At 65.4% G+C, this 57671-nt stretch carries 41 protein-coding genes (2 of these 41 only partly in view); 25 read left to right on the forward strand and 16 right to left on the reverse strand.

Translation table 11 applies throughout. The annotated features are described in order from the left end of the window. On the reverse strand, positions 1-1994 hold the 5' portion of the coding sequence (locus F1609_RS14805; protein WP_167077168.1) for a S8 family peptidase. It extends 355 nt beyond the left edge of the window; only the first 1994 of its 2349 coding nucleotides appear in the window; it begins with the start codon at positions 1992-1994; the stop codon falls past the left edge of the window. Between the two features lie 248 nt (positions 1995-2242). Between F1609_RS14805 and F1609_RS14810 the strand changes: the two genes are divergently transcribed. The 4 genes from F1609_RS14810 (at position 2243) to F1609_RS14825 (ending at position 5114) form a co-directional block, all read left to right on the forward strand. After that, positions 2243-2881: an NAD(P)-dependent oxidoreductase gene (locus tag F1609_RS14810; protein ID WP_167077169.1), complete on the forward strand. Its 639-nt coding sequence runs from the start codon at positions 2243-2245 to the stop codon at positions 2879-2881. Positions 2882-2985: 104 nt separating this feature from the next. After that, positions 2986-3501, forward strand: coding sequence for a hypothetical protein (locus tag F1609_RS14815; RefSeq protein WP_167077170.1), 516 nt, complete (start codon positions 2986-2988; stop codon positions 3499-3501). Between the two features lie 104 nt (positions 3502-3605). Beyond that, on the forward strand, positions 3606-4160 hold the full coding sequence (locus tag F1609_RS14820) for an NADPH-dependent FMN reductase (RefSeq protein ID WP_279401163.1): 555 nt from the start codon (positions 3606-3608) through the stop codon (positions 4158-4160). 51 nt (positions 4161-4211) lie between these two features. Then, positions 4212-5114 carry an ion transporter gene (locus F1609_RS14825; protein WP_167077172.1) on the forward strand — a complete coding sequence of 301 codons (903 nt, stop codon included), beginning with the start codon at positions 4212-4214 and terminating at the stop codon, positions 5112-5114. Between the two features lie 50 nt (positions 5115-5164). Here F1609_RS14825 and F1609_RS14830 read toward each other — a convergent pair whose 3' ends face one another. Continuing rightward, positions 5165-5893 (reverse strand): hypothetical protein, encoded by a 729-nt coding sequence (locus tag F1609_RS14830; RefSeq protein ID WP_167077173.1) that lies wholly within the window; start codon positions 5891-5893, stop codon positions 5165-5167. 395 nt (positions 5894-6288) lie between these two features. Here F1609_RS14830 and phaP point away from each other — a divergent pair, with 395 nt between their 5' ends. Continuing rightward, positions 6289-6981 carry a TIGR01841 family phasin gene (phaP, locus tag F1609_RS14835; RefSeq protein WP_167077174.1) on the forward strand — a complete coding sequence of 231 codons (693 nt, stop codon included), beginning with the start codon at positions 6289-6291 and terminating at the stop codon, positions 6979-6981. A 167-nt stretch (positions 6982-7148) separates the two neighbouring features. Here phaP and F1609_RS14840 read toward each other — a convergent pair whose 3' ends face one another. The 3 genes from F1609_RS14840 to F1609_RS14850 form a co-directional block, all read right to left on the reverse strand. Beyond that, entirely contained in the window at positions 7149-8348 is a 1200-nt protein-coding gene (locus tag F1609_RS14840; protein ID WP_167077175.1) for an acyltransferase family protein, read from the reverse strand. Between the two features lie 97 nt (positions 8349-8445). Further along, complete coding sequence (locus tag F1609_RS14845) at positions 8446-9159, reverse strand: LytR/AlgR family response regulator transcription factor (RefSeq protein WP_167077176.1); 714 nt, start codon at positions 9157-9159, stop codon at positions 8446-8448. Next, the gene (locus tag F1609_RS14850) at positions 9147-10202 is read right to left on the reverse strand and encodes a sensor histidine kinase (RefSeq protein WP_167077177.1); all 1056 of its coding nucleotides are present in this window, start codon (positions 10200-10202) and stop codon (positions 9147-9149) included. The genes F1609_RS14845 and F1609_RS14850 overlap by 13 nt, the downstream gene beginning before the upstream one ends. Positions 10203-10278: 76 nt before the next feature. Here F1609_RS14850 and F1609_RS14855 point away from each other — a divergent pair, with 76 nt between their 5' ends. Further along, positions 10279-10884, forward strand: coding sequence for a YdeI/OmpD-associated family protein (locus tag F1609_RS14855; RefSeq protein ID WP_167077178.1), 606 nt, complete (start codon positions 10279-10281; stop codon positions 10882-10884). Between the two features lie 8 nt (positions 10885-10892). Here the strand turns inward: F1609_RS14855 and F1609_RS14860 are convergent, their stop codons facing one another. The 4 genes from F1609_RS14860 to F1609_RS14875 form a co-directional block, all read right to left on the reverse strand. Next, positions 10893-11864, reverse strand: a complete 972-nt coding sequence (locus tag F1609_RS14860; RefSeq protein WP_167077179.1) for an FHA domain-containing protein — start codon at positions 11862-11864, stop codon at positions 10893-10895. Then, the gene (locus tag F1609_RS14865) at positions 11861-13297 is read right to left on the reverse strand and encodes a trypsin-like peptidase domain-containing protein (RefSeq protein ID WP_167077180.1); all 1437 of its coding nucleotides are present in this window, start codon (positions 13295-13297) and stop codon (positions 11861-11863) included. The genes F1609_RS14860 and F1609_RS14865 overlap by 4 nt, the downstream gene beginning before the upstream one ends. A gap of 146 nt (positions 13298-13443) precedes the next feature. Further along, positions 13444-14088 (reverse strand): GTP cyclohydrolase II, encoded by a 645-nt coding sequence (ribA, locus tag F1609_RS14870; RefSeq protein WP_167077181.1) that lies wholly within the window; start codon positions 14086-14088, stop codon positions 13444-13446. Positions 14089-14311: 223 nt separating this feature from the next. After that, a complete protein-coding gene (locus F1609_RS14875; protein WP_167077277.1) occupies positions 14312-15013 on the reverse strand; it encodes a pirin family protein in 702 nt (233 codons plus the stop codon). A 152-nt stretch (positions 15014-15165) separates the two neighbouring features. Between F1609_RS14875 and F1609_RS14880 the strand changes: the two genes are divergently transcribed. The 4 genes from F1609_RS14880 to F1609_RS14895 all read left to right on the forward strand — a co-directional run bounded on the left by F1609_RS14880 (position 15166) and on the right by F1609_RS14895 (position 21348). Continuing rightward, positions 15166-16101: a LysR family transcriptional regulator gene (locus F1609_RS14880; RefSeq protein WP_167077182.1), complete on the forward strand. Its 936-nt coding sequence runs from the start codon at positions 15166-15168 to the stop codon at positions 16099-16101. An 87-nt stretch (positions 16102-16188) separates the two neighbouring features. Beyond that, positions 16189-17205: an EAL and HDOD domain-containing protein gene (locus F1609_RS14885; RefSeq protein WP_167077183.1), complete on the forward strand. Its 1017-nt coding sequence runs from the start codon at positions 16189-16191 to the stop codon at positions 17203-17205. After that, a complete protein-coding gene (locus F1609_RS14890) occupies positions 17198-19384 on the forward strand; it encodes a putative bifunctional diguanylate cyclase/phosphodiesterase (protein ID WP_167077184.1) in 2187 nt (728 codons plus the stop codon). The genes F1609_RS14885 and F1609_RS14890 overlap by 8 nt, the downstream gene beginning before the upstream one ends. A gap of 86 nt (positions 19385-19470) precedes the next feature. After that, positions 19471-21348: a glycosyltransferase gene (locus F1609_RS14895; protein ID WP_370661631.1), complete on the forward strand. Its 1878-nt coding sequence runs from the start codon at positions 19471-19473 to the stop codon at positions 21346-21348. A 9-nt stretch (positions 21349-21357) separates the two neighbouring features. Here F1609_RS14895 and F1609_RS14900 read toward each other — a convergent pair whose 3' ends face one another. Then, the gene (locus F1609_RS14900) at positions 21358-21573 is read right to left on the reverse strand and encodes a DUF3820 family protein (RefSeq protein WP_167077185.1); all 216 of its coding nucleotides are present in this window, start codon (positions 21571-21573) and stop codon (positions 21358-21360) included. A gap of 147 nt (positions 21574-21720) precedes the next feature. Here F1609_RS14900 and F1609_RS14905 point away from each other — a divergent pair, with 147 nt between their 5' ends. The 4 genes from F1609_RS14905 (at position 21721) to F1609_RS14920 (ending at position 26026) form a co-directional block, all read left to right on the forward strand. Then, on the forward strand, positions 21721-22626 hold the full coding sequence (locus F1609_RS14905; protein ID WP_229421890.1) for an NAD(P)/FAD-dependent oxidoreductase: 906 nt from the start codon (positions 21721-21723) through the stop codon (positions 22624-22626). 45 nt (positions 22627-22671) lie between these two features. Then, positions 22672-24642 carry an alpha/beta hydrolase domain-containing protein gene (locus tag F1609_RS14910; protein WP_167077186.1) on the forward strand — a complete coding sequence of 657 codons (1971 nt, stop codon included), beginning with the start codon at positions 22672-22674 and terminating at the stop codon, positions 24640-24642. 154 nt (positions 24643-24796) lie between these two features. Further along, complete coding sequence (locus tag F1609_RS14915; RefSeq protein WP_167077187.1) at positions 24797-25330, forward strand: hypothetical protein; 534 nt, start codon at positions 24797-24799, stop codon at positions 25328-25330. Positions 25331-25546: 216 nt separating this feature from the next. After that, positions 25547-26026 carry a hypothetical protein gene (locus F1609_RS14920; protein WP_167077188.1) on the forward strand — a complete coding sequence of 160 codons (480 nt, stop codon included), beginning with the start codon at positions 25547-25549 and terminating at the stop codon, positions 26024-26026. Positions 26027-26041: 15 nt separating this feature from the next. Here the strand turns inward: F1609_RS14920 and rsgA are convergent, their stop codons facing one another. Then, on the reverse strand, positions 26042-27103 hold the full coding sequence (gene rsgA / locus F1609_RS14925) for a ribosome small subunit-dependent GTPase A (protein ID WP_167077189.1): 1062 nt from the start codon (positions 27101-27103) through the stop codon (positions 26042-26044). 342 nt (positions 27104-27445) lie between these two features. On the opposite strand from rsgA, the gene F1609_RS14930 reads away from it, so the two are divergent. From F1609_RS14930 to F1609_RS14980, 11 genes are all read left to right on the forward strand, one after another. Further along, positions 27446-28054 (forward strand): cysteine dioxygenase family protein, encoded by a 609-nt coding sequence (locus tag F1609_RS14930; RefSeq protein ID WP_167077190.1) that lies wholly within the window; start codon positions 27446-27448, stop codon positions 28052-28054. A 43-nt stretch (positions 28055-28097) separates the two neighbouring features. Continuing rightward, the gene (locus F1609_RS14935) at positions 28098-29603 is read left to right on the forward strand and encodes an NYN domain-containing protein (RefSeq protein WP_167077191.1); all 1506 of its coding nucleotides are present in this window, start codon (positions 28098-28100) and stop codon (positions 29601-29603) included. Positions 29604-29839: 236 nt separating this feature from the next. Next, positions 29840-30265, forward strand: a complete 426-nt coding sequence (locus F1609_RS14940; RefSeq protein WP_229421891.1) for a hypothetical protein — start codon at positions 29840-29842, stop codon at positions 30263-30265. Then, positions 30265-30732 carry a metallophosphoesterase family protein gene (locus F1609_RS14945; RefSeq protein WP_167077192.1) on the forward strand — a complete coding sequence of 156 codons (468 nt, stop codon included), beginning with the start codon at positions 30265-30267 and terminating at the stop codon, positions 30730-30732. The genes F1609_RS14940 and F1609_RS14945 overlap by 1 nt, the downstream gene beginning before the upstream one ends. Before the next feature lie 61 nt (positions 30733-30793). Continuing rightward, the gene (locus F1609_RS14950) at positions 30794-32287 is read left to right on the forward strand and encodes a sodium:solute symporter (RefSeq protein ID WP_167077193.1); all 1494 of its coding nucleotides are present in this window, start codon (positions 30794-30796) and stop codon (positions 32285-32287) included. Positions 32288-32320: 33 nt separating this feature from the next. Beyond that, positions 32321-34180 carry a signal peptide peptidase SppA gene (gene sppA / locus F1609_RS14955; RefSeq protein ID WP_167077194.1) on the forward strand — a complete coding sequence of 620 codons (1860 nt, stop codon included), beginning with the start codon at positions 32321-32323 and terminating at the stop codon, positions 34178-34180. 294 nt (positions 34181-34474) lie between these two features. Continuing rightward, positions 34475-35764 (forward strand): efflux RND transporter periplasmic adaptor subunit, encoded by a 1290-nt coding sequence (locus F1609_RS14960; RefSeq protein ID WP_167077195.1) that lies wholly within the window; start codon positions 34475-34477, stop codon positions 35762-35764. 40 nt (positions 35765-35804) lie between these two features. Continuing rightward, positions 35805-38909 carry an efflux RND transporter permease subunit gene (locus F1609_RS14965; protein WP_167077196.1) on the forward strand — a complete coding sequence of 1035 codons (3105 nt, stop codon included), beginning with the start codon at positions 35805-35807 and terminating at the stop codon, positions 38907-38909. After that, positions 38906-42115 carry an efflux RND transporter permease subunit gene (locus F1609_RS14970; protein WP_167077197.1) on the forward strand — a complete coding sequence of 1070 codons (3210 nt, stop codon included), beginning with the start codon at positions 38906-38908 and terminating at the stop codon, positions 42113-42115. The genes F1609_RS14965 and F1609_RS14970 overlap by 4 nt, the downstream gene beginning before the upstream one ends. Before the next feature lie 8 nt (positions 42116-42123). Further along, positions 42124-43509, forward strand: coding sequence for an efflux transporter outer membrane subunit (locus F1609_RS14975; protein ID WP_229421892.1), 1386 nt, complete (start codon positions 42124-42126; stop codon positions 43507-43509). A 9-nt stretch (positions 43510-43518) separates the two neighbouring features. Beyond that, complete coding sequence (locus F1609_RS14980) at positions 43519-44019, forward strand: SET domain-containing protein (RefSeq protein WP_167077199.1); 501 nt, start codon at positions 43519-43521, stop codon at positions 44017-44019. 31 nt (positions 44020-44050) lie between these two features. On the opposite strand, the gene F1609_RS14985 is transcribed toward F1609_RS14980, so the two are convergent. The 5 genes from F1609_RS14985 to F1609_RS15005 all read right to left on the reverse strand — a co-directional run. Further along, entirely contained in the window at positions 44051-45976 is a 1926-nt protein-coding gene (locus F1609_RS14985) for a WG repeat-containing protein (protein ID WP_167077200.1), read from the reverse strand. A gap of 12 nt (positions 45977-45988) precedes the next feature. Continuing rightward, on the reverse strand, positions 45989-49183 hold the full coding sequence (locus tag F1609_RS14990; RefSeq protein ID WP_167077201.1) for a WG repeat-containing protein: 3195 nt from the start codon (positions 49181-49183) through the stop codon (positions 45989-45991). A gap of 40 nt (positions 49184-49223) precedes the next feature. Further along, positions 49224-51038, reverse strand: a complete 1815-nt coding sequence (locus F1609_RS14995) for a WG repeat-containing protein (protein ID WP_167077202.1) — start codon at positions 51036-51038, stop codon at positions 49224-49226. A 1-nt stretch (position 51039) separates the two neighbouring features. Further along, positions 51040-54369, reverse strand: a complete 3330-nt coding sequence (locus tag F1609_RS15000) for a WG repeat-containing protein (protein WP_167077203.1) — start codon at positions 54367-54369, stop codon at positions 51040-51042. A 1851-nt stretch (positions 54370-56220) separates the two neighbouring features. Continuing rightward, positions 56221-57671 carry the 3' portion of a WG repeat-containing protein gene (locus F1609_RS15005; RefSeq protein WP_167077204.1) on the reverse strand. It continues 31 nt past the right edge of the window, so the window shows 1451 of its 1482 coding nt (coding positions 32-1482); its start codon lies off the right edge, out of view; its stop codon occupies positions 56221-56223.

Here is a 57671-nt window from a genome sequence, read left to right on the forward strand (position 1 = left end):
GGGGCGCCCGGCGCAAGAAAGGCCAGCGCCTTGAAGCCGCGCGGCACCGTCGGGTCGTCCACGTCCGGATCGTTGTTCTCGACGTTGAAGTTACGCCAGGTGACGTTGTTATTCTCGCGGATGAAGCGCCGGAAGTTGTCGAAGTTGAGGAAGTCGGCGGGGCCCGGCGCCGGGTCCCCGCTGGTTCCCACCAGCCCCACGAAGCAGTAATGGCCGGGCGCGGGAATGCCCGCCTTGGCCCACACCAGCGCGTTCGATACCGTGAGCTGCTCGCCGGTCGGCACGTTCGGCAGGACCGTGGTGCCGACCAGGTTCCACAGGTCCGGCGTGATCAGGGTGGCCACCGGCGCCCAGTACACGGTGGCCTGCACGTTGACGGCGTTTGCGCCGCCCTGGTTCAGCACGCGCACATAGAGATAGTTGTCCTGGCCCGCTTCGGCCTTGTAGCCGAGGCCCGCATTGTTTTCGGTGCCGCTGCCGGCGCCAAAGCTGGCCTGCGGCGCCGCCACGGCGGTCGGGCGCAGGATGATGTCCGGGCTGGCCGAGATGGCGCCCATGTGCGGCAGGCCGCTGTCGCCGACGAAGTCGCGCAGGTACACATCCGGCGCGGCGTTGAAGAAGGTGTCGAAGATCTTGCGCAGGTTCGGCATGACGCGGATCTGGGTAGTCTCCGCCGCCGAGGGCAGGGTGCCGGTGGCCGGGTCGCTCAGCACGGCGCGCATCTGGCGTGGACTCAATCGGTAGCCCAGCTGCGCCTGGGCGCGTCCCTGCACCGACAGCGCCGCCCCGGTGACGATCGGCGAGGCGCCCGAGGTGCCCGAAAAGCCGCTGGTGTAGCCGGTGGTGGACCCGGCGTCGTTGGACGAGCAGGTATTGATGTTCTGCGCCCACGCATAGCAGTCGATGCGCTTGCCGTGCGGGCCGTAGGCCAGGCGCGTGTGCGGCGCGGCGGACGTGGCGGCGGTGACGATGATCGCGCCCGAGTCGCGGAACTGTGGGTTGCCCGGATCGCGGTGCAGGATGGCCTGGCCGCCGAGCGTGGTGTAGGTATCCATGTTCAGCGCCGGCGTGCCGCCGTTGTTGGTGCCGTTGCCGCCCGCTTCGACCACGATGATCCCGAGCGCGGTGGCCAGGCGGATCGCCTCGTACTCGGCGTCGTAGGCTTCGATGGGGCCGAGCAGGGCGGTGCCGTTGAGCGCGACCTGGGCTTCCAGCAGCAAGGTGTCGCCGAAGGCGAGGCTGGTGATGGCGGCGATGATGGCGTTCGGGCGCGTGCTGCCGTGGAACGACACCACGTCGACCGAGGCGATGTTCGGCGCAATGCCGACGCAGCCGGTGGCGTTATCGACCGCGCAGATTTCGCCCAGCACCGCGGTGCCGTGCGCGCGCGAGGTGTCGAGCAGGGTGCCGTGCAGCAGGGAGGCGCCGTGCGCGGCCAGGTCTTCGTGGTTCAGCGTCCAGCCGCGTTCGAGGTCGATGAAGCGCTGGCCGGCGCCGTCGCCGCCGGTGAAGGTCCACGCGTATTCGGCGTCGATGCCGTCCGGTGAGGGATCGAGGTAGCCCTGATTGACCGAGCGCGGATCGTTGGCCGCGTTGACGGCGGGGTCGGGGCCGCCCTGGTCGATGTAGGCCGTCTGCACGCTGTTCCAGCGCAGCAGCGTGCGCACCAGTTCGATCAGGTCGGTCTCGGGAGGCGCATCGACATAATAGAAAGTGTTGAAGTCGGCCGGCCGGTAGGAGGTGTCCATGGCGGCCGCGCGGCGCTGCAGCTCCTGCAAATCGTCGGATTTGAGCACGGTGAAGACGGGGCTCAGTTTCAGGTCGGGGAACTGCGCAAGGAGGCGCCGCCACGGTCCGATTCCGGTGTTCTCGATCTGTTCGCCCAGGTCGGGACGGTCGGCCAGGTGTACCCCTTCGCGAAAGCGTACGACCACGCGCGGCCGGTCGTAACTTGCGCTATTGGTCCTGCCTTGCAGACTGCTGTGTTTGTCCATGGTATGCCTCCTGTGGATGGCGCCCGGCACCGCGCGGCGACACGGTTTCATGCGCCCGGTCAGGCGTGTTGTCGATAATCGGCGTTATACCGGCGCTCGCTTTGCGCCAGCGCAAGCCGCCATCACATTGCCCAGTTCGCCAGATTGATAAGAAAGCGGTAACAATGAAATTCGCCAAATGCGGTTTATCTGATCAATGCTTGCTGGCATGATGCTCTCCATACCAACCCAACAGCAGGAGCATTGCAATGAACATCGTTTTGATCGGCGCCACCGGATTCATTGGCACAGCCTTACTGAATGAAGCACTCAATCGCGGCCACGCCGTCACCGCGCTGGCGACCCGTCCCGAAAAACTGGCCGCGCGCGAGCGTTTGCAGGCGCATAAAACGGATGTGATGGATGTGAGCGCGCTGACCGCGCAACTGGCCGGCGCCGACGCGGTGCTGTCGGCCTTCAGCGGCCACGCCCAGGGCGACGTGCAGGCGTATTACCTGGCCGGCGTGCGCAATATCATCGCCGCCGTCAAGGAAGCGCGCGCGCCCCGCCTGCTGGTGGTCGGCGGGGCCGGTTCGCTCGAGGTCGCGCCCGGGGTGCAACTGCTCGACACGCCAGGCTTCCCGGAAGCGTACCGCGCGAGTGCCGAAGGCGCGCGCCAGGCGCTCAATCTGCTGCGCGCCGAAGCCTCGCTCGACTGGACCATGCTCAGTCCCGCCGCGATGATCTCGCCGGGCCAGCGCAGCGGCGTGTTCCGTCTCGGCGGCGACCAGCTGCTGGCCGACGCCGCCGGCAACAGCGCCATTTCGGTGGAAGACTACGCGGTGGCCATGATCGACGAACTGGAACAGCCGGCGCACAGCCGTCAGCGTTTTACCCTGGCGTATTAAGCTGCGCTTTCCGCGCCAGCGCTGGCCGGGAATTCCGGTCAGCATGGGCGCTCCGCAAACCGCTACACTGTCGGCTCTAACAAAATCTGAAAATGAGTATGCCAATGGGTTTGCGCAGATGGTTCCCGGCCTTGTTGTGCCCATCGACAGCCTCCGCATGCGCCTGTTGGGGAGGGCCTCCTGAGGTATCGTCCGCGCAGCTGGCCACCTTCATCGCGGTTTTATGCGCGCTGGCGGGGTGGCTGTTCTACCTGTGCTTCTCGGTCAAACGTGCTCGCCTTGCAACGCCGCCCGTAGCGCCACGTGCCGCCAGGGCGTATGCACTTGCCGTACTGGCAGTTTTTCTCAGCCTTGCACTGGGTCTGTGCGGCGCCTACTATATTCCGGCTTACCGGTCGGTGCTCGACGAATACGGTGCTGTGATCCCGCGCGTGACTGCCTTGATGTTCAGTGCTTCCCCCGTTTTCTGGCTACCCTGTCTGCTCACGGTTGGTTTGTTCGCCGGGTATGAAAGGTCGCGTCAGTACCCTGCCATTTTCGGTGCAGTCTGCCTGTTGCAGATGATGTTGATTGTGTGTGTCGTCTGGATTTTGAATCTGCCAATCAGCCCCGTTTGTTGATGGCTTGAGCGTGGCCAGGCACACGGGTGTGGGGAAAGTCCCCGCGCCCGTGGAAAAATTGTTAAGATTTACAATCGACCCATCAACTGTCCCCCGAAAGGATCATCATGGCTTCACGAAAAATCGCCGTCATCATTGGCAGCTTGCGCAAGGATTCCTTCAACCGCAAGGTTGCCAAGACCCTGATGCTGCTGGCGCCGCCCACGCTGGAAATGGAGATCATCGAGATCGGCCAGCTGCCGCTGTACAACCAGGACGACGACGCCGCGCCGCCGCCGGTCTACACCGAGTTCCGCGACAAGCTCAAGGAATTCGACGGTGTCCTGTTCTGCACCCCCGAATACAACCGCTCGGTGCCGGCCGCGCTGAAAAACGCGATCGACGTCGGCTCGCGTCCATACGGCCAGAGCGCCTGGGGCAGCAAGCCGTGCGCCGTGGTCAGCGTGACGCCGGGCGCGCTCGGTGCCTTTGGGGCCAACCATCACCTGCGCCAGTCGCTGGTGTTCCTCAACATGCCCGCCATGCAGCAGCCCGAAGCCTACCTGTCGAACATCGCCAGCCAGTACGAAGGCGACAATCTCACCAACGACAGCACCAAGGCCTTTTTGCAGAAGTTCGTCGACGCCTTTGCGGTCTGGGTCGAACGCCACGCCGACTGAGTTGCGGGGGGCGTTTTCCGGCGCCCCCATCCATGCTACCCTGCCGGCACCATGAGCAAAACCTCCACACCAGCCGCCGCGGACATCGCTCCGCACACCCCGCCTGTCTTCGGCAAGCCCGATAGCGGGCTACGCCGACGCATCTACACCATCATTTTCGAAGCCGATACCAGCACCGGAAAATATTTCGACGTGCTGCTGGTGGCGCTTATTTTGCTCAGTATCGTGGTGGTCATCCTCGACAGCGTGCCGTCGTTGGCTGGCCCCTTCAAGAACCCGCTCACTGTATTGGAATGGACGTTCACGCTGCTGTTCACGGCCGAATACATCGCGCGCCTGTGCTGCGTGCGCCAGCCGTGGCGCTACGCCACCAGCTTTTTCGGCGTGATCGACCTCATTTCGGTGCTGCCGACTTACTTTGCGCTGCTGGTGCCGGAAGCGTCGGCCTTCCTCGACATCCGCATCCTGCGTCTGCTGCGCATTTTCCGCATTTTCAAGCTGACGCTGTACATCAACGAATACCTGCACCTCGGCCGCGCCCTGCGCGCCAGCGGGCGCAAGATCCTCGTGTTCCTGTCGGTGGTGGTGATGGCGGTGCTGATTCTGGGGACCGTGATGTACGTGGTCGAGGGGCCGGAACACGGCTTCACCAGCATTCCGATGGCGATGTACTGGGCCACGGTGACCATGACCACGGTCGGTTACGGCGACCTGACGCCGCAGACCAACCTTGGCCGCCTGATCGCCTCGTTCATGATGCTGCTGGGGTGGGGCGTGCTGGCGGTGCCGACCGGGATCGTGACGGCGGAGATGACATCGCAGCGCATGAACCGGAAGCCGACCACCCGGACCTGTCCGTCGTGCCTGAGCGAAGGGCATGAGCCGGATGCGCAGTACTGCAAGGATTGCGGGGAATCCTTGCCTGCCTACGAGTATGACAAGAGCTCCGACTGAGTGACCCGCCGTGATGCGCCGCGCCGCACTGTCCGGGCGCGGCCGACGGCTTACGCCGATGCGCTCGCCCCCGGCGCGTCCTTCGCGATCCAGTAATTGAACTGACCGAAGGTCGGCAAGCGGTCGGCCTGGTCCGGATCGAAGAAGTCTTCGATCATCTGGCGGTACGCGCCGCGCCGCGAGAACTGCGTGTGCATGGCGCTGTAGCGGGCCACGGCGGCGTGAAAGGTGCGGCGGATGCCGTCGTCGGCGTTCAGCCCCGGATGGCCGCCGGCCTTGCGCGGACGCCCGCGTTTCACGCCGGCGCTCGAGCCGCGCGTCTTGCCTGGCGCGCCGGAGTTTTTATAGTCCGGCAGCAGCGTATCGGGATGCTGGCCGCGCTCCCAGTAGCGCCGCAGATAGCGGTAGATGGACGGGTGCGAAATCCCATGCAGCGCGCTTTGCGCCATCACCATGCGGCCGCGATGGCGCGCCTGGTAGATGGCAGGTTCGTCGGCGGTCAGGTCCTGTACCACGGCCCACGCACGGTCGCGCACCTGGCGGTGGCGCGCCGGCAGCAGGGACGGATCGCCGCGCGCCGCGTACGGGTCCACCAGCATCAGCTGCGCGCGCCGCGCGCCCAGATCGGCATGCAGCGATTGCAGCTGCGCGATCTCGGGATGGGCGCCTTTCGCACCCACGTCGAAGGTGTAGGCGACGCTGGCGGCGCTGTCGATCCACAAGATGCGGACCGTGCGCTCCTGCGCCGGGTAATAGAGCAAGTCGTTTTTAAGCAGCATTGGCAACGCTCCTTTGTAGGGTGATTAGCCTATGCTTGAAAGCAATTTCCGCGCCACCCGTGACATGGCTCCCATCCCCCCAGGCAGAGCGCTTCAGCCGGCTCTGACCGGCATGCTTTTGGTGCACCGCAGCACGCGTGCACCATTTCAAGACAGAAAGCAGTTGAGAACGTTGCCGACTTGAACACGTTTGATATATATCAAACCCACAAGGTGGTAGTCCCCTAGCCTAGTGACTCGTGCTGAAGACGATCTGGCGCAAGGTTTTTTTTGATTTGCGACAAACGGTCTTCATCAGGCATGCGCTGCGGGGCGCGATGAAGGGCGACCCATACAAGGCCGCTTATTGGTCCCGCAACTTCTTGTATTTGATCAATTACTTAAAAGAGGACTACATGTTTCCATATTCGCAATCGGTAACTCCTGCTGTGCGTACCCACCTCGACGCGCAGGTTTCCTTCCTCAACGATATGTCGAAATCGTTGTTCAATTCGTTCCAGCAACTGTGCGCCCTGAACATCCAGCTGACCCAGACCTTGCTGGAAGAAACCGCCATGACCAGCCAGCAATTCCTGACGGCCGACCGCCAGACCGACGTGATCAGCGCTGCCGCATCGCGCGCCCAGCCCGCCACCGAAAAACTGCGCGCCTATCAACAGCACATCTCGCGCGTGGCCGCCGATGCGCAGGTCGAACTGGCCCGCGTGACCGAGCAGCACGTGCAGGAAACCACCCGCACGGCGCGCGCCCTGGCAGATGAAGTCGCCCGCGTCGCTTCCGAAGAAACCGAACGCAGCATGCAAAACCAGCAGGAAAACATGCGCAAATTCAGCGATCCGTTCACGCAACAGGGCGGCGCCTGGCGCGGTAACGGCAGCACCGAAGTGCGCGGCAGCACCAGCATGCAGAGCGGCCAGAACGGCAACGTGCAGGGCGGTTCGGCCGGCAGCAGCCAGAGCGACCAGCACGGCAGCATGCAAGGCAGCGCTTCGTCGCACGGCACGACTGCTTCGTCGGCAACCCAGTCCGGCACCACCGCCAGCACGGGTAGCAAATCGGGTAGTGCAAGCACCGGCAAGAATGCCTGAATAGCAGGCTGAGATATCGCTAGTCTGATAATAAGCGCGAGGGGTGCGCCCGACCGGCACAGAGCCGGTCGGAACTGGTAAGGCCGTTGCCGCGGAGGGCGTGTTGCCCCCGGCGGCAACCTGGCGCGTCGTCAAGCGGTCCATGGTGTTGCCGCTGGCATTCTTGCTTAGGCCGTCACCTGCTGTGACGTACGTCCGTTCCGTGCGTCCGCTGGCAGGGGAGCTATGCCGAACAGCGGCCGTAACAGGCGCGAACGCCGCACGATGTCGGCCACGGCAAAGCTCAGGCACAAGGTCAGTACGACCAGCACCAGCGCTTCGAGTCCGGGCGCCAGTTTCGCCGGTTGGATGGCATGCGCAATGACAACAATCAGTGTCTGGTGCACGATATACACGGGGAAGACCGCCTGCGCCAGATAGCGCCGGTTGGCGCTGTCGCGATTAAGGTGGCGGTGCGCAAAGCCTATCGCGGCCAGCATCGCGTTCCAGGCGAACAAGCAATACACGATCCTTTGCAGATGCATCAGGGGTTGCTGTGCCTGCGCCGACAGCACGTCATCCGGCAGAGCGTAGTAGATGGTCAGCGCGGCCCAGCCGGTCGCCGCCAATCCCAGCGCATGCCAGCGCAGTTGCTCCAGGCGGGGCCAGAATTGTGGCGTACGCGCGAGCATCGCCCCAAGGAGGAATAGAAACAGGTAGACCGCGTGGTTGAACCAGTCATCCACCAATGCGTGCGTGGTTGGAAAGCGCGACAGCATCGTCATGCGCGCGAGGGACAGCAGCGCGACCGGCAGCACGATGATCTTCCATCCCACCAGCAGGTTCGCCAGGCGCGTGGCCAGGCGGTCGAAGCGACTGCCAAGCCCGGCCACCAGGCCGCCCAGCAGCAGTGTATATACCCACAGATAGGCCACGAACCACAGGTGGTTCCAGGTCGGCATGACCAGGCAGTCGGTGCCGCGGCAAAAGCCGTGGTAGCGGCCCAGGTACAGCCGCATGAAGTCGGCGTAGCTGCCCTGGTAGGCCAGTTTTTCCACCACTTCCAGGTAGGCTTGCGGCGGTACGATCACCAGCATGCCGAACACCAGCGGCACCAGCAGGCGCGCGCTGCGCTGCCCAAGGAAGCGGGCGGCGCCGGTCTTCGCCAGCATCAGGCTCGACGCCACGCCCGACACCATGAACAGCAGACCCAGGCGCCACGGCGACGAGAGCAGCATGAGCGGCTCGATGGCGTGGCTGGCGAAGGCACTTTTGACGTGCCAGTCCCAGGTCACGTAATACATGCCGACGTGGTAAACAATCAGGACGAAAAAAGCGAGGATGCGGACCCAGTCGAGAAACCAGAGTCGGGCGGGAGAAGTCGTCATGGCGTGCTTTGCAGGTGGAAAACCCCAGCCTGGATCAACGCGGGCCTGCACGCCAGCGCAATGGGGCGAGCCGGGATGACGGTGGGGTGAAGCGGTCTTACAACCGTTCCATCAGCGCCGCGCGGTACTGGCGGCTGCACGGCACGCGCGCGCCGTCGCGCAGCACCAGTTCGCAGTCGCCCTTGTCGAGCGCCTCGACCCGCTCGATCCAGGCCAGTTGCACGGCGGCGCGCCGGTGGCAGCGCATGAAGCCCGGCCCCAGCTTGTCCAGCAGGCCGGCCAGCGTCTGGCGCATCAGCGGCTTGCCGGCCGTGTGCAGGACCACGTAGTTGTCGGCCGTTTCGATCCATCCGATCTGGTCGATGCGGATCACGCGCGTGACGCCGCGTTCGGTCACCAATAACTGCTGCAACCCATGCTCGCCAACCAAGGGCGGCAGGGTTTGCGCGGCACGCGCCTGCAAGCGTTCGCGCAGGCGCAGAAGGGCACGCCGCAAGCGGGCCTGGTCGTAGGGCTTGAGCAGGTAGTCGATGGCGTTGGCGTCGAACGCCTTGAGCGCGTACTGGTCGAAGGCGGTCGCAAAGACGATCAGCGGGGCCGGCGCCGGCAGCGACGCGGCCAGTTCAAGGCCGCTCACCTCGGGCATCTGGATATCCAAAAACAGCGCGTCCGGCGCGAACGCCGCGATCTGCTGCATCGCTTCGATGCCGTCGCGCGCTTCAAGAATGGCGCTGATGCCGGTTTCCTGCGCCAGCAACTGGCGCAACTTGTCGCGCGCGGGGCGCTCGTCGTCGACGATCAGGAGGCGCATGGCACCGTCATCGTTGCGCGCACGCCGGCCGGCGCCAGTGGCGCCAGCACCAGGCTGGCGCTGGCGCCATACAGCGCCGCCATCCTTTCGCGCAGGTTGGACAGGCCCACGCCAGGCGGCGCATGCGGCGCCAGGGTGCCGGCATCGTCGTCCAGCGTCACCACCAGCAGCTTGTTGTGGCGGCTGGCCGAGATGGCGATATGCACCGTCCCGCGCCGCTTCTCCACGGTGTGCTTGAAAATATTTTCGAGCAGGGGCTGGATGCTCATCACCGGCAGCGCGCAGTCCAGCGCGGCGTCGTCGATGCGCCATGCGATCGCCACGCGCTCGGCGAAGCGCTCTTCCATCACGCGGGCGTAGCCGCGCACCAGCCGCAGTTCGGTCGACAGCGGCGCGACCTGCAGCTCGCCCACGTCGAGCGTGGCGCGCAGCACGTCGGCCAGTTCGATCAGGGTGGCGTCGGCACGCGCGACGTCGGTGTGCATCAGCGATGAAATGGTGTTGAGCGCATTGAACAGGAAGTGCGGCTGCATCTGCTGGCGCAGGCGCTGCAGGTGGGCCTGGCGCAGCAGGGCGTTGGCTTGTTCGGCGCGCAGCTTCTCTTCGAGCAGCTGGCGGTACGACAGGATGCCGAACACGATCACCACGAACAGGCCGACGAACACCGACAGCTTGAGCGATTCGTACAGGAAGGTCGGCCCCCAGGCCGCGTGCTCGTAGCGCGAACCGGCCAGCGCGTACACGCCATGGCGGATGCCGAAGGCGATCGGCACGAAGGCCACCCAGTACATTGGCAGGAGCAGCGCCTGCAGGCCGAACCAGCGCCACGGGGTTGCCAGCAAATCGTCGTAGCGGCGCGTGAGCCGGCGCTGGATCGCCAGCAGGACGGTCGCGGCCAGCATCGAGGAGCTTTCCCACAACACCGGCTGCCACAGCATGGTACCGCCGTCGCGCAGGTAATCCTCGACCGCGACCGATACCATCAAGGCCCAGAACAGCAGCCAGGCGACGCCGATAACGATGGTGGTGCGTTGCAGTGGCATGAGCGGGTAGGGGGCTGGTCGAAGCGCTGATGATTGCGTATTCTTTCGATCATGTCAAAGAAAAGGGAGAAACACGATGGAGACAGCACCGGCGCAAGACGCCACCCCGCGCGCATTCGCCTCGCAAGCCGCGTGGGCCCAGTGGCTGGCCGGGCACCACGCCGGCTCGCGCGGCCTGTGGCTGCGCCATGCGAAGAAGGGCGCGCCTGAACCGACCGTGTCGTACCAGGAAGCGCTGGAAGTGGCGCTGTGCTTCGGCTGGATCGACGGCCAGAAGAAGGCCGAGGATGCGCATTACTGGCTGCAGCGCTGGACCCCGCGCGGCAAGCGCAGCATCTGGTCGCAGGTGAACCGCGCCAAGGCGCTCGCCTGCATCGCCGAGGGCAAGATGCAGCCGGCCGGCCTGGCAGAAGTGGAGCGCGCACAAAAGGACGGCCGCTGGGAGGCCGCCTACGCGCCCGCCAGTTCGGCCCAGGTGCCGCCCGACTTCGAGGCGGCCTTCGACGCGCACCCGGGCGCGCGCGAGTTCTTCGCCACGCTCAATTCGCAGAACCGCTACGCGATGCTGTTTCGCATCCAGACCGCCAAAAAGCCCGACACGCGCGCGCGCCACATCGCCAACTTCGCGGCGATGCTGGCGCGTGGCGAGATGCTGCATCCGGTCATGGCCAAAAAAACCTGAGCGCAGCGTTAGTCGTCGCCGCCGCCGTCGCCCTTGATCCTGGTGCCGCGCTCGGCATCGAGCCTGGCTTTCATGGCGCCGGCATCGGTCATGAATTCGTCGACGCTGTGATCGGGACTGACGCGCGTCGATGGCGGCATCAGCACCGACATGAACAGTTCGTCCGCCACGCGGCCGTAGCGCAGCTGGTTGCTGATCAGGACCAGGCCCGAGCCGATCATGGCGATGATCAGGCAGGCGAGTCCGAAGCGGCGGGTCTGGTGCGGCTTGACCGTCCCCAGGTGAAAGAAGATCACCCCGGCCACGATGGCGATGGCCACGTGCGCGCTGTAGGCGGTGAGCGCTTCGAGCGAGAACGCGTAGGCCGCGGCACTCGCCCCCAGTTTGTAGGCCAGCACCGCCGTCAGGCCGCAGCCGAAAATGAACAGGTGGCGCCCGAGCCGCGCGTGGCGCCCGAACAGGCGGTTGGCGAAGGCCCAGGCGCCGCCCCATACCAGCCCCGCGCCGATGCCGAAGGCCAGCGGCAGCAGGTAGCGGATCAACTGGAAGGCCTGGGTGTCGCCCAGCCAGGTGGTGATCAGCGCAAAGGCGCCGGTCAGGAGCATGCCGACCACGCCGGGAATGGCGCCCTCCCAGCCGTGCATGGTGCGGTCGACCATCTCGGGTCCGACCGGAAAGTCGGCCCCGCGCACGCGCAGGGTTGTGTGGCCGATGCGGATCACCGTGTCGCCGCTCAGCGCCAGGCTGGACTTGCGTTTGCCGAGGTGGATCACCCCGTTTTTTGTGCCCAGGTCGCGCAGCACGGCCTGGCCGTCCTCGCCCGCTTCGAGCACGGCGTGGCGCGGCGCGGCGAAGGCGTCGTCGAGAATGAAGTCGTTGTCGTAGCCGCGCCCGAAGCGGATCGGCAGCGCGTTGACCTGGTGCCGGTGCAGCACGTCGCCATTACGCGCCAGCGTTTCGATGAAGTAGGGGCCCTTCATTTCTTGTTCCCGCGTGCCAGCGCTTCGAGGAAGGCGCGCGTGGTGCGCAAGCCGTTCTCGTACGAGACGCCCGACAGGTCAAGGCGGCTCTGCAAGGTGGCGCGGGCGTCGTCGGTGCTGGCCGTGAGCAGGGTGAAGTTGTACAGGCCCGCGAACTTGCGGTAGGCGCGCACGCAGGTCACCGCGCGCAGCGGCAGCGACTTGGTCTTGACGAATTTTTCGGTGCACATTGGCCCGGTCATGCGCGTATCTTTGGTGCTGCCCAGGTTATCGGTCTTGAACAGGGTCGAGGCCAGCACCGCGAAGCGCACCGGGTCCAGGATGGCCGAGCGCACGTACTGGTGCGTCATCGACACGTGCCCGGTCTGCTGCGAGTCGGACACGAAAATGGCCGACTCCATCGCGCAGGCCATGGTGTCGGCATTGAAGGTCGCTTCGGCCTTGACGTTGGAGCGCCCCCAGCAGCGCACCTGTTCGGACTCGCGCACCGGCACCTGGTACGGCCCCATGGTCTTGAGCGAGAGCGGCGCATCGAGCAGGCGGTCGATCATGGCGCGCTGGTGCGCCAGCAGTTGTTCGCCGATCAGGGGATTGAAATCCTTCGGCTTGCTGGTCTGCGCCTGCACTTTTTTCAGCAATTCCTGGGCATAGCGCACCGGCACCAGGAAGCTGATCAATTCGCCATCGCGCCGTTTCGACACGTTCACGCCCGCCACATCGCCGCCCACGGTCACGCTGGGGCCGCCGCTCATGCCCGAGTTGATCGGGCCGGTGAACATGAGCTGATCGTAAAAGCTGCGTGAGATGATGCCGTTGTAGGACCCTTCCGAAATGGCGAAGCCGAGGTCGAGAGGATTGCCCAGCGAATACAGATACTGGCCCTGGGTTAGTTTGACCAGTTTCTCGGGGATGTTGAAAAAGCCGCTGCCGTTGCGGTTGATGCGCACCACCGCCAGGTCGTGCAGCACGTCCACGGCCAGCAGCTCGACCGGGCCGCTCTTGCCGTCGGTATCGATGTATTCGCCGACGTACACATCCGGGTCGATCGCCATTTGCGATACCACATGATAATTGGTCAACACCAGGTTGCTGGTGCCGACCATGAAGCCCGAACCGACGCTCGACTGGCTGCGCCCGTTCTTGAGCAGCATGCGGATTTGCAACAGGTCGCCCTTGGCGGCGGAATACACTTTTTGCGCGGCCGAGGAGGGCGGCGGCAGGGCGGCGTTTTCGTCGACCTCGGGCGCGGGCACGGTGCCGGGCGGGGGCTGGGCGCCCGGTGGAATCACGGCGGGGACGGTCGGAGGGATCGCGCCCGGAATGGCCAGGGAAGCGGGCGGCCGGGGCGGCAGCGCAGCCTTGGCGGGCGGCGCCGCCGCGACAGCATGGGTCGCAAGGCAATAAGCAAGCACTGCGGTATTGACAAATTTCATGCAATCCTTCGGTGGCAAGAACTGTTTCTTCTATCTTGCCACCAGCTTAGCGTATTTGCGCGATATCGTGGTTCCCTTAGAGCCTGTATCGGCAGGGCGGGGGGGCAGGCGCGCCACCTGCGACGCCGGCCTGCCGAGATAGGCTCTTATAGCTCGCCGTCCTGTGCGACCGGCTCGGCCAGCGGGGTCATCATGTGGCCGAGCTTGGCTTCTTTGGTGTTCAGGTAACTGTTGTTGGTGGCGTTGCGGTTCACCAGCAGGGGCACGCGCTCGCTGACGGTGACGCCGAGTTTTTCCATCGCGGCAATCTTGCGCGGATTGTTGGTCATCAGGCGCAGGGAATCGATGCCGAAATGGGCGAACATCGGCTGGCACAGCTCGTAGCTGCGGGCGTCGGCATGAAAACCGAGGGCCAGGTTAGCCTCGACCGTATCGGCGCCGGCTTCCTGCAGGCGGTAGGCGCGCATCTTGTTGACCAGGCCGATGCCGCGTCCTTCCTGGCGCAGATACAGCAGGATGCCGCGGCCTTCTTCGGCGATGCGCTTGAGGGCGCCTTCGAGCTGGGCGCCGCAGTCGCAACGTTGCGAGAAAAGCACGTCGCCGGTCAGGCATTCGGAGTGGACGCGCGCGAGGACGGGTTGGCCGTCGCCGATGTCGCCCAAGGTCATCGCCAGGTGCTCCTTGCCGGTTGCGTGCTCGACAAACGCGTGCAGGGTGAACTGCGCCCAGGGCGTGGGCAGCGCGCAGGAGGTCGTGTAATCGAGGAGTTCTTCAGTGACAGGGGAGGGCATGGCGATGTTCTCAAATCTATTGCTGTAGCCGCAAGTGTAGCGGAAAACCGACGCAGCCGTTGGGGGAGGGGCTCTAAACCCCGGCCACGCTGCACTTGCCATTGGCCGAGAACCGGTCGTTCCCGCCGAGTGCCGCCTTGGCGCGGGAACGACGGTTCTTAAATCATACGGTCAAGGTAAAGTCCGGGTGCGCAGCGTCCTCCCGCGCACCCGGCTCTACTGATTAATAAGGCAAATCAAACACCAGCACCTCGGCCGCTTCGGCATTCTCGATCTTGACAAGGCTCTCCTGCGTCATTTTCAAGGCATCGCCGCCACCGAGCCGCACGCCGTTGACCATCAGCGAGCCCCGGATCAGGTGCACATACCCGGTGCGGCCCTCGGCCAGCTTGTGCTCCAGCACTTCGCCGCCATTCAGGATCCCCGCATAAATCGCGGCATCCTGGTGAATCAGCACCGAACCCTGGCGGCCATCGCTGGATGCGATCAAGCGCAATTGCCCGATTTTGCTTTCCGGCGCAAAGTGCTTTTCCTCGTAGCTCGGAGGAATGCCCGTCACGTTCGGCTGGATCCAGATCTGCAGGAAATGCACCGGTTCCGTCGCCGAGCCGTTGAACTCGCTGTGGCGCACGCCGCTGCCGGCGCTCATCCGCTGCACATCGCCGTAATGCAGCACCGATCCGGTGCCCATGCTGTCCTTGTGTTCCAGCGCCCCTTCCAGCACGTAGGAAATGATCTCCATATCGCGGTGGCCGTGGGTGCCAAAACCTTGCGACGGCGCTACTTTGTCTTCGTTGATCACCAGCAGCGGACCAAAGCCGGTGTGTTTTGGATCGTGATAATGACCGAACGAAAAGGTATGTTTCGATTGCAGCCAGCCATGATTTGCGTTGCCACGTTCTGCGCCTTGACGAATTTCCAACATGATATGCTCCGTTTCTTTTAAGTTAATGTGCAATAATTTCGAATCCACTTGACCGGTGGATTTCAAGTTCGCTGCACCGATGAAGCTAGTATAGGCCTCGTCAAGCGAATCAAAAAACGGAAAAATTTGCCCGCTATGATCGAAAAAATCGAATGTTAAAACTGAGCCTGGATGCCCTGCTGATCATCGACGCCATCGACCGTCGCGGTTCCTTCTCCAAAGCCGGGCAGGAATTGCACCGGGTGCCCTCGACCATTTCGTACACGGTCGCCAAGCTGGAAGAGGATCTGGGCGTGCGGGTGTTCGAGCGCAACGGCCCGCGCATCCTGCTCACCCCGGCCGGACGCGAACTGCTGACCGAAGGGCGCTACCTGCTCAAGGCCGCGCAAGACCTGGAACATCGCGTGCGCCGGGTCGCGTCCGGCTGGGAGACCGAACTGGGCATCGGCATCGATTCCATGTTTTCCGTGCTGGCGCTGCACGACGACATCCGCGCCTTTTACCACGTGGCCGAGCAGACCCGCCTGCGCATCGTGCAGGAAACCTTGTCCGGCCCGTGGGAAGCCTTGCTCGACCGCCGCGTCGACCTGCTGGTGGGCGTGGCCGGTGACGGTCCGGCCGGCGGCGGCTATGTGGCGCGTCCGATCGGCACGATGCCCTTCGTGTTTGCCGTCGCGCCCGCTCACCCGCTGGCCGGCCTGCCCGAACCGCTCTCGCGCAACCAGTTGCAAAACCACCGCGCCATCGTGGTGGCCGATTCGGCCCGCAACATGGCGGCGCGCACCGTCGGCCTGCTGCTGGGCCAGGACGCGCTGACCGTCCCGACCATGCAAGCCAAGTTCGACTTGCAGGTCGCCGGACTGGGCTTCGGCTTCTTGCCGGAATCGTGCGCCCGTCCGGCCATCGAGCACGGCCGGTTGGTCGAAAAGCAAGTCGAAGAAGTGCGCAGCGCCGAAACCTTTTATGTGGCCTGGCGCGTGGGCGAGGAGGGCGCGGCACTGCGCTGGTGGCGCGAGCGCATGCAGCGCCCCGGCCTGTTCGCGCAACTGTCCGGATATCTTCCGGGCGGATCTGCAACACACGGGTAGGACATCGCGCAAATTTCCCATCAATCGCCTTGCTTGTTGATCTAACCCTTGGTGACGGTGAATTCCTCGGGGGTAACATGAAATTCGTTGCCACCCACCATCTCGATCCCGATGACCTGCTCGAGCCCGGCCCCTTTGCTTGTATTCCGCGTCTTGGCAGACCGTCGCGGCTTGCCGTCCGGCCTGCTGATCGACGTTGTCGCACCTTCCGGCGAAGCGCGCCTGGCCAGTGCCGTCATCGACGATCTTGGCGCCCTGTGCCGGGATTTTCCCTGCCTGTACCGCCCTGATGCCGACCCGCAGCTGGCCGCCGGGCTGGCCAGCCACGGCTGGACCGAGCTGGCCGAGCGCACCCTGTTCCGCGCCGGCGAGCGCTTTACCAGCATGCCGCTGCCGCCGGATGCGCGCTGGATCGACGGCGACTGGTGCCTGGGCGCGCCGGCCAAGGTGCTGGCCAGCCAGGCCGCCTCGCGCACGCTCGCGCTGCAACTGGTGCAACTGGTCGCGGCCGACGCCGACACCCACGAAATCGAAGCGCTGCTGCGGCTCGACCCGACCATGTCCTACCAGCTGCTGCGCCTGGTCAACTCGCTCGGCATGGGCGCGGTGCGCCGCATCACCAGCTTCGGCCAAGCGCTGCTGATCCTCGGACGCCAGCAACTGCGGCGCTGGCTCAACCTGATGCTGTTCGCCGCCCAGAAAGGCGACATCCGCTCGCCCATGCTGCTGGCGCGCGTGGCGGTGCGTGCGCGCGCCCTCGAACTGCTGGCGCGCACGCGCGGCCTGGACAAGCTCACGCAAGAGCAAGCCTTCATGACCGGCATGTTCTCGCTGCTCGGCATCCTGTTCGGACTGCCGCTGGCAAACTTGCTGGCGCCGCTGTCGATCAGCGAGTCGGTGCAGGGCGCGCTGCTGCATCACGACGGTGAACTGGGCGCGCTGCTGGGCCTGGTCGAACTGGCCGAACGGGGCGACACCGATGCCCTGGCGGCGCGCCTGACGGGGTTGCAGATCGCGCCGGCCGACTTCAATGGCGCCATCCTGGAAGCGCACCGCTGGATGCTCGGCGCGCTGCGCGACAGCGGGGCGGGTAGCCATGGCTGAATCGGCGCTCGACCGCAGCCTGGACCTGGTGCGCAACGCGCGCGCCATGCAGGGCAATGCGCTGGCCGAGATGCTGGTGCGGCTCGAAGCCGAACTGGTTCTGGCCAAACAGGCGCAACTGCCGCTGGCGCGGCGCCTGCTGCAGCACCACGCCGACACCTACGAGCAGTCCGACGATGCGGTGATCGTGCTCGATCTGTCGGGCTACCTCACCAGCTGGAACCGGGGCGCCGAAGCGGTGTTCGGCTACACCAGCGAGGAAGCGATCGGCCAGCACGTGCTGTTCCTGTATGCCGACGATGCCGGCGCCGACGACCCGGGCGTGGCCGAACTGTTTCTCGAACATGGCAGCTGCCTGGTCGAAGTGCGGCGCCGCCGCAAGAGCGGCGATGTGATCTGGGTGCGGCTGGCGCTGTCGCTGATCAGCGACGACGACGGCGAAGCGATCGGCATGCTGGTGCACCTCTCGCCGCTGGCCGAACATCTGACCGAGGAAGACAAGATCCGCCTGTACGCGCGCATCATCGAAGACAGCGACCAGGGCGTGCTCATTACCGACGCCGGCGAGCGGATTGTTTCGATCAACAGTTCATTTACCCGCATCACCGGCTACTCGGCCACCGAGTCGATCGGCCAGACGCCCGACCTGCTGCGCTCCGGCGTGCACGACGCCGATTTCCGCGCCAAGGTGCGCGCCGCCATGCAGGGCAACGGCCCGTTTCGCGGCGAGATTGTGGGCAAGCGCAAGAACGGCGAGCTGTTTCCGCAGTCGGTCACCATCAGCGTGGTGCGCAATGCCGAGGGCCGCATCACGCATACCTTTTCGCTGTTCTCCGACATCAGCGTGCACAAGGATGCCGAGGCGCGCATGCAGCGCATGGCCAATTACGACGGCCTGACCGGGCTGCCCAACCGCTCCCTGTTCAATCACCTGGTCGGGCAGGTGCTCAACGAAGCGCGCCGTGGCAATGAGTATGGCGCGCTGATGGTCATCGAAGTCAATCGCGTCGGCGCCATCAGCGACACGCTCGGCCACGACGTGGCCAGCGAAGTCATTTGCACGGTCGGGCGCCAGTTCCGCGGCGTGCTGCGCGAGCCCGACATCCTGGCGCGCATCGACGGCAGCAAATTCGCGGTGGCGCTGCCGACCATCGGCCAGCGCGAGCACGCCGGCATCGTCGCGCAAAAACTGCTCGCCACCCTGGCCGCGCCGCTGCTGGTGGCCGGCCATGGCTTGCAGGTGAGCGCCAATATCGGCATCGCGCTGTACCTCGACGACAGCATGGACACCGCCTCGCTGCTGCGCTTTGCCGAGGTGGCGCTGGCCAAGGCCGGCGAATTTGGCCTGGGCGGCTTCCTGTTTTACCGCGACGAGATGGACCAGCGCGCGCGCGAACGCCTGCGCCTGGAGACCGAACTGCGCACCGCCCTGGCCGAGAACCAGTTCGAGCTGCACTACCAGCCCAAGGTGAGCCTGCGCAGCGGGCGCATTGTGGGCGCCGAAGCGCTGATCCGCTGGCGCCATCCGGAGCGCGGCATGGTCTCGCCGGGCGTGTTCATCCCGCTGGCCGAGGAGACCGGTCTCATTTTCGATATCGGCAACTGGGTCATGAATGAAGCGTGCCGCCAGATCCGCGCGTGGGACGATGCCGGGCTGTCGATGCCGCCGGTCGCCGTCAACGTCTCGGCGCGCCAGTTCGACCGCAGCCTGCCGGGCCGCATGAGCGAAGTGCTCGACCTGCACGGCGTGGAACCGGCGCAGATCATGCTCGAGATTACCGAAAGCCTGCTGGTGCGCGGCACCGACAGCGTGATCGCGATCATGAACGAGCTGGTGGCCATGGGCCTGGCGCTGGCGCTGGACGACTTCGGCACAGGGTATTCGAGCCTGGCCTACCTGAAAAAATTTCCGATCAGTACACTCAAGATCGACCGTTCCTTCGTGATCGGCCTGCCGTACGAAGAAAACGATTGCGCCATCGCGCGCGCCATTGTCACCATGGCCCAGCAGCTGCGCCAGGAAATCGTGGCCGAAGGCGTGGAAACGCCCGAGCAGATGGCATTCCTGCGCGATCTGGGCTGCGACCAGCTGCAAGGCTACCTGTTCAGCCCGGCAGTCAGCGGCGATGAGTTCGCCCGCATGCAGCGCGACAGCAAACGCCTGACAGTAAGCCGATAGCGCACACCTCTGTTCAGCATCAAACAAGGCGCGCATTTTCCGCGCATGCTTTCTTCACAGGTCAACCATCCTATGAAGAGCTCGCTGTGACAACTACACCCCCAACCACTCCGCAGGTCAGCGTGCTGATGCCGACCTACGGCCAGTCCCATTTTCTCCCGCGCGCGCTCGACAGCCTGCTGGCCCAGTCGTTCACCGCCTGGGAGGCCATCGTCATCGACGATGGCTCGCCCGGCAACGACACGGCGCGCGCGCTCGCCCCATTCCTGCCCGATGCGCGCGTGCGCTACCAGCGCCTGCCGCACAACACGGGCCTTGGCAACGCCCTGAACGTGGCGCTGGACCAGGCGCGCGCGCCGCTCATCGCCTGCCTGCCCAGCGACGATGTGTTTTACCGCGACCATCTGGCATCGCTGCGCGCGGCGCTGGACAACGATCCGGCGGCCGTGCTGGCATTTTCGGGCATGCGCCACCATTACAACCGCGAGACCGATGGCCAACTGGCCGGCGTCGCGCTGCAGCTGGTCCAGTGCATGCACCGCCGCAGCGCGTTGCGCTGGAGCGCGCGCGGCGAGCTCGAATCGGACGACCTCGAACGGCTGTTCTGGGGCCGACTGCGCGCGCGCGGAGCGTTCATCGCTACCGGTCAGGTGAGCTGCGAATGGACCAGCCACCCGGCCCAGCGCCACAAGTTGATGCAGGAACCGGTGGGCGGCATCAATCCATTCCGCCAGCACTACCGGGTGAGCGAGCCGCTGCGCTTTCACACCACGACGGGCAACGCGATCGACGAGGTGGCGCAATACCGCGCCATGCGCGAGCGCGCGCCCACGCCGGCAGCAAAGGACGGCCTGAACATCCTGCTGGCCGGCGAACTGGCCTACAACGCCGACCGCGTGCTGGCGCTGGAAGAGCGGGGCCACACCTTGCACGGGCTGTGGATGCGCGAGCCGTACTGGTACAACACGGTCGGGCCGCTGCCGTTCGGGCATGTGCGCGAGCTGCCGTTCGACGACTGGCGCAAGGCGGTGGGCGCGCTGCGGCCGGACGTCATCCACGCCCAGTTGAACTGGCAGGCGGTGCCGTTTTGCCATGCGCTGATGCTGGCCACCCCTGGCGTGCCGTTCGTGTGGCATTTCAAGGAAGGGCCGTTCATCTGCCTCGAAAAAGGCACGTGGCCGCAACTGGTGGAGCTGTTCGGGCAGGCCGACGGCTGCATCTTCAGCAGCCCCGAAATGCGCGACTGGTTCGATACCGTCTTGCCGGGGTTGTCGACCTCCAAACCCTGCCACGTGCTCGATGGCGACCTGCCCAGGGCCGGCTGGTTCGGCGGCGAACGCACGCCGCGGCTGTCCACCGCAGGCGATGGCGAGATCCACACGGTGGTGCCGGGGCGCCCGATCGGCCTGCATCCACATACCGTGGGCGAACTGGCCGCGCAGGGCATCCATCTGCATTTTTACGGCGACTTTACCCACGGCCAGTGGCGTCAATGGATCGAGGATGCGCGCCGCCTGGCGCCGCGCCACCTTCACCTGCACGCCAACGTCGAGCAATCGCGCTGGGTGGAGGAGTTTTCACGCTACGACGCCGGCTGGCTGCACGCCTTTGCCAGCACCAACGAGGGCGAACTGCGGCGCGCCAACTGGGATGATCTGAACTATCCGGCGCGCATGGCGACCCTGGCCGCCGCCGGCTTGCCGATGATCCAGCGCAGTAACGAGGGGGCGATTGTCGCCACGCAGGCCTTGTCGCAACGGCTCGGCACGGGGGTGTTCTACGAGTCGATTGCGCACCTGGGCGCCTTGCTACGCGACCAGGCGGGCATGGATGCGCTGCGCGAACGGGTGTGGTCGCAGCGCGCGCACTTTACGTTCGATGCGCATGTGCCGGAACTGGTGGCGTTTTTCCGGCGCGTGATCGGGCAGGCGGGCAAGCCGGGGCGGCCACGGCGGGCGTTGTAAGGCGAGCGTTCAGCGCCGCCCGCGCAAAGGATCGAGCAGGCTGCGCAGGTCGTTGTGATCGAGCTCGTACATCAGGGCGAGCAATTCGCCGATTTCGCCGCGTGGAAATCCCTCGCGCGCGAACCAGCCAAGATAGTGGCCGGGCAGGTCGGCGATGACGCGGCCTTTGTATTTGCCGTAAGGCATCTCACGGGTCAGCAACAGCTGGAGGTCTTCTGGTTTCATGATGCCGCTACTGTAGCAAAAACCATCTCCGAGGTCAGTTCCTCCGCGCTGTTTATACGCCGCTTGACATTACTTTTTAACGTAACTATCATTGTTACGTTAAAGCTCGGCAGTGTGCCGGCTCAGCCAAACAACAAGGAACACACAATGGACAAGCACATGGATACCGACTTTATCGTCGTCGGCGGCAGCTTCGCCGGCATGGCCGCCGCCATTCAGCTGGCGCGCGCCAACCGCCCGGTGCGCGTGATCGACGCCGGCCAGCCGCGCAACCGCTTCGCCGCCGCCGCCCACGGCTTCGTCGGCCACGACGGCCGCGCACCGCACGCCATCATGGCCGACGCCCGCCGCCAGCTACTGGCGTACCCCAGCGCCAGCGTGATCGATGCGACGGTCGAGAGCGCGGCGCCCATCGACGGCGGCTTCGAAGTCGTCCTCGCCGGCGGGGAGCGCATGCGCGCGCGGCGCCTGATCCTGGCCAGCGGCGTGGTCGACCAGTTCCCGCCCATCGACGGCGTGCGCGAGCGCTGGGGCGCCTCGATCCTGCACTGTCCTTACTGCCACGGCTACGAATTCCTGGGCCGCCGGCTCGCCGTGATCGGCATGATGCCGATGTCGGCCCACATGGCGCAGCTGATCGCGGAATGGTCGCCGTTGGTCACCTACTGCGCCAACGGCATTGCGCTCGACGCGCAGCAGGAGCGGGTATTGACCGCGCGCGGCATCCGCATCGAACACAGTAAGGTGCTCTCGCTCGGCGGGGTGGCGCCGGCGCTGGACGGTATCGTCCTCGAAGACGGCACGCGCGTGCCGGCCGATGCCGCCTTCCTGGCCACGCAGGTGTCCACCAGCCCCCTCGCGCAGCAGCTCGGATGCGAATTCGACGAGGGTCCACTCGGGCTCTTTGTTCGCACCAACGAGTTCCAGGAAACCACGGTGCCCGGCGTGTTCGCCGCCGGCGACGTGGCGCGCATGCCGCATAATGCCACCTGGGCCGCTGCCGATGGCGTGATGGCCGGCACGGCGGCGCACCGCTCGGTGGTCTTTGCCTGACCCGGTCCGACATGCTATCGTCTGGCAGATCACAAGGAGCTGAGATTGACCTGCCTGCGCCATCTGCCATGCCTTATCGTACTCACCATGCTGGCCGCCTGCGCGGCACCCGGCGGCCCTGGCTCGCCGGCCGCGCAGGTCGAGCGCTTCGAAATCGTCAGCCGCGGTCCCGCTTTTGACGGCAAGGTCTTCGACGATGCTGGCGCCTACGAGAAGATCGTCGCCATCGCGCACCTGCGCATCGACCCGCACCATCCGGCCAACCGCGCCATCACGGACTTGGACAATGCACCCACGAGCGGCGGCTGGGTCCGGTACGATACCGATGTCATCCTGCTGCGCCCGCGCGACGCCGCCAAAGCCTCGCGCGTGCTGGTGCTCGACATCCCCAACCGTGGCGGCAAGCTGGCGCTCGACGTGGTCAACGAAGGCAGCGCGCGCGACGCCGGCAACGGCTTCCTGATGCGGCGCGGGCACACGCTGGCGTGGATCGGGTGGCAGGGCAATATCGGCTTAGCAAGCAACGGCGACGTGGCCGGTACCACGTTTCCAACGGCGCGCCTGGGCGACCAGCCAATCACCGGCCAGAGTGTCGAAGAGAAGGTGTTCGACGATATCAAACCCACTGGCGCCATCGACCTGGCCTATCCTGCCGCCTCGGCCAGCCAGGCGGGCGCGCTGCTGAACGTGCGCGCGCATGCCACCGCCACGCCGGTCGCGCTGCCGGCTGACGCGTGGCGTTATACCAGCCCCACGCGCATCGAGATCACGCGCCCGCGCGGGTTCGACGCCGGCGCGATCTACCAGTTCCAGTACGAGGCGCGCGATCCGGTCGTCATGGGCCTGGGCATGGCGGCGCTGCGCGACGTTACCAGCCATCTCAAGTCGGGCATGGCCGATGGCGCCGGCCAGCCCAACCCGCTGGCCGATATCAAGCCCGACGTGGCGCTGGCGCTGGGCGTATCGCAGCCGGGGCGTTTTCTGCGCGACCTGATCTGGCAGGGCTTTAACGCCGATCCGCGCGGCGGCAAGGTGTTCGACGGCGCCATGCCGCTCATCGCCGGCAGCCGCAAGAGTTTTGTCAACCGCCGCTTCGGCCGGCCGGAACGCTACTCCACCGGGCACCTGAACCACTGGACCTATGGTGACCAGTTCCCGTTCAGCTACGCCGTGACGAAAGACCCGGTTAGTGGTGCAACCGACGGCATCTTCGCGCGTTGCCAGGCCAGCGACACCTGCCCGAAGCTGATGCACGTCGATAGCAGCCTCGAATTCTGGCAGGGCCGCGCCTCGCTGGTAGTGACCGACGGCGCCGGCAAGGACATTGCGCTGCCGGCCGGCGTGCGCGCCTATCTCATGTCGTCCACCCAGCACATGGCGGCCGACCGGGCCACGGTCGGCATCTGCAAGTGGGCGAACAATACGGCGCAGCAGGGGCCAACGGTGCGCGTGCTGCTTGATCATCTGGTGGCGTGGGCGCGCAGCGGCAAGGAGCCGCCGGCCAGCCGCTTTCCGCAGATCGCCAGCGCCATGCTGACGACGCCGCAGCGCGACGCGGTCGGCTTTCCCGACCTGGGCAAGATCGGCGTCGGCTACCCGGAAGGAGTGAACGAGTTGACGGTGGTCGATTACGCCAGCCTGCCGCCCAGGCCTGCGCCGGACAAGCGCTATCAGGTGCTGGTGCCGATGGCCGATGTGGACGGCCACGATATTGCGGGCATTCGCCTGCCCGATGTGGAGGTGCCGCTGGCCACCTACGCCGGCTGGAACCTGCGCCGGCGCGGCTTTGCCGAAGACCAGCTGTGCGGCCTGAATGGCTTGTCGGTGCCGTTGGCGGCGACGCCGCGCGAAGGCGACCCGCGCCGCGCGCTCTCGCAGCGCTACAAGACGCGGCTGGAATACGCCAAGGCGGTGGCGATCGCGGCCAGGGCCTTGCGCGACGATGGCCTGCTGCTCGACGAAGACGTTACCCGTTTCATCGAACGCGCCAAAGTGGAGCAGCGGGTTGGGCCGTAGCGTCATTCTTTACGACCATCGACAAGTTCAATTAGTTCCCCTTGTTTCTTGATGGTCTGATTCACGACAAAGCACGCTGTGAAAGCGCGATGGCGGCAATCGTGCAGGCGTAAACTTGTTGGTGCGGTGATGTCCGCGCCAACGGGAGAAATTGATGAGCATGAATGCGGTGAGCAGCGGTCCGCCGGACTCTGAAAACAAGCGTGCGTCTGTTGCAGGCGGTGGCGGACCGCCTTATGATGCGGATATGGACCGTCGCCTTACAGTGCTCGAAACGCGTTTCGACACAATCTTGCCGACCTTGGCCACCAAAGCCGATCTGGTGGAGTTGCGCCTGGATTTGGAAAGGATGTTTTTCAATTTACAGGCCAAGCTGAACGACGACATTAACAAGCTGTCCAACGAAATGCACAAGCTGCGCGCGGAGGTTCACGCCTCCTTGATGAGCATGGCGAAATGGTGCATTGGCATTGCCATCACCGTCATCCTTGGTGTCGTCAGCCAAGGCATCTATTTAAACAAGCAGATTACCGATCAAAGCGCCCATTTAAGCAAGCAGATTGCCGATCTCGCGGCACGGTTGCCACCGGCCGGCGCGCCGGCGGCAGCGGCGCCTCATCGGCCATCTGCTGCGGAGCTTGCATCTGCCTCTCCGCCGCAAGCGGGCGCCATCGCAGCGCCGCGCTGATCCGTTCCCGATCGACCCGTTCCATTGAACCCGCCAAAGTGGAGTAGTGGATTGGGTCGTAACGTCATTCTTTACGACCATCGACAAGTTCAATTAGTCCCCCCTGTTTGTTGACGGTCTGATTCACGACAAAGCGTGCTGTGAAAGCCCGATGGCGGCAATCGTGCAGGCGTAAACTTGTTGGTACGGTGATGTCCGCGTTAACGGGAGGAATTCATGAGCATGAATGTGGTAAACAGTGGTCCGCCGGATCCGGAAAACAAACGTGCGTCTGTTGCGGGCGGCGGCGGACCGCCTTACGATACCGATATGGACCGCCGCTTAACAGTGCTCGAAACGCGTTTCGACACAATCTTGCCGACCTTGGCCACCAAAGCCGATCTGGCCGAGTTGCGCCTGGATGTTGAGAGAATGCATGTCGATCTCCGAACCACGTTGACTGGTGACATGAGCAAGCTGCATGGCAGTGTCCACACCGCATTGACGAGCACGATGAGATGGTGCGTCGCACTCGCCATGACCGTGATATTCAGCGTGGTCGGCCAGGGTATCTATTTGAACAAGCAGATCCTCGATCTCGCGGCTCGCCTGCCACCTGCCGGCACGCCTGCGGCAACGGTGCCTCACCAGCCATCTGCGGCGGAGTTCGCATCTGCCACCCCGCCGCAAGCGGGCGCCATTACAGCGCCGCGCTGATCCGCTCCTGATCGTTCAGTCGCGCTGCCGTGTCCTGGCATTGTGCGCCTTGATAACCACCTTCCACTTGTTGCGCGCCGCGATCCGGTCCAGCGGTGTTTGCTGGCTGCGCCGTGCATCGCGCAGCAGCTTGCGGTAGTTCAGCAAGCGGTCCGCATCAACCGCCCCGCGCACCGCGCAACCGGGTTCCTCCTCATGCGCGCAATCGCGGAACTGGCAATGCCGCGCTAGCTCGCCGATATCATCAAAACTCGCCGCCAGCGCCTCTTCATCGGCATCCGGCTGCCACGAGCGCAAGCCCGGCGTGTCGATGATGCAGGCGCCGCTCGGGCACAGGTGCAGCGAGCGCGCGGTGGTCGTATGGCGACCGCGATTGTCGCCGCCCCGCACGGCGCCGGTCTCCTGGCGGCTTGACGACAGCGCATTGGTCAGGGTCGACTTGCCCGCGCCCGAGGTTCCCAACAGGATCAAGGTCTGCCCCGGCGCCAGCCAGGGAGCCAGGATGCGCGCCGGCTCCTCGCCCAGCGCGTTGAGTGCGAACGCCTGCACCCGGCGCGGCAGCCGTTCCGTGAGCTGGCGCATGCGCTCCTCGACCTCATGCCCGATATCGGCCTTGGTCAGCACCACCACCGGCTCGACCCCGGTCGATTCGGCCAGCGCCAGGTAGCGTTCGAGCCGGCGCAGGTTGAAGTCGTGGTCCAGGCCCATGACCAGCAGCGCGGTATCGACGTTGCTGGCCAGGGACTGGCGGCGCCCGTCGCTGGTGCGGCGCGCAATGTGCGTCACCGGCGCCAGGCGCTCCGACAGCCACTGTTCGCCGTGCGCGTGGGTGTCGGCCAGCACCCAGTCGCCCACGGCCAGGGCGGTGTCGTTCGCTTGCAGCGACTGCACCAGTTTATTCAGTGAGCGCGCGCGCGATTCGGCCACGCCGTCGTGGATGACGGCCCCGTCGCGGTGGACTTGCGTCACACGCGCCAGAAGCGTGCCTTCCGCAGCGTCGTTGATGGTGGCGAGTTGGCTGGCGACCGATTGCGTCAGCCCGATAGTGCGCAGTAATTCAAAATCAATGTGGATCATGATGAGGGTGTGTTCCCGGATTCGTTTGCCCGCGACGCGCGCGGGCACAGGCCGCGCGCAACAGCACGCAGCAAAGGAAAACGGAGGTCGGCGCGCGATCAGGCGCGCATCAACACACGAAGCTCAGCCCGGACTCGGTCCGGAAACTTAGTCTGGAAACTACGTCAGGCAGGCGGGTTGTGGCGGGATCAGGCGGCCGACAGGAGGGCAATATCATTCGTATGCATGGTGTAGTCTCCTGTGGAAGTCAATCGAAGCGGCCAGTGTGCCAGCCGCGCGCGGACACGTCAAGCACAGCGGAGATGCTATATTCGCTGCACCGGCCACCCTGAAGATGAAGCGATGAATAATCCGTCCCGCCTGCACGACTTCGTACTTGCCTTCACCAGCCTTGTCGATACAGCCGCGCGCGACGAGGCGCGCATTCTCGAACAGGGCAAGCCGCTCCTGGCCTGCCTGATCGCGCATGACGACTGGCTGCCCGCCGCATGCGCCGCACCCGACCCGGATCGTTATCAGCAATACCTGCTCCATTGCGACCCGCAACAGCGCTTTTCGGTGGTCAGTTTCGTCTGGGGGCCGGGCCAGGCCACGCCGGTGCACGACCATACCGTGTGGGGCATGGTCGGCGTGCTGCGCGGCGCCGAACAGTGCGAGGAATTTGCGCCAGCGGCCGGCGGTGGAGCGCTCACCGCCCTTGGCGCGCACCATCTGCCCGCCGGCGCGATCGACGTGGTGTCGCCGCGCGTGGGCGACATTCACCGCGTGTCGAACGCCAGCCCCGGCGCGGTCTCGGTCAGCATCCACGTGTACGGCGCGGACATCGGCCGCATTGCGCGCCATGTGTACGACCCCGTCACCGGCGCGGCCAGCCGTTTTGTGTCCGGTTACACCAACATCGCCACTCCCGATACCGGGCAGCCATTGCCCGGATCGGGTTGTTGCGTATAATCCAAGATCAGCTTGGCAAAACCATCATTAGAGAACAGATCATATGGCTTCATCCTCAGACAACATCAGCATGGCGGTGTTTTGCGACTTCGAGAACGTCGCACTCGGCGTGCGTGACGCGAACTACGAAAAATTCGACATCAAGCCGGTCCTCGAAAGGCTTCTGCTCAAGGGCAGCATCGTGGTCAAGAAGGCGTACTGCGACTGGGAGCGCTACAAGGGCTTCAAGGCCACCATGCATGAAGCGAACTTCGAGCTGATCGAGATTCCCCATGTGCGGCAGTCCGGCAAGAACTCGGCCGACATCCGCCTCGTGGTCGATGCGCTCGACCTGTGCTACACCAAATCGCACGTCAATACGTTTGTGATCATCAGCGGCGACTCCGACTTTTCGCCGCTGGTGTCGAAGCTGCGCGAAAATGCCAAGCAGGTGATCGGCGTGGGCGTCAAGCAGTCCACCTCGGACCTGCTGGTGGCGAACTGCGACGAATTCATTTTCTACGACGACCTGGTGCGCGAAGTGAAACGCGCGGCCGCCAAGCGCGACGAGCGCAAGGTGCAGCCGCAGGCAAAACGTTCGCCCGACGAAGGCAACCGCCGCAAGGAAGAACTCGAAGCGCGCAAGGCCCAGGCCATCGACCTGGTGGTCGAAATGTTCGATGCGCTGGTGTCCGAACGCGGCGACAGCGGCAAGATCTGGGCGTCGCTGCTCAAGGACACGCTCAAGCGCCGCCGTCCCGACTTCAACGAGACCTACTACGGCTTCCGCACCTTCGGCAACCTGCTCGAAGAAGCGCAGAACCGCGGCATGCTCGAATTCGGCCGTGACGAAAAATCCGGCGCCTATGTTTACCGCAGCAGCAATGCCGGCAACAACAACCATCAGGCGCACGCCGTGGAACTGCAGGCGCCAGCCATGCAGGACGCGCCGGCGCTGGCCGAGGTAGCCGAAGAAGCGGCAGCCAGGCCGGAAGCGCCGCGTCGCGGACGTGGCCGCGGTGGACGCAACCGCAACGACAACGTCGAAGCAATCGCACCGGAAAGCCTGGAGACCGAGGATGTGGCGGAGCAGATCGACGCCGTGCCGGTAGCCAGCGTGCCGGCCTGGTACGACCCGCAGCCGGAAACGGCGGACGCCGAGCCGGTTGTTCCCGAGTCGTCGCGCCGTCGCGGCCGTGGTGGACGCAACCGCAGCGACGCTGTCGAGGCGAGCGTGCCGCAAGCGGTGGAGCCGGTGGAAGCTGTCCCCGCATGGTACGACCCGGTTGCGCAGGTCGAAGAAGAAGTGGCGCTGGAGCCGGAAGTGGCGCCAGAGCCGCCGGTGCAGGAAAAGCGCCGTCCGGCGCGCAAACCTGCGGCGAAAAAGGCGGCCAAGCAGGCCGACGTGGCCTTGATTCCCGAGGCGCAGGCGCAGCCAGAGCCGGAACCGCTCGTGCTGGAACTGCCGGCCGACCAGGGCGATGAAGAAGCACCGGCCAAGCCAGCCAAAAAAGCGATCCCGCGCAGCCGCCGTCCGGCCAAGCCGAAGGCGCCAGCCAAGAGCAAATAGCAGGCACCACCACGCGCAGGGGCGCCATGCCCTTGCGCGCTGTCGACAGCGGATTTACGCCGTCAATCCGCTGTCGACCACCACCGCGTTCCCTTCATACCGACGTTCCGTTCGCGCCAGGCGAGTGAGCGCCCTGGTCCCATCGTTCGCGCGCACGCAAGCCGGGCCCTGCACGCATTCGCAAAATGGTGCAAACTTCACTTTGTTGCCACGACCTCCCGACTAGGAAGACTGCCATGCGTATGCTCACCGCCGTTGCGCTGTCCCTGGCCGTCCTCGCCCCCGCTGCGCAGGCGACGGCGCCGGCGGCCAGCCATCCCATCCTGGGCATCTGGAAGCTGACCCTGCCCGATGGGAGCTGCTCCGAAACCTACCGCTTCCGCGGCGATGGCACCACCTTGGTGACCAGCGCCGATGAAGTGTCCGAGAGCCGCTTCGATATTCCGGCCAAGCCGAGCGCCAAAGGCTTCTACAAGCTGGTCGACCGCTACGTCAAGGGCAACGGCAAGGAGGACTGCGCCGGCGCCGTCATGAAGCCCGACGCCACGGTCACGCACTTCGTTCACTTTCACCCGTCCGGCACCTTGTTCGTGATGTGCGCCGCCGAATCGTTCGACGCCTGCATCGGGCCGTTCCGGCGCGTGGCGGGGCAGGGCATCTGATGCTGCGCATCGGCGTCATCTCCGACACGCACGGCTTGCTGCGCCCCGAGGCGCTCGACTTCCTCGCCGGGAGCGACTTCCTCGTGCACGGGGGCGATATCGGCAATGCCGACATCCTGGCCCGGCTGGCCGCGATTGCGCCCCTGACGGTGGTGCGCGGGAATAACGACAAGGGCGACTGGGCCGCCGCTGTTCCGGCCAGCGCGGTGCTGGAGGCGGGCGGCGTGCGCCTGTACGCGCTGCACGACATCGCCGATCTCGATGCGGCCGCGCTCCCCGCCGATACCAGGGTGGTCGTGTATGGACACTCGCACAAGCCGCTGACCGAGCAGCGCGGGCCGGTGCTGTACCTAAACCCCGGCAGCGCGGGCCCGCGCCGATTCAGTTTGCCGGTTACAGCAGCCGAAGTGCTGGTCGAGGCAGGACAGGCGAGGGCCTGCATCGTCGAGCTGATTCCGAGGGGGTGACGGCAGCACAGGCCCGGTACAGTGTATATTGCTGCCCGTTCGCCCATCCAACGAAAATGCCATGTCACCCGCTTTACTCCTGTTCATCCTCATCGCCTACTTCGCCCTGCTGCTTGGGGTGGCCTGGGCCACCTCGCGCAACGCCACCAACGACAGCTTCTACATCGGTAACAAAAGCAGCAACTGGAAACTGGTCGCCTTCGGCATGGTCGGCACCACGCTCTCGGGCGTGACCTTCATCAGCGTGCCCGGCGCGGTCGGGCGCGATGGCTTCGGCTACATGCAGCTCCTGATCGGCTACGTGATCGGCTACATCGCGGTCGCGTACATTCTGCTGCCGCTCTACTACCGCCTGAAACTGACCTCGATCTACGACTACCTGAACCAGCGCCTGGGCCGGCGCGCCTACCAGAGCGGCGCATCATTCTTCATCCTGTCACGCCTGCTGGGCGCCACCGCGCGCCTGTACCTGGTCGTGAACATTTTGCAGGCCATCATCCTCGACAGCCTCGGCGTGCCGTTCTGGCTCACCACCCTGGTCATCCTCGGCATGATCCTGATGTACACCTACCAGGGCGGCGTCAAGACCATCGTCTGGACCGATACCTTGCAAACGAGTTGCATGCTCTTCGGCCTGCTCGCCTGCATCGCCATCCTGCTCGGCCAGATGGACCTGTCGGTCGGCCAGAGCCTGGCACGGATGCAGGAGCAGGGCTTGGCGCGCGTCTTTACCACCGCCGTCGACAGCCCCAACTTCTACCTCAAGCAGATCGTCGCCGGCGTGTTCATCGTGCTCGCCATGACCGGCATGGACCAGGAGATGATGCAAAAGACAATCTCCGTCAAGACACTGGCCGACTCCCAGAAAAACCTGCTGGCCCTGACCGCGATCCTGGTCGCGGTGCTGTCGCTGTTCATGTTCCTCGGCGGCCTGCTGACCCTGTACGCGCCCACCGCCGGCGTGGCCGCCACCGGCGACAAGCTGTTCGCCGCCGTCGTCATGGGCCACCTGCCGGTGGCGCTGCAGATTATTTTCCTGATCGCCCTGATCTCGGCCCTGTTCCCCAGCGCCGACGGCGCCATCACCGCGCTCACCTCCACCTTCTGCATCGACCTGCTCGGCCTCACGCGCCGCCAGGACCTGTCGGAGCAGGACAAGGTGCGCTGGCGCCAGCGCGTGCACCTCGGCTTCGCGGCCCTGTTCCTGCTGCTGGTGATGGCCTTCAAACTGGTCGACAGCCCGAGCATGATCGGCGTGATCCTCAAAGTGGCCAGCTACACCTATGGCCCGCTGCTTGGCCTGTTCGCCTTCGGCATGCTGACCGAACGCACCCTCAGGGACCGCTGGGTGCCGCTGGTGACCGTCGGCGGCCCGTTTATCTGCGCCTTCTTTGAATATAATCAAACATTGCTGTTGGGAAGTTATCGCCTTGGGCTTGAGCTGCTCATGATTAATGGCATATTGGTGTTTGCCGGCTTGTGGGCTATTTCCCGGCCGGCGCCTTCCCGCATTTCCGAACGGGTTGCGGCGATTTCGCTTACAGTAGACCCTTAGCCTTTTACCCACCCCATTTTCGCCGGAGTACCGATGTCATTTAAACCTTTGTCCACCCTACGCCGGGGTTTCGGCATGTTCTGGAACGTCATCGACAGCACGCGCCGGGGCGTGCTCAACGTGCTGTTCCTGATCATCGTGGTTCTCCTGCTGATGGCGATCTTCGGCGGCGGCGTCAAGCCGATCGCGGCCAAGACCGCATTGGTCCTCGAAATCAAGGGCGACCTGGTCGAGCAGCACAGCGGCAACGTGCGCGACGCGCTCATGGCCAATGTGGGCGGCGGCGACGTGCGCAAATCGGTCCAGCTGCGCGACGTGCTCACCGTGCTCGATAGCGCCGCCAAAGACCCGCAGATCAGCAGCGTGCTGCTTTTGCTCGACCAGATGGATGGCGCCGGCCTGGCCATGCTCAACGAAGTCGGTCTGGCGGTCGAACGGGTCAAGGCGGCCGGCAAACCGGTCATCGCCTGGGGCAGCAGTTTCGACCAGCGCCAGTACCGCATCGCCTCGCACGCCACCCAGGTGTATGTGCATCCGATGGGCTCCGTCCACATCGAAGGTTTCGGCCGCTATCGCAACTACTACCGCGATGCGCTCGACAAGGTCGGCGTGACGGTCAACCTGATCAAGGTCGGTACCTACAAGAGCTTCGCCGAGCCGTACATCGGCAACGGTCCGTCGCCGGCCGCCGCCGAAGCGGACGCCTTCCTGTACAACGCCCTGTGGGCCGGCTACACCGCCGACGTCGAGAAAAACCGCAAGCTGCCGGCCGGCTGGATCGCCCAGAAAATCGAAGCGCTGCCGGCCCTGATGGAAGAAGCCGGCGGCGACACCGGCAAGCTGGCCCTGGCCACCAAAATGGTGGACGGCCTGAAAACGCGCGACGAAGTGCGCGCCATGATGATCACGCGCGGTGCCCCGGATGACGACGGCAAGAGCTTCCGCCAGGTGGGTTTCGACGAGTACCTGGCGCGCCTGCGTCCGCAGATGTTCGGCGACGGCATTGGCGTGATCGTGGCCGCCGGCGAAATCACCGACGGCAATGCGCCGGCCGGTTCGATCGGCGGCCTGTCCACCGCGAACCTGATCCGCAAGGCGCGCGAAGACAAGCAAATCAAGGCGGTCGTGCTGCGCGTCGATTCGCCAGGCGGCAGCGCCTTCGGTTCGGAACTGATCCGGCGCGAGCTGGAACTGACGCGCGCCGCCGGCAAGCCGGTGGTGGTGTCGATGGGCAGCGTGGCGGCCTCCGGCGGCTACTGGATTTCGATGGCCTCCGACGAAGTCTTTGCCGACCGCGCCACCATCACCGGTTCGATCGGCGTGTTCGCGATCCTGCCGACGGCTGAAAAAGTGGTCGACAAGCTGGGCATCCACACCGCCGGCACCACCACCACCTGGCTGGCCGATGCCTATAACCCAATGCGTCCGCTCGACCCGCGCTTCACCCAGGTGATCCAGAGCAGCATCAACCATATTTACAATGACTTCACCACCAAGGCCGCGGCGGCGCGCAAGACCACCCAGCCGAAGATCGACGAAGTGGGGCAGGGCCGCGTATGGACCGGCGTGCAAGCCAGGGAACGCGGCCTGGTCGACACCATCGGCAGCTACACCGACGCGCTCAAGTCGGCCGCCAGGCGCGCCAAGCTGGCCGAGGGCTACCGCGTGGCCTACATCGAGCGCGATGTGTCGCCGTTCGAGCGCTTCGTGACCATGTTCGGCGTCAGCGCCGCGCAAGCGGTCAACATCGAGGTCAAACTGGGCCTGATGCCAAGCGGCGTGCCATCGAGCGCCGTGGCCGAAGTGAGCAAGGAACTGGGCTGGCTGTCCGAGATGACCAACGGCCGCAAGCCGTTCGCGGCGGTCACCCATTGCATGTGCACCGCGCCCTGAGGTTTTTCTGCACGACGCGGATGGGCAAACCCTGCCCATCCGCCCGCAAGGCCATCAATTTGTAGCGACTTTGTAACGCCATGTAGCCTGTTACAAACTCGCCCGCAACCCATCGTCTCCCTATGAAAACGCAGCCGCCGCCGGACCATTGGTTCCGGCGGCGGTGCGCGCGCGTCCTTACAGTGCACAAATCGCCCGATTCCGGCGCCCGTTGGCCCTGCCGCGAAACATGCTTTTTGCCTTCTCCATGCTAGAGTTGCTTCAATAATCGTTGCAATCAAGACAAGGAAAAGCATGAACCCATCACCTTCCCAGCCACGGCGCAGCCGCCGTGCCAAGATCATCGGTAGCGTGATTGCCGTACTCGCCATGGCCGGACTCGGCACACTGGCGTGGTACCTGACCCACCAGCCGGCGGCTGGCCCCGGCGGCGCCCCTGGCGCTCCCGGAGCGGCCGGCCCTGGCGGCGCTCCCGCTGCTGGTGGGGGCGGGCGTGGTGGACGCGGCGGCGGCATGGCCACCACGGTCGGCGTGGCCACCGCCGAACGCACCGACATCCCGGTCATCCTCGACGCCCTCGGCACCGTCACCGCCGCCGCCACGGCCACGGTGCGCCCGCAAGTGTCGGGCATCCTGCAAAAGGTCCACTTCAGCGAAGGGCAGCTGGTCAAGGCCGGACAGGTGATGGCCAGCATCGACCCGCGTCCGTTCGAGATGGCGCTGATGCAGGCCGCCGGCACGCGCCAGCGCAACGAAGCGCAACTGGAAAGCGCCAAAGTCACGCTGGAGCGCTACCGCACGCTGCTCACCCAGGACTCGATCGCGCGCCAGGAAGTCGACACGCAGGCCGCGCTGGTCAAGCAGCTGCAAGGCACCGCCATGACCGACCGCGCCGCCGAAGGGGTGGCGCGCCTGAACCTGGGCTACACCCAGGTCAAGGCGCCGATCACGGGCCGGGTTGGCCTGCGCGTGATCGACATGGGTAACCTGGTCGGCAGCGGCGACGCCAACGGCATCGCCGTGATCACCCAGCTCTCGCCGATCGACGTTGAATTCGCCGTGCCGCAAGACCGCGTGCCCGACCTGCAGGGACGCATCCGCGACAGCGCCGGCCTGCCCGCCACCGCCTTCGACCGCACCCGTACCACGTCGCTCGCCAAAGGCGAATTCAAGGCGCTCGACAACCAGGTCGATGTGCAGACCGGTACCGTGCGCGCCAAGGCGCGCTTCGCCAACGACGACCAGGCGCTGTTCCCCAGCCAGTTCGTCAACCTGCGCCTTGAACTGCGCACCATCAAGGATGCGGTGGTGGTGCCGGTGACCGCGCTGCGCCACGGCAGCACGGGCGACTTTGTGTACGTGCTCAATGCCGCCGAACGCACGGTCGCCGTGCGGCCCGTCACGCGCGGCCAGGCCACGGTCGACAAGGTCGAAGTGAAAACCGGTCTCAAAGCCGGCGAGCAGGTCATTACCGAAGGCGCCGACCGCCTCAAGGACGGCGCCAGGGTGACCCTGCCGACCGACAAGCCGGCAGCCGGCGCCGCTGGCGGGCGCCGCCGCCAGCGTGAAGGAGCGCCGCAATGATGGTGGCGCGCGATGCCACGCGCGGTGCAGGGGGTGCGCGATGAATCCGTCGGCCCCGTTCATCGCCCGCCCGGTCGCCACCTCGCTGCTGATGCTGGCGATCGTGCTGGCCGGTTTTGTCGGCTTCAAGTTCCTGCCGCTGTCGGCGCTGCCGCAGGTCGACTTCCCGACCATCCAGGTGCAGACCCTGTACCCGGGCGCCAGCCCCGAAGTCATGGCGCGCACCGTCACGGCGCCACTGGAACGCCGCTTCGGCCAGATGTCCGGCCTGCAGCGCATGAGTTCCACCAGCGCCTCGGGCGTGTCCATCGTCACGCTGCAGTTCGGACTCGGGCAAACGCTCGACGTGGCCGAGCAGGAGGTGCAGGCGGCCATTAACGCCGGCGGCTCGCTGCTGCCGGCAGACCTGCCGGCGCCGCCGGTGTACGCCAAGGTCAATCCGGCCGACGCGCCGGTGCTCACGCTCGCCATCACGTCCGACACGGTGCCGCTGACCGAGGTGCAGAATCTTGTCAACACGCGCCTGGCGCTGAAAATCAGCCAGGTGTCGGGCGTGGGCCTGGTCACCCTGAGCGGCGGACAGCGCCCGGCGGTGCGCATCCAGGCCGATACCGGCGCGCTGGCAACCTACGGCCTCGGGCTCGATACCTTGCGCAGCGCGATCTCGGGCGCCAACGCCAATAGTGCCAAGGGCAACTTCGACGGTCCCACGCGCTCTTACGCGATCAACGCCAACGACCAGCTGCTGACCGTGCTTGACTATGAAAAACTGATCGTCGCCTACCGCAATGGCGCCCCGGTGCGCCTGTCGGACGTGGCCAAGGTGGTCGACAGCGCCGAAAACGTGAAATTGGGCGCCTGGGCCAACATGAAGCCGGCCATTATCCTGAACGTGCAGCGCCAGCCCGGCGCCAACGTCATCGCCACCGTGGACGCCATCAAGGAACGCCTGCCCGAAATGCAAGCGAGCCTGCCCGGCGCGCTGCGGCTCGACGTTCTGTCCGACCGCACCACTGGCATCCGCGCCTCGGTCACCCACGTCGAACTGGAACTGCTGCTGGCCGTGGCGCTGGTGGTGCTGGTCATTTTCGCTTTCTTGCACAGCGTGCGCGCCACGGTCATTGCCAGCCTGGCCGTGCCGATCTCGCTGATCGGCACCTGCGGCGCCATGTACCTGCTCGGCTACAGCCTGAATAACCTGTCGCTGATGGCGCTGACGATTGCCACCGGTTTCGTGGTCGATGACGCCATCGTCATGATCGAAAACATTGCGCGCTACATCGAAGAAGGCGAAACGCCGATGGCGGCCGCCATCAAGGGCGCCGCGCAGATCGGCTTTACCATCATTTCGCTGACGGTGTCGCTGATCGCCGTGTTGATTCCCTTGCTGTTCATGGGCGACGTGGTGGGGCGCCTGTTCCGCGAGTTCGCCATCACCCTGGCCATTACCATCCTGATATCGGGCGTGGTGTCCTTGACCCTGGTGCCGATGATGGCGGCGCGCTGGCTGAAAAGCCATGAGGACGAAAAGCCGGGCCGCATGGCGCAACGCACCCAGGCGTTTTTTGACCGCGTGATCGTGCGCTACGGCCATGCCCTGAACTGGGTGCTGGCGCGCCAGGGATTGACCTTGCTGGTCGCCCTGGCCACCCTGGTGCTCACCGCCGTGCTGTACATCCTGATCCCGAAGGGCCTGTTTCCGACCCAGGATACCGGCCAGCTCCAGGCGCGCGTGGAAATGCGCCAGTCGATCTCGTACGACCGCATGGCCGAACTGCAGCAGGCGGCGGGCAAGGCGATCCTGGCCGACCCCGATGTGGAGTCGCTCAGCTCCAACGTCGGCGTCGACGCGGCCAACAACACCATGCTGCACACCGGCCGCATGCTGATCAACCTGAAGCACGACAAGGCGTCCAGCCAGGCCGAGATCATGGAACGCCTGCGCCGCCGCGTGGCCGACGTGGCCGGCATTACCCTGTACCTGCAACCGACCCAGGATCTGACCATCGACGCCGAAAGCGGCCCGACCCTGTACCGGGTCTCGCTCGAAGGGGCCGACAGCGCCACCGTCAGCCAGTGGGCCAGCGCGCTGGTCAAGCACCTCCAGCAAAACAAGCAGGTGACCAACGTGGTGACCGACGCCGGCGCCACCGGCACCTCGGCGTTCGTGAGCATCGACCGCGACACGGCCTCGCGCCTGTCGGTCACCGCCGCCTCGATCGACGACGCCCTGTACAGCGCCTACGGCCAGCGCATCGTCTCGACCATCTTCACCGAGACCAACCAGTACCGCGTGATCCTGGAAGCGCAGCGCGACGCGCAGATGTCGATCGCCACGCTCGGCCAGTTGCCGATCAAGACCGCCTCCGGCAAGACCACACCGCTGTCGGCGGTCGCCACCATCACCGAACAGCCGGCGCCGCTGCAAATCACCCACGTCGCGCAATACCCGGCCACTACCATCGGTTTCGATACCGCGCCCGGCGTCTCGCTCGGCCAGTCGGTCGAAGCGATCCGCGCCGCCGCGCTGGAGATCAAGCTGCCGGCATCGGTCACCATGACCTTCCTGGGTGCGGCCGGCGCCTACCAGGCGTCACTGTCGAACCAGCTGTGGCTGATCCTGGCGGCGGTGGTGTGCGTGTACATCGTGCTGGGCGTGCTGTACGAAAGCTATGTGCATCCGCTGACGATCCTCTCCACCCTGCCGTCGGCCGGCGTGGGCGCGCTGCTGGCGCTGATGATCAGCGGGCAGGACCTGGGCGTGATCGGCATCATCGGCATCATCCTCCTGATCGGCATCGTCAAGAAGAACGCCATCATGATGATCGACTTCGCCATCGAGGCCGAGCGCGAGAAGGGCATGGCCCCGCGCGAAGCGATCCAGCAGGCCGCGCTGCTGCGCTTCCGGCCGATTTTGATGACGACCCTGGCCGCGCTGTTCGCGGCGGTGCCGCTCATGCTGGGCTGGGGCGAGGGCGCCGAATTGCGCCGCCCATTGGGACTGGCCATTTTCGGTGGCCTGATCGTCAGCCAGCTGCTCACGCTGTTTACGACGCCGGTGATTTACCTCGGCTTCGACAGCCTGGCGCGGCGCTGGTCGCGTAAAGATGCCGCTCCCGTTTCTGCGGGCGAGGTTGCCAAGTGAACCTGTCCGAACCCTTTGTCCGGCGCCCGATCGCCACCGTCCTGCTCACGCTGGGCATTGCGCTGGCCGGCATCGGCGCGTTCTTCGTGCTGCCGGTCTCGCCGCTGCCGCAGGTGGATTTTCCGACCATCTCGGTGAGCGCATCGCTGCCGGGCGCCAGCCCCGACACCATGTCCACCAGCGTGGCCACCCCGCTGGAACGGCGCCTCGGCGTCATCTCCGGCGTGAACGAAATGACCTCGTCGAGCGGCAGCGGCTCGACCCGCGTGAGCCTGCAGTTCGACTTGAACCGCAAGATCGATTCGGCCGCGCGCGAAGTGCAGGCGGCGATTAGCGCCGCCCGCGCCGACCTGCCGTCCACGCTCAAGAGCAACCCGACCTACCGCAAGGCCAATCCGTCCGACGCGCCGATTATCATCCTGGCGCTCACTTCCAAAACCAAGTCGCCCGGCCAGATCTTCGAGTCGGTATCGAACCTGGTGCAGCAAAAGCTGGCGCAGGTGCAGGGCGTGGGCGACGTGGAAATCGGCGGCGGCTCGCTGCCGGCGGTGCGCGTCGAGCTGCTGCCGTATGCGCTGAACCGCTACGGCGTCTCGACCGAAGACGTGCGCGCCGCGATCCAGTCGACCAATGCCAATCGCCCCAAGGGCGCCATCGAAGGCAACGGCCTGCGCCTGCAGATCTACTCGCAGGCCAGCACCGCCACCGGCGGGCGCAGCGCGGCCGACTACCGCAGCCTGGTGGTCGCCTGGCGCAACGGCGCCGCCGTGCGCCTGGACGACGTGGCAGAAGTAATCGACGGCGTCGAAAACGTCAATACACTGGGTCTGTTCAACGGCCAGCCGGCCGTGATCGTGCTGATCACGCGCCAGCCCGGCGCCAACGTCATCGAAACGGTGGACGGCGTGCGCGCCCTGATTCCATCATTGCAGGCGCAATTGCCGCAGGACGTGAAGCTGGAAGTGGCCTCCGACAGCACCAACTCCATCCGCTCGTCGCTGGCCGAAATCGAGCTGACCCTGATCATCTCGATCTTGCTGGTGGTGCTGGTCGTCAGCCTGTTCCTGCGCAGCGTGCGCGCCACCATCATCCCGGCGGTGGCCACCGTGGTGTCGCTGCTCGGCACCTTCGGCGTGATGTACATGCTCGGTTTTTCCCTGAACAACCTGTCGCTGATGGCGCTGACCGTGGCCACCGGCTTCGTGGTCGACGACGCCATCGTCGTGCTGGAAAACACCGCGCGCCATATCGAAAACGGCATGGACCGCATGCAGGCGGCGCTGCTCGGCGCGCGCGAAGTGGGCTTTACGGTGCTCTCGATCAGCCTGTCGCTGGTGGCGGTGTTCATTCCGCTGCTGTTCATGGGCGGGCAGGTGGGCCGCCTGTTCCGCGAATTCGCCGTCACCCTGTCGGCGGCGGTAATGATTTCGCTGGTCATTTCGCTCACAACTACCCCGATGATGTGCGCCTGGCTGCTTAAACCGACCGATATCGAACGCCAGCCCGGCCGCCTTGCGCGCTGGGCCGAACGCGGTTTCGACCGCATCCACAAGGCGTACGAGCATTCGCTCGACTGGGCGCTGGACAGCATCGCGCTGGTGATGCTGATCTTCGTGTTCGTCATCGGCCTGAATGTGTACCTGTTTTCCGCCGCGCCGAAAGGCTTCTTTCCGCAGCAGGACACGGGCCAGATCAGCGGCGGCATCCGCGCCGACCAGAGCATTTCGTTCCAGGCCATGCAGGCCAAGTTGAAGCAACTGGTCGACATCATCCGGCGCGATCCGGCGGTGGCCACGGTGGTCGGCTTTACCGGCGGCGGGCGGGCAGGGGGCGGTTTCATGTTCATCAACCTTAAACCGGTATCCGAACGTACCGATGGCGGCCAGGCCGTGATTGCGCGCCTGCGTCCGCAACTGGCCAGGGTGACCGGCGTGTCGATGTTCCTCAACCCGGTGCAGGACCTGCGCATGGGCGGGCGCCAGTCCAACTCGACCTACCAGTACACCTTAAAGAGCGACAACCGCGCCGACCTCAAACTATGGGCCGGCAAGCTGGCCGATTCCATGAAGCGGCAAAGCGCGCTGGTCGATGTGGACACCGACCAGGCCGAAAACGGGGTCGAGATGTTCGTCCAGATCGACAAGGACAGCGCCGCGCGCCTCGGCATCAACCCGCGCGACGTCGACAATGCGCTCTACAACGCCTTCGGCCAGCGCCAGGTGACGACCATCTACGATGAACTCAATCAGTACAGCGTGATCATGGGCGTGGCAAAGCAGTACCAGCAGTCGCCCGAAGCGCTGAACGATGTGTACGTGCCCTCGCGCGGCACATCCAGTTCCGGTGGCGCCGCCACGCCGGCCAACACCACCGCCTCGCGCGATCCATCCAGCGGGCAGGCTTTGAGCAGTGAAGCGACCACGATGGTGCCGCTGTCGGCAATCGCCAGCTTTGCCGAAAGCTCGACGCCCACTTCCGTTAACCACCAGGACGGGGAACTGGCGACGACGGTGTCGTTCAATCTGGCGCCGGGCAGCAACCTGGCCGCCGGCCAGGCCGCCGTCAAGCAGGCCGAGGCCGATATCGGCATGCCGAACAATGTGCGCGGCAGCTTCCAGGGCACGGCGCGCGCGGCCGACGAATCGAACAAGGAACAACCGATGCTGATTGCGGCGGCCATCGTCGTTATCTATATCGTGCTCGGCATCCTGTACGAAAGCCTGGTGCACCCGATCACGGTGCTCTCGACCTTGCCGTCGGCCGGCGTGGGCGCGGTGCTGGCCCTGCTGCTGTTCAAGATGGAGTTTTCCATCATCGCCCTGATCGGCGTGTTTTTGCTGATCGGGATCGTGAAGAAGAATGCGATCCTGATCATCGACTTCGCGCTCGAGGCCGAGCGCACGCGCGGCCTGTCGCCTTTGGCGGCGGTGCGCGAAGCGTGCCTGCTGCGCTTTCGCCCGATTTTGATGACTACCCTGGCCGCCGCGCTGGGCGCCTTGCCGCTGGCGATCGGATTCGGCGAAGGCTCCGAGCTGCGCCGCCCGCTCGGCATCGCCATCATCGGGGGGCTGATTGCCAGCCAGGTTTTGACCCTGCTCACCACCCCCGTCGTCTACGTCGTCATGGACAAGCTGCGCCGGCGCAGCCCCGCCGAGCGCCAGCCCGGTCATCACGCCGACAACGCTGCCTCACCTAATCCACAATGAGTAATCCTATGTGCGCAAACAAGCTCCTTCATCTTCTGCCGCTGGCCGCTTTTTTGCTGAGCGGCTGCGCCGTCGGCCCGGCTTACGTCAAGCCCACCACGCCTGAACCGGCTGCCTTCAAGGAAGCGCAGGGCTGGTCACCCGCCGCCCCGGCCGATGCACTCGACCGGGGCTCCTGGTGGACCCTGTTCAACGATCCGATTCTCAATGGGCTGGCGGCGCAGATCGACGTATCGAACCAGAACGTGGCCGCCGCCGTGGCCTCGTATGCGCAAGCGCGCTCGCAGGTAGCGCAGCAGCGTGCCTCGCTGTTTCCGAGCGTGTCGCTCAGTACCAGCGGCGAGCGTTCGGGCACGCGCAATGCCGGAGCGGATAACAACTACCGCCTCAACATCGGCACCAGCTGGGAGCCCGACCTGTGGGGCCGCCTGCGCGCCGGCGTGAGCGCGGCCAGCGCCAATGCCCAGGCCAGCGCCGCCGACCTGACGTCCGCGCGCCTGTCGGCCCAGGGCGAACTGGCGGCCAATTATTTCGTGGTGCGCCAGACCGACGCCCAGGCGGCGCTGCTGGCGACCACCATCGAAGGCTACCAGCGGGTGCTGCAGATCACGCAGAACCGCTTCGACGCCGGCATTGCCACCAAGTCCGACGTCTTGCAGGCGCAGACCCAATTGTCCAACGCCCAAATCGACGCCTTGTCGCTGGCGCGCCAGCGCGCCCAGTTCGAACACGCCATCGCTATCTTGCTGGGCAAGGCGCCGGCCGACTTTACCCTGGCCAGCGCGCCATGGCAGGCGTTCGTGCCGGAGATTCCGGCCGGCGTGCCGTCGGCGCTGCTGCAGCGCCGGCCCGACATCGCCGCCGCCGAACGGCGCGTGGCGTCGGCCAATGAGCAGATCGGCATCGCCCGCTCGGCCTACTATCCGAACATCGGCCTGACCGCGTCCGTGGGCAACGGTGGCAGCCGCGTGTCGGACCTGTTCAGCGCCTCGAACGCGCTGTGGTCCTTTGGCCTGAGCGCGGCGCATAGCCTGTTCAACGCGGGCGCCACGCGCGCCAGCGTGGCGGGCGCCGAGGCCAGTCAGCAGGCAGCGGTGGCGCGCTACCGCCAGACGGTGCTCGACGCCTTTGGCGACGTGGAAAACCAGCTCTCCGCCACGCGCGTGCTGGCGCAGCAGCTGGTGCTGCGCCGCCAGGCATCCGAATCGGCCGACCAGGTCGAGGCGCAGATCCTCAACCGCTACAAGGCGGGGCAGGTGAGCTACAGCGAAGTGGTGCAGGCCCAGGCCAGCGCGCTGTCGGCGCGGCGCGCGCTGGTGCAGGCGCAGGGCGACCGCCAGAGCACCGCGATTTCGTTAATCCAGGCATTGGGCGGCGGCTGGCAAGCGCAGTAAAATAGATGGATGAACAGCACAACCTCCCCATCCAGTAACACCGAGCCCGCCTGCTACGAAGTACGGCGCTCCACCATCCACGGCAACGGCGTCTTTGCCACGCGCGACATCGAGCCGGGCGAGCAGATCGCCGAATACACGGGCGAGCGCATCACGTCCGACGAATCGGCGCTGCGCGCCGAAGCCGGCGGCGGGCCGGTCAACCACACGTTTTTCTTTTCGCTGGCCGACGGCATGGTCATCGACGGTGGCCGTGGCGGCAACGATTCGCGCTTCATCAACCACGCTTGCGAACCGAATTGCGAAGCCCAGGAAGACGAGGGCAGGGTGTTCATCTACGCCCTGCACCCGATCATGCGCGACGAAGAACTCAAATACAACTACGCGCTGATCTACGAAGAGCGGCACACGCCGGCTGTCAAAAAAGCGTTCGAGTGCCGCTGCGGCGCGCCGACCTGCACCGGCACCATGCTGGCGCCCAAAAAGCGCAAGCGCGCCAAGGCTGGCTGACCGCCATTGCCCAGGCATGTCGGCAATGACGTCAACTGGCGGCCGTAGCCGCTGGTGCGTCGTCGTCATCTTCGTCATCTTCGTCATCGTCGTCATAGTCGTCATCGTCATAAGACGGATACGTCGGGACGCGCCCGCCATGGGCTGCCGCCAGCGTCTCTATCGAGGGCGAGCAGACCAGCCAGATGTTGTGCCACACGTCGCCGTCGCCATAGCCAGCTTGCGTGAAGAGCACGAGCCGCATCTGGTTTGACCCCGGCCGGGCCGCGTCAAGCCCGGCCAGCGGCGGGGTGATGGGGACGCCCCACGCCGTGATGTCGGGCGGAGCGGATTTGCCGGGATTGCGCGTTGACGGTCCGAGATGCTCCGTCAGGCGCGCCACGCAGCGTGCGTATGTGGCATCCATCACGGCGCCCCGCGTGGAAGCAAAAAATTCGTAAGCCGCGTGCTTGTGTTCGTCAAGGTACGAACGAAAGATGCGGCGCCGCGTGCGCAAGGACTTCGCCAACTGGTCGGCCGCACTGACGTTGGCCCCGTACTCGTTGCGGTCGCCGGGAAGCGTGCAGTGATCCTCCTCGTCCTCATCTCCGCTTGCCGGTGCTTGCAGCGCCGCGTCGATATTGCACAGTTTGTTAGCGCTTGCGAGCACCATCGAGTCGGCCAGTCCGGCCAGGTCGCCGAGGTCGTGCAGGTCGATCAGCAGGGACTCGGGCGGGGCCGAAAAATACAGCGCCGGCGGCGCAATCGTGGAGTGGGATTGTCCGTGCCACAGCAACCGGCCCGCAGCGTCATACAGCGCCGGGCCGGCGCCGCCAGGGGCTGGTTCGGCACGCAGGCGCCAGGCCACACACGCATCGCGGTCGAGAAATGCGATGCTTGCGTCGCGCGCGAGGAAGGCAACCAGCGGGGTGTTCGCTTCCTGGGTTGCGATATCGTGGTAACGGCCCTGGGTCAGCGGTTCGAGCACGTCGGCCGGTGGCCGCGCAAAGCTGCCGTCGGCTCGGGCAATGCCCCACACCGGCGCCGCATCACTGTCCGTTTGGGCGGCCCTGGCGCAGGCGATTGCGAAACCATGCTCGTTGAAGTCGCCGCACCATAACAGGGGCGCGTCGAAGGCCAATTTCCCCTGCGCCGTCATGCAGGTGTGGGCCGATTCGATGGCGATCCCGCAGTGCATCGACTCCGACAGGCGGTTGAACGCCACGATCACCGGTGCGCCTGTGGTGTCGAGATAGCCAGCATCATTCCATCCGTGCTTGAAAAAGGCCAGGCCGTCGGCGTTGAAGTCGTCGATCCTGTCATAGCGCGGTTCCAGTACCCATGCGCCTTTGCGGTCGATGATGCCGAACCGCTTGCCGTCCTCGCTGGCCGGCGCCACGCCGTCGCGCGAAAACGGCTGTGCCGATGCAAAGCGCGGCGCAATCGCCCATGCGCCGGATCTGTCGATGTAGCCGACCGGGCCGGATGCGATGCGGGCCGCCGCCAGTCCGCCGGCGGTGAATGAACCGGCATTGGCGAAACTGTCGTCGAAGGCGAACTTGCCGCTGGTGTCGATATAGCGCCATCCGTCTGCGGCCGTCTGCACCGCCGCCAGGCCATGCTGGAATGGCTCACCCTGCGCGTACTGCGGTTCTATCACGACCTTGCCGCGCACGTCCAGGTAGCCCCATTTCCCCTGGTCGCAAAAACACGCCAGGCCATCGGCGCTGAAGGTGCGCGCGTCGTCGAGCGTCGGCGCGACGACCCAGGCGCCTTGTGTGTCGATGTAGCCGCACATGCCGCCGCCTGCCATTGCTGCGGCGATCGCGCCACCCTGGCCGTCGCCGACGAATTCGCCAAAGACGTCGCCCAGGGCGGGAACGGGCACATGAACCTGACCGCCGTGGAGCAGCAGCAGTTCGGGCTCCAGGCCTTGTGGCGCAAAGTAGTTGCGGATCAGGGTGGGTTGGATTGTCATCAGTATGTGTAGTCAGGTTGTTGTCAGGACGGCGCGCACGGCGCTTTGCAGCGCCACCGGAACATGGTCGATCGCCCAGTAGTGTTTGCTTACCGATGCGATGCACAGGGGGAGCGTGCGCAGCTCCTGCGGAACAAATTTGAGTTCGTAGTCGTGTCTCTGCACCGCTGCAAGGCAGAACGCTTCGCTCATCATGGCCACCGGTAGCTGCTCGAAACGCTTGTGTCCGTGGCTGAGAGCCAATTCGTAGAGCGCCGTCGTCATCAGGCGGCGTGGTACGAAGCGCACGGCGTCTGCATCGAGTTCGACGGCCAGGTCGACCATCGCCCGCGTGATGCGCCGTCCAGGAATTTTTGCCAGCATCTGCGGTTGCGTGGCCAGTTCGCGCAGCAGGGTCGCGTCGTCGGCCTGGCTGGCCGCTCCCTGCGCCAGCACGTGCAGCCAGGCGATGCTGGCGTTCGCCCCGAACTGCGGCGTGTAGTCGCTGCGCAGCGACAGCACCTTGGCCGCTTCCAGCGCGGCGCGCTGCACGTCACCCTTGAGGCGCCAGGCGCTGGCAAGCACGTAGTGCATGTGCACCGGCCGACTGGTGTTGCCGATCGCGAGCTGCGCAGCGGTGATCGCGCCGTCCGCATCGCCTGCGGAAAGGCGGTTCCAGGCGCGTAGGGCATGCCAGCGGCTGCCGCCGTCGGAGGCCCGGTCTGCGTCGCCGTCGATCAGACGATCGGCAACCGCCTCTTTTAGTTCATCGGGCACCCCGGAGAAGGCGTTGTCGTCTTTCAGCAACGCCTGCGCACACAGTTCTTCGGTCATCAATGTCGGCGGGATGCGTGCCAGGAGCGTGGCGTCGCCCCGGCCGGCCATGAATCGGGCCACGCGCGGCGTGATCGCGGATGGATCGACGAAACGGATATTGTCAGCGTCCTTGGAAAGCGCGATTTCGACGATGTCTTCGTTGTGCAGCCGCCATGGCACATTGCGAATGTCGGCATCGTTGCAGACCGCGGTCAGACAGGTCTGCTGGTCGAGCAGGCAGCCCCACACGTGCTCTAGGCAGTCGCGGTGCAATCTGGTCGGAATGGTGGAGTTGCGCTTGTCGGCACGTAGCCAGCGGGCGTCGTCGGCATACAGCGAGCGTGCCAGGGCCAGCCCACCGGTGCTCATGACCACCGGTGGAATGCGTGATGCGGCCTTGGCGTTGCGCCGGATCTGCGCTTCCAGCCGGGCAGGGGTTTGCAGGCGTGGCGGCAGGAACCGGTAGGCGCGGATCTCGGATTCGATGAGGGCATCGGCGATGGCATCGTCGATCAGTTCCCCCGGAATGCCGATGATGGCATCGGGCGAGGCGCTCACGCGCGCCACCCAGTCGATGCCGTCATCCGGCGCAGGATGGTCGTCGCCGCCGGGCGCCTCTACAGCGCGGCCGGTGAGGGCGGCGTCGAGCGTCTCTTTCGATGGTGCGCATACCAGCCAGATGTGGTTCCAGGCGTCGCCGTCGCCAGTATCGACGACCGAAGAGAGCCCCAGCCAGAGCTGGTTCGACTCCGGGCGCGCCGATTCGGGCTCCGCCAGCGCTTGCGCGAGCGTGATGCACCAGGCGGTGGCGTCTTCCGTAGCCGCTTCGCCAGCATAGTCCGGGTCGCGCTCCGGTGGGCCGTAATGCGCAGTCAGGATGGCGACAAAGCGGGCGCGCACCGCTTGCGCCATGACGATGCGTTCTTCGAATAGAAATGAATAGCGGCCATGTTCGTCTTCGTCCAGATAGGATCGGAAGATGCGGCGCCGCGAGCGCACCGCTTGCGCCACCTTGTCGTTCAGGCTGAGGCCATCGTCTTCCTCCTCATGGTCGTCGTGGTCGTTGTTGTAGATGGCCTCGGGTGCGTATGTGCCGTTGTCGAAGGCGTCGAGCAGCGCACCGGCGTTGTGAAGTTTTTCCTCTGTCGCCTGCACGAGCGTGACGGCCAGCGCGGTCAGCGCATCGAAGCCTGGCAGTTCAGCGAGCAGGCTGTCCGGCGGCGCGGTAAAGAAACGCCGGGGCGATCGCAGGGCCGGGAAAGGTGTGCCTTGCCAGAGCTGGCTACCGGCGGCGTCGTACAGTGCCGCGTATGTGCCTTGCGGCCCGCTTTCGGTACGCAGGCGGTACACCACGCGCGCATCGCGGTCGAGCAGCACGACGCTGCGGTCGTGTTCCAGGAACGCGGCCAGCGCAGTGCCAGCTTCGCACGGAGCGATGTGCCGGCCGCGCACCGTGATTGGCTCGACCGCGCCCGCCGGCGGCGCCGCAAACGTGCCGTCCGCGCGCGCGATACCCCACACCGGGGCCGAGTGGCCGTCGGCGCTGCGCGCGACGGCGAAAGCGTGTTCGTTGAAGTCGTCGCACCAGTCGAGGGGAAGGTCAAATTCCAGCTTGCCTCGTGCGGTCATGCAGATGTAGTTCGAGTCAACCGCGATCCCGCATTGCATGTGCGCCGACGGACTGCGCATGTCGCGGATGACCATTACCCCGTTTGTGTCGAGATAACCGGCATAGTCGTAGCTCTCGCTGTAAAAGGCCAGCGTGTCGTCGTTGAACTCCCTGATACTTTCGTAACACGGTTCGAGCACCCATTTGCCTTGCCGGTCGATCAGTCCATACTGTCTCTTTTTTTCGGCGGCCGGGGCCACGCCCGCGTCGGAAAAAGCGAGCGACATCAGGAAGCGCGGCGCTATCGCCCATGCGCCCGTGCGGTCGATGTAGCCGTATTTGCTGGACGAGCCGCGCGCGGGCGCCAGACCGACGGCGCTGAATGAACCGGCCATAGTGAAGCTGGCGTCGAACGCAAAGCCGCCGCTGCGGTCGATGTAGCGCCATTTGCCGCCCTCGACCTCGACAACCGCGAGCCCATGCCGGAACGGCTCGACCCGCGTGAACCGGGCCGGCACGACCACCTTGCCATCGCGCCCACGGTAACCCCACAAGCCGCCTTCGCAAAAATGCGAAAGGCCTTCGCTGAACGGAAAGGCGTATTCCAGGGCCGGCTCGAGCACCCAGCCGCCGCTGGCGTTCACATAGCCGTACTTGCCGTTGACAGCCATCGCCGCCGCAATCGCGCCGCCGGCGACGTCGTCGATAAATCGGCCGAACACCTGCGCCAGGCCGGGAGAGGAGGTATACACCTTTGCCTTGTGGAGAATGAGTAGTTCGTTCCAGGCCGCTGGCGGGGACATGTAGTTTCTGATGAGGACAGGCTGGATAAACATGGTGTGCTCAGGTGAGATCGAAAGGGGATGGCTGCTGTCCGGCCAGCGCCGCATTGAACGCCGTCTGGCTGGGAACGCACACCAGCCAGATATGCTGCCACGCGTCGCCGTCGCCGTTCTGGTGGACGCCCGCGATGCCAAGCCACAGCGCGCCGACGCGCCATGCCAGGGTGTCGCGGTCGGGCTCGGCCCCGGCGTAGTCGGGATCGGACACGGGCGCGCCGAAATGCGCGCTCAGTCGTGCCACGCAGCGCTCGAGCATCCGCAACACCATCGGATAACGGTCGTCGCCGAGGAACTCATAACGCATCAGTTCAGCCTCGCCGAGGTACATGCGGAAAATGCGGCGCCGGGTGCGTACCAGCCTTGCCAGCCGGCCTTCGTCGTCGGTGTCGCTGTACCCGTTGAAGCAGTCATCGGGGCCCGACTTGTACGCGTACGCGTCGTCGGTTTCCTTCTCGCCGTCGTGCGCCGCCTGTTTCAGGGCGTCGATGTTGAGCAGCTTGGCCCGGGTTGCCGCCAGCATCGTCTCGGCGTAGGCAGGTAGTTCGTCGACGTGGCCCACTTCAGCCAGGAATGCCTCGGGCGGCGCGGAAAAGTAGGGCTGCGGTGTGTGCAGTCCCGCGCACGGTGCATCCTGCCATAGCTGGCGCCCGGTCTCGTCGTACAGCGCCACGCGCTCAACGCCATCCTCCGATTCGGCGCGCAGCCGGAAGGCCAGGCGTGCATCGCGGTCGAGCAGGGCAATGCTGCCATCGCGCGCGAGAAAGGCGATCAGCGGGGTGCCCGGTTCGGGGTAGCCGATATCGATATCCCAGTCCGGCAGCGGTTCGAGCACGTCGGCGGGCACGACGGCGAAGGTGCCGTCGAGGCGTGCAATGCCCCACACCGGCCCGCGCTCCTGATCGACGGCGCGGGCGAGCGCAAAGCCGTGGGTGTTGAAGTCGCCGGCCCAGTCGAACGCCTCGCCGAATTCGCGCACATCATCCGCGCTCCGGTACCACATCTGCGCCGCGCGCTCTACGGCGACGCCGTGGCGCATGGTGCGCGACAGGTCGTAGCAGTCGGGAATGACGGGAATGCCGGCGGCATCGAGATAGTCCTCCTGGTTGTCATCAGCCTTGAACCATGCAAGGCCGTCGTCGTTGAAGGCGTCTATCTCGTCGTAGCAAGGCGCAAGCACCCATTCGCCCTGCTGGTTGATGATGCCGAAACGCCTGCCGTTCTCGCTGGCGGGCGCCACGCCGTGCCTTGAAAATGGCGCCGGAAGCTCGAAGCGTGGGGCGATGGCCCATGCGCCGCTGCGGTCGATGTAGCCGCATTTGTAGGTTCCACCTCGCGCCACGGCCAGGCCGATTGCGGTAAATGGTCCGGCATGGCGCAAAAAGCCGTCGAACGTGAACTGTCCGCTGGTGTCGATATAGCGCCATTTGCGCTCGCCGATCATGACTGCCGCCAGGCCGAAACTGAATGCCTCGGCTTTTTCGTATTGAGCGGCGACGGCCACGTCGCCCTTGAGGTTGCGGTAACCCCACCGGTCCTGGTCGCGGAACAGCGAGAGGCCGTCCGGGCCGAAAGGCTGGGCGTCTTGCAGGGTCGGTGCGACGACCCATTCGCCACGCGCGTTCAGGTAGCCACGGCCGCCGTCGGCAGCCATTGCGGCCGCAATGGCGCCGCCGGCGCGATCGTCGACAAATGGCCCGTTGACGTAATACAGGGCAGGGCGGCTTTGGTAAGCCCTGCCATCGTGAACCAGCAGCAGCTCGGACGGTTTGCCGTCTGGCTGCATCGGGTTTCGGATCAGGACAGGATGCGCGCTCATCTCAGGACCTCCTCACGCCGGTGGCGCGCGCGACTTCGTCGACCAGCGCTGCCGGAACATAGTCAAGCGCCGTTCTGCTGTCGCGCACGGCGGCGATGCATAGCGCGAGCGTGCGCCGGGCTTCTGGAACGTAGTAGAGTCCGAAGCTCGAATGCCGCACCGCTGCCAGGCAAAAGGCTTCGTCCTTGAACGCGGCGGGGATCTGCTTGAACTGCTTGACTTTACGCGCCAGCGCGAGGGCGTAGAGCGGTTGCGTCATCAGCCGCTTGGGGACGAACGCCACGGTTGCCGGATCCGCGCCAACCGCAAGGTCGACCATCTCGCGGGTGACGCGCCAGCGCGGCATGCCAGCCAGCGCGCCAGGATTGGCCGCCACCTGGGCCAGCAGGGTGGCGTCATCGAGATGGTTAACCGCCCGCTTGGCGAGGGCGCGCAGCCAGTATGTGCTGGCGTTACGGTCGAACTCCTCGCTGTAGTCGTTATCGAGCGACAGTACGAGAAACGCTTCGCGCGCCGCCGCGTCATGCTCGCCGGTCTGCCGGAAAGCGTCTGCCAGTATGTAGTGGACGTCCGCCGAGTCGGGAATCGCTTGCAACGCCAGGGTAGCGTCGGCAATGGCGCCCTGGTAGTCCTTCTGCCACGACTTTATCCAGGCACGCAGTTTGTGCCATTTGCTGAAATTGCGATATTCGCTTAGCGCGCTGGATGAACCCAAGTCCTCGTCGATCAGGCGCGTGGCGGCAGCCTCGCGCACTGCTTCCGGTACATCGGCCACGATGTACGGGTCTGTTGCCAGGGCGGCGGCACATATCTCGGCCGTGCGCAGGGCAGGCGCCATGCTGCGCAGCGCTCTCGCTTCGGTGCGCACCGCGAGCAAACACATCTCCGTCGTCAGCAGCGCGGCAGGGATGTATCGCACGGCATCGGTCTCGGGATCGGACAGTGCCCGCCGCACCAGGCCGGGTGTGATATCGCTCTTGTTGAGCCAACGGATATCGCCGATATCGTTATCCAGCGCGATCGCCTCCAGTTCAGGGGTGCGCAGCCAGCGCGGCATCGACGCCAGGCTGGCGTGCTCCCTGACCGCCCGGAGGCACTGCTCGTAATCGAGCAGGCAGCCCCACACCTCGCGAATGCTGTAGTCGTTCAGGTATTCCGGCACTTTGGACGCCGCGGCATCGGCCTCTTGCCAGTCTGTGTCGGTGGCGTACAGCGAGCGCGCCAGCGCCAATCCGGCGGCAGTCATGCAGGCGGGCGGAATCCGCACCGCAGTGTAGACATCCTTGCGGATCAACGATTCCAGGCGCTCCGGTGTATGCCATCGTGCGGGCAGGTATAGCAGTGCGCCGCTGCCATGCGCCAGCGCGGTATCGCAGAGGATGTCGTCCATCAGTTCGGCGGGGACTTCTTCGATGGCATAGTCGCGTCGTTTTACAGCAGCGGTCCATTGCTGGTAAGGGGTGCCTGCGGGGACCTCATCTTCCTGTTCGTTGTCATCGTCGTCATCGTCGTCGTCGTGATCGCTATCGTCATCGTCATCGTCCGTGTCTTCCTGCTGCGCGATCCCGACCGCGGACGCCGTTTCCAATGTTTCGAGGCTCGGACCGCAATCCATCCAGATGTCGAACCATGCATCGGCATCGTCACTGCCATTATCGACATAGATGGCGATCCACAAGCGGTTGGCGTCGTCCGTCGAACTGTGCGGCGTCGCCAGGGCGTGCCGCAGCTGCACCGGCCACCCGATCGAATCCGTGCGCTCGCCGGCCCCGGCCAGGTCGGGATCGGTGTCGCCGGGGCCGAAGCGTTCTTCCAGAGCGGCGATGATGCGCGCGTGCGCCACGCCACTGGCACGTGCGCGCACCGGGCCAAGAAAATCGTATTCCGTGTTGTGCGGTTCGCTGAGGTAGACACGCACCAGCCGGCACGACCTGCGCGTGCGCGCCGCCATCCAGTGTGCGTCGCCCGGACGTTCCACGAACGAATGCAGCTCGCGTTCTACCTCGTCGAGGAGGGATGCCGCATACCCTGGAATCTGTTCGAAGGCGTCCACCGGGACCAGGAATGATTCCGGCGGCAGCACAAAAAAGGGTGGATAACCAGCCAGGGCGTCACACGGCGCACCGCGCCAGAGCACCCGGCCGGCGTGGTCGGACAAGACTGCGCAGGCGCCGCCAGCGCAGTCTTCGCGTTGCCAGGCCAAGGCCGTGCGGGCTTCGCTGTCGAGCAAGTAGATTCGCCCGTCGCGCATGAGAAAAGGCGTCAACGGCGTGCCGCATTCGGAATCGGGGATGAAGCCATCGAGGGTGAGTGGTTCGAGCGCGTCCTCCGGCGCCGGCACGAAGCGCCCGTCGCGATGCGCGAAGCCCCACACCGCTGCGACAGGCTGGGCGTTTGCCCCGGGCGCAAAGTCGGACGTGCGTGCCAGTGCGTAGCCGCTGGCGTCGAATTTGCGCACCCAGCGCAATTCGACCGGAAACGTCATGGGCCCGTCGGCATTGACGAAGCCACGATCGCCGCTTTTCGCGACGCCGGCGCGCATTTTGTGCGACACCCATTGCCCGCTGATGACCTTGACCCCGCGCGCATCGAGGTAACCTTGGGCTTCCTCGCCGCTACCGGAGCCGGAGAAAAATGCGTAGCCGTCGTCATTGAACGGCCGGATGAATCCGCGCGATGCGGGCATGATCCAGTGGCCGCCGGTATCGATCAGCCCCCATTTTTCCTGAATGGCGCCGGCAGGGGCAGTGCCGCCGGCCGAGAAGGCCCATGCGCGGTAAAACTGCGGTGCGATCGCCCACTGGCCCTGCCGGTCGATGTAGCCCCATGGCTGGTCTTCCCCCGGCGCGGCCGCCGCCAGGCCGCAGGCGCTGAACTTGCCCACATGGGCGAAGACGCCATCGAACGCGAACCGCCCCTGGCAGTCGATGTAGCGCCAATGACCTTCGGATACCTTGACCGCCGCCAGGCCGTGCGAGAACCCTTGCGCCTCGGCGTACTGCGCCGCGATGACGCGCTCGCCCGCCAGGTTGACGAAGCCCCACAGACCAGCGTCGCAGAAGCGCGCCAGCTCGTTGTCGAGGAAGCTGCGGGCGTTGTCCAGGGTCGGCGCGACGATCCACTCGGCCCGTGTATTGATGTAGCCCCACATGCCGTTAACAGCCCGGGCTGCGGCGATGCCGCCACCCTGGCCGTCATCGGTGAATTCGCCGATCACATCGCCGATGCCGGGGGCGGGCACGTATATTCGACCCGCGTCGAGCACCAGCAGGTCCGGCTCCTGGTTCGCCGGTACAAAGTAGTTTCGGATGAACGCTGCGGTGATCGTCATGCTTTTCGGCTCTCATGTGGTGGCAAGGCGGCGCGGACTTCGTCGAGCAGGGCTGCCGGAACATGATCGAGCGCCGTGCTGCTGTGGCGTACTGCGGCGACGCATAGCGCGAGTGTGCGCAGGGATTGAGGGACCAGGAAGAGACCGAAGCTCAAGCTTTTTACCGCGCACAGACAGAGACTTTCGGTCATGAACGCCGTGGGCACCTGCACGAAGCGCTTGATGTCCTGGGTGAGCGCCAGTTCGTAGAGCGCGGACGTCATCAGGCGCTTGGGGACGAAGGCGACGCTCGCCGCATCGGCGCCGACCGCAAGGTCGACCATCTCGCGCGTTACGCGCCAGCGTGGTATGTTGGCCAGGCCGCCCGGATTGGCTGCCAGCTGCATTAGCAAGGTGGCGTCGTCGGTCTCGTCGATCGCCCTTTTTGCCAGCGCGCGCAGCCAGCCGATGGAGGCGTCTTCATTGAACTGCATGCGGTACTGGCTGTCGAGTGACAGCACCAGAACGGCTTCGCGCATGGCGGCGTCATGCTCGCCGATCTCGTCGAGCGCGTGAGCGAGGATGTAGTGGGGGTGCGCCGATTCCGGCATTGCCTGCACCGCCAGCGTGGCGTCGGCGATGGCGCCATGGTAATCGTTGTTCCATAGCCTGGCCCAGGCGCGCAGATGATGCCACCTGCTGGCGGTGCGTCCGTCGCGCCGCGTCTCGAGCGACTCCAGATCGGTGTCGATCAGGAGCGTCACTGTCGCTTCGCGAATGGCGGTGGGTACGTCGGGAAGGTAGTTCTCGTTCTGCTCCAGGGCGATGGCGCAGACCTCGGGTGTACGCAGGGCGGGCGCCATGATGCGCAGCGTTGAAGGATCGGTACGCACCGCCAACTGCCAGAGTTCCGCCGTCATCACGGCTGCGGGAATGTAGCTCACCACGTTGGCGTAGCGACGGGACACCGCGTGCCGTGCCATATCGGCAGTGATGCCGCTCTTTTCAATCCAGCGGATATTGCCGATATCTTTACCCAATGCGAGCGCGATGAGTTCGGGGCTGTGCAGCCAGCGCGGAATATACGCCAGGCTCACGCGCGCTTTGACCGCGCGCAGGCAAATGGCGGGATCGAGCAGGCATCCCCACACCTTGCGCATGGTGTAGTCGTTCATCACGTCCGGGACCGTCGATAACGCGGCGTCGGCGCGTTGCCATGCGGCGTTGGTGGAGTACAGCGAGCGCGCCAGGGCCAGTCCGGCGGCGGTCATGCACCAGGGCGGCACGGCCATTGCGCTATCGACGCTGTTGCCGATGACGCCAGCGAGGCGGTCGGCCGTCTGCCAGTGCGCGGGCAGATGGGTCAGCGCATCACAATTCTGTTCCAGGGCGGCGTCGCACAAGGCGTCATCCATGAGTTCAGCCGGAACGTCTTCGATCCTGTGGTAGCTGCGGCTTACTTCGGCCATCCACTCGTCGTAGGGAGACAGGGCGGCAGCCTGCTGTTCGTCCTCTCCCTCTTGCTCTTCATCTTCCTCTTCATCTTCCTCTTCATCTTCTTCGCCCGGACCGGCTTCCTGCGCGGCGATGCCGACCGCCGACGCCACTTCGAGTGTTTCGATGCTCGCGCCGCAGTCCATCCAGACGTCGAACCAGGCATCGCCATCGTCGTCGCCTTCGCTGCAGTAAACAGCAATCCACATCCTGTTCGAGTCTTGCCTCGCCCCCTGCGGCGCCGCCAGCGGTTGGCGCAGTTGCACCGGCCATGCCAGCGACACTCTGCGATAAGCGATGCGCGCCATGTCGGGATCCGGATCCGCGGTGCCGAAGCGTTGCTCCAGTGCGGTGACGATGCCGCTGTGCGCCAGGCTGCTATCGCCCGCGCGGTACGAGAGGAGGAAGTCGTAGTGCGTGTTGTGCGGCTCGCTGACGTAGACGCGCGCCACGCGGCGAGAGATGCGCGTCTGTTTTTGCGCTGCCGGTACATCGTCCTCGCCGCCCGCCAGCGCATGCAGCTTGCGCTCTACCTCCTCGAGCATGGAGATGGCCAGGTCGGGTTACCTGTTCGAAGGCGTCGCAGCCTTCCAGGAAGGATTCCGGCGGCGCATTGAAGAAGGGTGCCGGGATTACCAGTGCGTCGGCAGGCGCCGCGTGCCAGAGCGGCCGTCCGGCATGGTCGTGCAGGATCGCTCGCATGCCGCCGGCGCACTGCTCGCGCCGCCAGATGAAGGTCGTGCGCGCTTCGCCGTCGAACAGGTGGATTTCTCCATCGCACATGAGGAACGGTGTCAGCGGCGTGCCCGATTCGTTTTCGGGAATCCAGCCGTCGCTCGTAAGCGGTTCCAACGCATTCGGCGGCACCGGGACGAAGCGGCCGTCGCGGTGCGCGAAGCCCCACACTGGCTCGGCGGGCACCGCACCGGGACCCGGCGCAAAATCGGAGCTGCGCACGAGAGCGTAGCCGCTGTCGTCGAAGGGGCGTACCCAGCTCAGATTGACCGGGAACGTCAATGACCCGTCGGCGGTGATGAAGTTCCGGTCGCCGTTGAGCGCGACGCCGGCGTGCATCTCTTCCGATACGAACCTGCCGGTGATGACCTTGAACCCGTGCGCGTCGAGGTAGCCCTCGGCTTCGTCGTCCGAATCGCGGTCGCGGAAATAGGCGTAGCCGTTGTCGTTGAACGGGTAGATAAAGTTGAAGGACGCGGGCACGATCCACTCGCCGCTGGTATCGATCAGCCCCCATTCATCCTCGTCGGCGCTGGCCGGAGCGACGCCGCTGGCTGTAAATGGCCAGGCGCGGTAAAACTGCGCGTCGATCGCCCACCGCCCTTGCCGGTCGATGTAACCCCACGGCTGGTCTTCGTCCTGCTTTACCGCCGCCAGGCCAAGCGCATCGAACTCGCAAGCACCACAAAAACTGCCGTCGAAGGCAAACTGGCCGTGTTGGTCGATGTAGCGCCACTCGTCGTCCGTCACCTTGACCGCCGCCAGGCCGTTGGAAAACCCTTCCGCCTCCGCGTACTGCGCCGCGATGACGCGCTCGCCAATCAGATTGACGTAGCCCCACCGGCCGCCTTCGCAGAAACGCGCCAGGCCGTCGGCGCTGAAAGCGCGCGCGTGCTCCATGCCGGGACCGGCCAGCCACGCGCCGCCGGCGTCGATGTAGCCGGCCTGACCATCGAGCGTGTACGCCGCAGCGATCATGCCGCCCCGGCCATCGTTCGTAAAATGGCCGACCTGCAGTAACGGCGTGACCGGCGCGATGACGTGGCCATCGGCCACCAGCAGCAGTTCCGCATCGGCGCCATCATGATGGAAGT

It is taken from the genome of Massilia aquatica, from assembly GCF_011682045.1.
Lineage (GTDB): Bacteria > Pseudomonadota > Gammaproteobacteria > Burkholderiales > Burkholderiaceae_D > Telluria_A > Telluria_A aquatica.

Bases quoted from the DNA above. Each gene is read 5' to 3' on its own strand.
- F1609_RS14810 (WP_167077169.1), top strand. From the start codon at position 2,243: ATGAACATCGTTTTGATCGGCGCCACCGGATTCATTGGCACAGCCTTA.
- F1609_RS14815 (WP_167077170.1), top strand. From the start codon at position 2,986: ATGGGTTTGCGCAGATGGTTCCCGGCCTTGTTGTGCCCATCGACAGCC.
- F1609_RS14825 (WP_167077172.1), top strand. From the start codon at position 4,212: ATGAGCAAAACCTCCACACCAGCCGCCGCGGACATCGCTCCGCACACC.
- F1609_RS14830 (WP_167077173.1), bottom strand. From the start codon at position 5,893: ATGCTGCTTAAAAACGACTTGCTCTATTACCCGGCGCAGGAGCGCACG.
- phaP (WP_167077174.1), top strand. From the start codon at position 6,289: ATGTTTCCATATTCGCAATCGGTAACTCCTGCTGTGCGTACCCACCTC.
- F1609_RS14840 (WP_167077175.1), bottom strand. From the start codon at position 8,348: ATGACGACTTCTCCCGCCCGACTCTGGTTTCTCGACTGGGTCCGCATC.
- F1609_RS14845 (WP_167077176.1), bottom strand. From the start codon at position 9,159: ATGCGCCTCCTGATCGTCGACGACGAGCGCCCCGCGCGCGACAAGTTG.
- F1609_RS14850 (WP_167077177.1), bottom strand. From the start codon at position 10,202: ATGCCACTGCAACGCACCACCATCGTTATCGGCGTCGCCTGGCTGCTG.
- F1609_RS14855 (WP_167077178.1), top strand. From the start codon at position 10,279: ATGGAGACAGCACCGGCGCAAGACGCCACCCCGCGCGCATTCGCCTCG.
- F1609_RS14860 (WP_167077179.1), bottom strand. From the start codon at position 11,864: ATGAAGGGCCCCTACTTCATCGAAACGCTGGCGCGTAATGGCGACGTG.
- F1609_RS14865 (WP_167077180.1), bottom strand. From the start codon at position 13,297: ATGAAATTTGTCAATACCGCAGTGCTTGCTTATTGCCTTGCGACCCAT.
- ribA (WP_167077181.1), bottom strand. From the start codon at position 14,088: ATGCCCTCCCCTGTCACTGAAGAACTCCTCGATTACACGACCTCCTGC.
- F1609_RS14875 (WP_167077277.1), bottom strand. From the start codon at position 15,013: ATGTTGGAAATTCGTCAAGGCGCAGAACGTGGCAACGCAAATCATGGC.
- F1609_RS14880 (WP_167077182.1), top strand. From the start codon at position 15,166: ATGTTAAAACTGAGCCTGGATGCCCTGCTGATCATCGACGCCATCGAC.
- F1609_RS14890 (WP_167077184.1), top strand. From the start codon at position 17,198: ATGGCTGAATCGGCGCTCGACCGCAGCCTGGACCTGGTGCGCAACGCG.
- F1609_RS14900 (WP_167077185.1), bottom strand. From the start codon at position 21,573: ATGAAACCAGAAGACCTCCAGCTGTTGCTGACCCGTGAGATGCCTTAC.
- F1609_RS14905 (WP_229421890.1), top strand. From the start codon at position 21,721: ATGGACAAGCACATGGATACCGACTTTATCGTCGTCGGCGGCAGCTTC.
- F1609_RS14915 (WP_167077187.1), top strand. From the start codon at position 24,797: ATGAGCATGAATGCGGTGAGCAGCGGTCCGCCGGACTCTGAAAACAAG.
- F1609_RS14920 (WP_167077188.1), top strand. From the start codon at position 25,547: ATGAGCATGAATGTGGTAAACAGTGGTCCGCCGGATCCGGAAAACAAA.
- rsgA (WP_167077189.1), bottom strand. From the start codon at position 27,103: ATGATCCACATTGATTTTGAATTACTGCGCACTATCGGGCTGACGCAA.
- F1609_RS14930 (WP_167077190.1), top strand. From the start codon at position 27,446: ATGAATAATCCGTCCCGCCTGCACGACTTCGTACTTGCCTTCACCAGC.
- F1609_RS14935 (WP_167077191.1), top strand. From the start codon at position 28,098: ATGGCTTCATCCTCAGACAACATCAGCATGGCGGTGTTTTGCGACTTC.
- F1609_RS14940 (WP_229421891.1), top strand. From the start codon at position 29,840: ATGCGTATGCTCACCGCCGTTGCGCTGTCCCTGGCCGTCCTCGCCCCC.
- F1609_RS14945 (WP_167077192.1), top strand. From the start codon at position 30,265: ATGCTGCGCATCGGCGTCATCTCCGACACGCACGGCTTGCTGCGCCCC.
- F1609_RS14950 (WP_167077193.1), top strand. From the start codon at position 30,794: ATGTCACCCGCTTTACTCCTGTTCATCCTCATCGCCTACTTCGCCCTG.
- sppA (WP_167077194.1), top strand. From the start codon at position 32,321: ATGTCATTTAAACCTTTGTCCACCCTACGCCGGGGTTTCGGCATGTTC.
- F1609_RS14960 (WP_167077195.1), top strand. From the start codon at position 34,475: ATGAACCCATCACCTTCCCAGCCACGGCGCAGCCGCCGTGCCAAGATC.
- F1609_RS14965 (WP_167077196.1), top strand. From the start codon at position 35,805: ATGAATCCGTCGGCCCCGTTCATCGCCCGCCCGGTCGCCACCTCGCTG.
- F1609_RS14975 (WP_229421892.1), top strand. From the start codon at position 42,124: ATGTGCGCAAACAAGCTCCTTCATCTTCTGCCGCTGGCCGCTTTTTTG.
- F1609_RS14980 (WP_167077199.1), top strand. From the start codon at position 43,519: ATGAACAGCACAACCTCCCCATCCAGTAACACCGAGCCCGCCTGCTAC.
- F1609_RS14985 (WP_167077200.1), bottom strand. From the start codon at position 45,976: ATGACAATCCAACCCACCCTGATCCGCAACTACTTTGCGCCACAAGGC.
- F1609_RS14990 (WP_167077201.1), bottom strand. From the start codon at position 49,183: ATGTCCCCGCCAGCGGCCTGGAACGAACTACTCATTCTCCACAAGGCA.
- F1609_RS14995 (WP_167077202.1), bottom strand. From the start codon at position 51,038: ATGAGCGCGCATCCTGTCCTGATCCGAAACCCGATGCAGCCAGACGGC.
- F1609_RS15000 (WP_167077203.1), bottom strand. From the start codon at position 54,369: ATGACGATCACCGCAGCGTTCATCCGAAACTACTTTGTACCGGCGAAC.